The sequence below is a fragment of the Cytobacillus sp. NCCP-133 genome, assembly GCF_026011715.1.
Taxonomy (GTDB): Bacteria; Bacillota; Bacilli; order Bacillales; family Cytobacillaceae; genus Cytobacillus.
This window is the reverse complement of sequence record NZ_BRVM01000001.1, coordinates 484,214-528,906: the sequence shown is the minus strand read 5'-3', so window position 1 is coordinate 528,906 and position 44,693 is coordinate 484,214. Positions and strand designations below refer to the sequence as shown.

At 40.5% G+C, this 44,693-nt stretch carries 38 protein-coding genes, 1 riboswitch and 1 other annotated feature (1 of these 40 cut by a window edge); of the genes, 36 read left to right on the top strand and 2 right to left on the bottom strand.

Going from position 1 to position 44,693, the window contains the following annotated elements; genetic code table 11:
* The 8 genes from tig to NCCP133_RS02675 form a co-directional block, all read left to right on the top strand.
* Positions 1-1,197, top strand: a 1,197-nt coding sequence (gene tig, locus NCCP133_RS02710) for a trigger factor (protein WP_264803418.1), incomplete at its 5' end; no start/stop codon positions are given.
* Positions 1,198-1,828: 631 nt separating this feature from the next.
* A complete protein-coding gene (gene clpX / locus NCCP133_RS02705) occupies positions 1,829-3,094 on the top strand; it encodes an ATP-dependent protease ATP-binding subunit ClpX (protein ID WP_264803417.1) in 1,266 nt (421 codons plus the stop codon).
* A 162-nt stretch (positions 3,095-3,256) separates the two neighbouring features.
* Positions 3,257-4,924, top strand: coding sequence for an ATP-dependent protease LonB (gene lonB / locus NCCP133_RS02700; RefSeq protein ID WP_264803416.1), 1,668 nt, complete (start codon positions 3,257-3,259; stop codon positions 4,922-4,924).
* A 579-nt stretch (positions 4,925-5,503) separates the two neighbouring features.
* Positions 5,504-7,831 carry an endopeptidase La gene (gene lon, locus NCCP133_RS02695; protein ID WP_264803415.1) on the top strand — a complete coding sequence of 776 codons (2,328 nt, stop codon included), beginning with the start codon at positions 5,504-5,506 and terminating at the stop codon, positions 7,829-7,831.
* Positions 7,828-8,409 (top strand): ribosome biogenesis GTP-binding protein YihA/YsxC, encoded by a 582-nt coding sequence (gene yihA, locus NCCP133_RS02690; protein ID WP_264803414.1) that lies wholly within the window; start codon positions 7,828-7,830, stop codon positions 8,407-8,409. Before lon ends, yihA begins: the two co-directional genes overlap by 4 nt.
* 327 nt (positions 8,410-8,736) lie before the next feature.
* On the top strand, positions 8,737-9,519 hold the full coding sequence (locus tag NCCP133_RS02685; protein WP_264803413.1) for a transporter substrate-binding domain-containing protein: 783 nt from the start codon (positions 8,737-8,739) through the stop codon (positions 9,517-9,519).
* Between the two features lie 93 nt (positions 9,520-9,612).
* Entirely contained in the window at positions 9,613-10,260 is a 648-nt protein-coding gene (locus NCCP133_RS02680; RefSeq protein WP_264803412.1) for an amino acid ABC transporter permease, read from the top strand.
* A 15-nt stretch (positions 10,261-10,275) separates the two neighbouring features.
* Positions 10,276-11,013: an amino acid ABC transporter ATP-binding protein gene (locus tag NCCP133_RS02675; protein ID WP_309298029.1), complete on the top strand. Its 738-nt coding sequence runs from the start codon at positions 10,276-10,278 to the stop codon at positions 11,011-11,013.
* Between the two features lie 40 nt (positions 11,014-11,053).
* Here NCCP133_RS02675 and NCCP133_RS02670 read toward each other — a convergent pair whose 3' ends face one another.
* Complete coding sequence (locus tag NCCP133_RS02670; RefSeq protein ID WP_264803411.1) at positions 11,054-11,539, bottom strand: LiaI-LiaF-like domain-containing protein; 486 nt, start codon at positions 11,537-11,539, stop codon at positions 11,054-11,056.
* A 213-nt stretch (positions 11,540-11,752) separates the two neighbouring features.
* On the opposite strand from NCCP133_RS02670, the gene hemA reads away from it, so the two are divergent.
* From hemA to ysxE, 8 genes are all read left to right on the top strand, one after another.
* Complete coding sequence (gene hemA / locus NCCP133_RS02665) at positions 11,753-13,138, top strand: glutamyl-tRNA reductase (protein ID WP_264803410.1); 1,386 nt, start codon at positions 11,753-11,755, stop codon at positions 13,136-13,138.
* Between the two features lie 232 nt (positions 13,139-13,370).
* Entirely contained in the window at positions 13,371-14,204 is an 834-nt protein-coding gene (locus NCCP133_RS02660; RefSeq protein ID WP_264803409.1) for a cytochrome c biogenesis protein, read from the top strand.
* Between the two features lie 51 nt (positions 14,205-14,255).
* Entirely contained in the window at positions 14,256-15,191 is a 936-nt protein-coding gene (gene hemC, locus NCCP133_RS02655) for a hydroxymethylbilane synthase (protein ID WP_264803408.1), read from the top strand.
* The gene (locus tag NCCP133_RS02650) at positions 15,188-15,973 is read left to right on the top strand and encodes a uroporphyrinogen-III synthase (RefSeq protein WP_264803407.1); all 786 of its coding nucleotides are present in this window, start codon (positions 15,188-15,190) and stop codon (positions 15,971-15,973) included. The genes hemC and NCCP133_RS02650 overlap by 4 nt, the downstream gene beginning before the upstream one ends.
* The gene (gene hemB, locus NCCP133_RS02645; protein ID WP_264803406.1) at positions 15,973-16,947 is read left to right on the top strand and encodes a porphobilinogen synthase; all 975 of its coding nucleotides are present in this window, start codon (positions 15,973-15,975) and stop codon (positions 16,945-16,947) included. Before NCCP133_RS02650 ends, hemB begins: the two co-directional genes overlap by 1 nt.
* 116 nt (positions 16,948-17,063) lie before the next feature.
* On the top strand, positions 17,064-18,350 hold the full coding sequence (gene hemL, locus NCCP133_RS02640) for a glutamate-1-semialdehyde 2,1-aminomutase (protein WP_264803405.1): 1,287 nt from the start codon (positions 17,064-17,066) through the stop codon (positions 18,348-18,350).
* 586 nt (positions 18,351-18,936) lie between these two features.
* Positions 18,937-20,262, top strand: coding sequence for a stage VI sporulation protein D (spoVID, locus tag NCCP133_RS02635; RefSeq protein ID WP_264803404.1), 1,326 nt, complete (start codon positions 18,937-18,939; stop codon positions 20,260-20,262).
* Between the two features lie 175 nt (positions 20,263-20,437).
* Positions 20,438-21,496, top strand: a complete 1,059-nt coding sequence (ysxE, locus tag NCCP133_RS02630; protein WP_264803403.1) for a spore coat protein YsxE — start codon at positions 20,438-20,440, stop codon at positions 21,494-21,496.
* 12 nt (positions 21,497-21,508) lie between these two features.
* Here the strand turns inward: ysxE and NCCP133_RS02625 are convergent, their stop codons facing one another.
* Positions 21,509-21,700 (bottom strand): hypothetical protein, encoded by a 192-nt coding sequence (locus tag NCCP133_RS02625; protein WP_264803402.1) that lies wholly within the window; start codon positions 21,698-21,700, stop codon positions 21,509-21,511.
* Between the two features lie 367 nt (positions 21,701-22,067).
* Positions 22,068-22,330, top strand: a binding site (T-box leader).
* Between the two features lie 56 nt (positions 22,331-22,386).
* On the opposite strand from NCCP133_RS02625, the gene NCCP133_RS02620 reads away from it, so the two are divergent.
* From NCCP133_RS02620 to mreD, 20 genes are all read left to right on the top strand, one after another.
* Positions 22,387-25,032, top strand: a complete 2,646-nt coding sequence (locus tag NCCP133_RS02620; protein WP_264803401.1) for a valine--tRNA ligase — start codon at positions 22,387-22,389, stop codon at positions 25,030-25,032.
* A gap of 72 nt (positions 25,033-25,104) precedes the next feature.
* A complete protein-coding gene (locus NCCP133_RS02615) occupies positions 25,105-26,418 on the top strand; it encodes a bifunctional folylpolyglutamate synthase/dihydrofolate synthase (RefSeq protein ID WP_264803400.1) in 1,314 nt (437 codons plus the stop codon).
* 84 nt (positions 26,419-26,502) lie between these two features.
* Entirely contained in the window at positions 26,503-28,218 is a 1,716-nt protein-coding gene (locus tag NCCP133_RS02610; protein WP_264803399.1) for a sensor domain-containing diguanylate cyclase, read from the top strand.
* Positions 28,219-28,453: 235 nt separating this feature from the next.
* Positions 28,454-28,537, top strand: a riboswitch (cyclic di-GMP riboswitch).
* 113 nt (positions 28,538-28,650) lie between these two features.
* Positions 28,651-28,986: a prepilin-type N-terminal cleavage/methylation domain-containing protein gene (locus NCCP133_RS02605; RefSeq protein ID WP_264803398.1), complete on the top strand. Its 336-nt coding sequence runs from the start codon at positions 28,651-28,653 to the stop codon at positions 28,984-28,986.
* Positions 28,987-29,239: 253 nt separating this feature from the next.
* Complete coding sequence (locus tag NCCP133_RS02600; protein ID WP_264803397.1) at positions 29,240-29,989, top strand: prepilin peptidase; 750 nt, start codon at positions 29,240-29,242, stop codon at positions 29,987-29,989.
* 12 nt (positions 29,990-30,001) lie between these two features.
* The gene (locus tag NCCP133_RS02595; protein ID WP_264803396.1) at positions 30,002-30,388 is read left to right on the top strand and encodes a type IV pilus modification PilV family protein; all 387 of its coding nucleotides are present in this window, start codon (positions 30,002-30,004) and stop codon (positions 30,386-30,388) included.
* Positions 30,388-30,786 carry a PilW family protein gene (locus NCCP133_RS02590; protein ID WP_264803395.1) on the top strand — a complete coding sequence of 133 codons (399 nt, stop codon included), beginning with the start codon at positions 30,388-30,390 and terminating at the stop codon, positions 30,784-30,786. Before NCCP133_RS02595 ends, NCCP133_RS02590 begins: the two co-directional genes overlap by 1 nt.
* A gap of 15 nt (positions 30,787-30,801) precedes the next feature.
* Entirely contained in the window at positions 30,802-31,842 is a 1,041-nt protein-coding gene (locus NCCP133_RS02585; protein ID WP_264803394.1) for a pilus assembly PilX N-terminal domain-containing protein, read from the top strand.
* A 32-nt stretch (positions 31,843-31,874) separates the two neighbouring features.
* On the top strand, positions 31,875-32,999 hold the full coding sequence (pilM, locus tag NCCP133_RS02580) for a type IV pilus biogenesis protein PilM (protein ID WP_264803393.1): 1,125 nt from the start codon (positions 31,875-31,877) through the stop codon (positions 32,997-32,999).
* Positions 33,000-33,033: 34 nt separating this feature from the next.
* Complete coding sequence (locus tag NCCP133_RS02575) at positions 33,034-33,594, top strand: PilN domain-containing protein (RefSeq protein ID WP_264803392.1); 561 nt, start codon at positions 33,034-33,036, stop codon at positions 33,592-33,594.
* On the top strand, positions 33,591-35,108 hold the full coding sequence (locus tag NCCP133_RS02570; protein ID WP_264803391.1) for a hypothetical protein: 1,518 nt from the start codon (positions 33,591-33,593) through the stop codon (positions 35,106-35,108). Before NCCP133_RS02575 ends, NCCP133_RS02570 begins: the two co-directional genes overlap by 4 nt.
* 34 nt (positions 35,109-35,142) lie before the next feature.
* Entirely contained in the window at positions 35,143-36,810 is a 1,668-nt protein-coding gene (gene gspE / locus NCCP133_RS02565) for a type II secretion system ATPase GspE (protein ID WP_264803390.1), read from the top strand.
* A gap of 19 nt (positions 36,811-36,829) precedes the next feature.
* Positions 36,830-37,888: a type IV pilus twitching motility protein PilT gene (locus tag NCCP133_RS02560; RefSeq protein ID WP_264803389.1), complete on the top strand. Its 1,059-nt coding sequence runs from the start codon at positions 36,830-36,832 to the stop codon at positions 37,886-37,888.
* 25 nt (positions 37,889-37,913) lie between these two features.
* Positions 37,914-39,125, top strand: coding sequence for a type II secretion system F family protein (locus tag NCCP133_RS02555; protein ID WP_264803388.1), 1,212 nt, complete (start codon positions 37,914-37,916; stop codon positions 39,123-39,125).
* 338 nt (positions 39,126-39,463) lie between these two features.
* A complete protein-coding gene (locus tag NCCP133_RS02550; protein ID WP_264803387.1) occupies positions 39,464-40,537 on the top strand; it encodes an SPOR domain-containing protein in 1,074 nt (357 codons plus the stop codon).
* A 228-nt stretch (positions 40,538-40,765) separates the two neighbouring features.
* Entirely contained in the window at positions 40,766-41,335 is a 570-nt protein-coding gene (locus NCCP133_RS02545; RefSeq protein WP_264803386.1) for a Maf family protein, read from the top strand.
* Positions 41,336-41,387: 52 nt separating this feature from the next.
* A complete protein-coding gene (radC, locus tag NCCP133_RS02540) occupies positions 41,388-42,077 on the top strand; it encodes a RadC family protein (RefSeq protein WP_264803385.1) in 690 nt (229 codons plus the stop codon).
* Positions 42,078-42,264: 187 nt separating this feature from the next.
* Complete coding sequence (locus NCCP133_RS02535) at positions 42,265-43,287, top strand: rod shape-determining protein (RefSeq protein WP_264803384.1); 1,023 nt, start codon at positions 42,265-42,267, stop codon at positions 43,285-43,287.
* Between the two features lie 215 nt (positions 43,288-43,502).
* Positions 43,503-44,387 (top strand): rod shape-determining protein MreC, encoded by an 885-nt coding sequence (mreC, locus tag NCCP133_RS02530; RefSeq protein ID WP_264803383.1) that lies wholly within the window; start codon positions 43,503-43,505, stop codon positions 44,385-44,387.
* Positions 44,384-44,693, top strand: the 5' portion of a protein-coding gene (mreD, locus tag NCCP133_RS02525) for a rod shape-determining protein MreD (RefSeq protein WP_264803382.1). The gene runs 206 nt beyond the window's last position; 310 of the gene's 516 nt are visible here — the first part of the coding sequence; it begins with the start codon at positions 44,384-44,386; its stop codon lies beyond the right edge, outside the window. Before mreC ends, mreD begins: the two co-directional genes overlap by 4 nt.

Sequence of the window (44,693 nt, the reverse complement as noted above, 5' to 3'; positions counted from 1 at the left end):
GCATTTAAAAAAGTAGTTAAACAAGTAAATGTGCCTGGCTTCCGTAAAGGAAAAATGCCTCGCGGAATGTTTGAAAAACGTTTCGGAATTGAATCTCTATACCAGGATGCAGTAGATTTCCTGCTTCCAGAAGCTTATGCAAATGCAATCGGCGAAACAGGAATTGAGCCTGTTGACCGTCCTGAAATTGATGTTGAGCAAATTGAAAAGGGCAAGAGCCTAATTTTCAAAGCTACAGTGACTGTTAAGCCTGAAGTAAAGCTAGGTGAATATAAAGGCCTTGAAGTTAAGCCGCTTGACACAAATGTTACAGAAGAAGATGTTAGCAATGAGTTAACTTCCCTTCAGGAAAGACAAGCTGAGCTTGCTGTTAAAGAAGAAGGCAAAGCAGAAAATGGCGATACAGTTGTTATGGACTTTGAAGGATTCGTTGACGGAGAAGCTTTCGAAGGCGGAAAAGCTGAAAATTACTCTCTAGAACTTGGCTCAGGTCAATTCATTCCAGGATTCGAAGATCAATTGGCAGGTACTGCTGCTGGAGAATCCAAAGATGTGGAAATTACATTCCCTGAGGAATATCATGCTGCTGAGTTAGCTGGCAAGCCTGCAACTTTCAAAGTAACTGTACATGAAATCAAAACGAAGCAGCTTCCTGAATTGGATGATGAGTTTGCGAAGGATGCAGACGAAGAAGTTGAAACGCTGGATGCATTAAAAGAAAAAATCAAAACTCGTTTAGAAGAAAGCAAGAAGCATGAAGCTGAGCATCATGTTCGCGACACTGTAGTTGAAGAAGCTGCTGCTAATGCAGAAATGGAAATTCCGTCTGCGATGGTTGACACAGAAGTTAACCGCATGATGCAGGAATTTGAACAGCGCCTGCAAATGCAAGGCATGAACCTTGAACTTTACTTCCAGTTCTCTGGACAAGATGAAGCTGCATTACGTGAGCAAATGAAAGAGGAAGCTGAAAAGCGTGTGCGCGTGAACCTTACTCTTGAAGCAATCGCAAAAGCGGAAAACATCGAAGTAACGGATGAAGAAGCAACAGAAGAACTTAACAAAATGGCAGAAACGTACAAAATGTCTGTTGACCAGATGAAACAAGCTATTGGAAGCCTTGAAGGCCTAAAAGCTGATCTTCAAATTAAAAAAGCAATTGATTTCCTTGTGGAAAACAGTAAAACTGTTGCATAATAAAAAAAAGCGAAGCCTGTGCAAGTCCGACAAGCATAAGTCGAATTACGGAGGAGGTTGTTAAACCTCAGCAGTAATTTGGCTTATGACCTCGAGGGACAAGGAGGCGGAGCTAGACAATAGTCTAACTCCGGAGGCAGAAACTTTTTTCCTTTTAATAGAAACAAGGCGCGAGTGTATCGTGCCTTGTTTTATACAATCAAGACTTTACATACATAACAGAATAGCCCTTATTGACATGGACAGGAATACAAATACATATAAATAGAAAATTTTATATCGGCCATGATGGCCGACTTAATTTAGCCATTTTTGGTTAAGCTTATGGAAGTACATATATTTCAGCCTGTTTTTATTTAGAAATACAATCACATGCATGCATACATAATCTGCTGGGTTTCTGAGCGTTATTATTTCCTGTCCACTGTAAAAATGTGTTACAATGCAATACATAACTGCTGAAGGTTTTGAGTTTTGAGAAAGTGTGAATTATTAAAGATAGGCTCATTTACGGACTTTGGCGCCTTTTTATGAAGATTTCCGCTTTTTATATGGCTGAACATTGAATTGTTTGCATGTGATATCGCAAGCTTTATATATCGTTTTGAAGTTTTTTCAAGGGGTGAAGGATTTGTTTAAATTTAATGATGAAAAAGGGCAGTTAAAATGTTCTTTCTGCGGAAAGACACAGGACCAGGTTCGCAAGCTTGTTGCCGGACCAGGGGTTTATATATGTGATGAATGTATCGAGCTCTGCACTGAAATCGTTGAAGAGGAGCTTGGTACTGAAGAAGAAGTTGAGTTCAAGGATGTGCCGAAGCCGGCAGAAATCCGTGACATTCTTGATGAGTACGTGATTGGCCAGGAACAGGCGAAAAAATCTTTGTCTGTCGCTGTGTATAACCACTACAAACGCATCAATTCCAACAGTAAAATTGATGAAGTAGAACTATCAAAAAGTAATATTGCCATGATTGGGCCGACTGGCAGCGGTAAAACATTGCTTGCCCAGACATTGGCAAGAATTCTAAATGTTCCATTTGCCATTGCCGATGCAACTTCATTGACTGAGGCAGGATACGTTGGAGAAGATGTTGAAAATATTCTCTTAAAGCTGATCCAGGCAGCAGATTATGATGTAGAAAAGGCTGAAAAAGGAATTATTTATATTGATGAGATTGATAAAGTGGCTCGAAAGTCGGAAAATCCTTCCATTACACGTGATGTTTCAGGTGAAGGCGTACAGCAGGCCTTATTGAAAATTCTGGAAGGTACAGTAGCAAGCGTTCCGCCTCAAGGCGGCCGTAAGCATCCTCATCAGGAGTTCATTCAAATCGATACAACCAATATCCTATTTATTTGCGGCGGTGCATTCGATGGCATCGAGCAAATCATTAAGCGCCGACTGGGCCAAAAAGTAATTGGCTTTGGCTCAGACCAAAAGCAAAAGGATATTGAACCAAAGGATCTTTTATCAAAAGTACTGCCAGAAGATTTGCTTAAGTTTGGTTTGATTCCGGAATTCATCGGACGTCTTCCGGTTATCGCTAGCCTTTCACAGCTGGATGAAGCCGCATTGATTGAGATTTTAACAGAGCCGAAAAACGCACTTGTTAAACAATATCAAAAAATGCTTGAACTGGATGATGTTGAACTGGAATTTGAAGAAGGCGCCCTCGAAGAAATTGCTAAAAAAGCAATTGAAAGAAAGACAGGGGCACGCGGACTTCGTTCTATCATTGAAGGAATCATGCTGGATGTTATGTTTGATCTTCCTTCACGCGAAGATATTAAAAAATGTATTATCACAAAAGAAACGGTGATTAGCAACGGCACTCCAAAGCTGATTTTAGACGATGGGACTGTTGTTGAAGAAGAACGCAAAACTTCTGCATAATTGTATGGCCAGCCCTTTAGGGCTTGGCCATTTTTATATGGAATTGCTGGTTTATCCTAAGTCCTTCTTTCCATACTTTTAAGTGAATTCCTTGTTTATTCCAACTAAGTGAGGGAGATACTAGCATTATCAGCGAGAACTAATAATGCAGGAGGGAACACAATGAGTTGGACGGGGATTGCTTTATTTATCCAATTGTTTTTTGGCATTGTCATCGGGCTTTATTTTTGGAATCTGCTTAGAAGCCAGCGAACCCAAAAGGTTTCTATTGATCGGGAATCACGAAAAGAAATGGATGTATTAAAAAAGATGCGCTCTATATCACTGACAGAGCCTTTAGCAGAAAAAGTGCGTCCTTCCAGCTTTGCGGATATTGTTGGGCAGGAAGACGGGATTAAATCTCTTAAAGCAGCATTGTGCGGACCCAATCCTCAGCATGTTATTATTTACGGTCCTCCCGGTGTGGGGAAAACTGCTGCAGCCAGGTTAGTATTGGAGGAAGCGAAAAAAAATGCAAAGTCTCCATTTCAGCCCTCCTCCATATTTATAGAGCTGGATGCAACAACAGCCCGGTTTGATGAACGTGGAATTGCCGATCCGCTCATAGGCTCTGTTCATGATCCGATTTATCAGGGAGCGGGTGCGATGGGACAGGCTGGGATTCCACAGCCTAAACAAGGTGCGGTCACAAATGCTCATGGGGGAGTACTGTTTATTGATGAAATCGGGGAACTTCATCCCATACAGATGAACAAGCTACTGAAGGTGCTTGAAGATCGAAAAGTGTTTCTTGAAAGTGCTTACTATAATGAAGAAAATACACAAATACCCAACCATATCCACGATATATTCAAAAATGGGCTGCCAGCAGATTTTAGGCTAATTGGAGCAACGACCCGAACACCAAACGAAATTCCGCCTGCAATCCGATCCAGATGCATGGAGGTATTCTTCAGGGAGTTAGCAGAAGAAGAAATTGCTGCGGTTGGAAAAAAAGCTGCAGAAAAGGTTAACCTGAAAATTAGCGAAAATGCACTTGGAATCCTTTCGAATTATGCAAGAAATGGCCGTGAAGCGGTTAATATGATACAAATTTCTGCTGGACTTTCCATTCAGGAAGAAAGAGATTACATAAAAGATGAGGATATTGAATGGGTTATACAATCAAGCCAGCTGACACCAAGGATGGAACGAAAAATCAATTCCATTGCAGCGGTTGGCCTTGTTAATGGTCTTGCTGTCTATGGCCCAAATACAGGAGCATTGCTTGAAATTGAAGTGACGGTTATCCCAGCAAAAGAGAAGGGAAGCATTAATATAACCGGCATTGTGGAAGAAGAAAGCATTGGGGGCCAAGGGAAATCCATTCGCAGAAAAAGTATGGCGAAAGGATCGATTGAAAACGTAATCACTGTTTTGCGGTCAATGGGTGTTCCGGCAGATGAATATGATATACATGTTAATTTTCCAGGCGGTGTACCAATAGATGGACCATCTGCCGGCATTGCCATGGCTACCGGCATTTATTCAGCAATTTATAAGCGGCCTGTTGATCATACAGTGGCAATGACAGGAGAAATTAGCATACATGGGTATGTAAAGCCAATTGGCGGTGTTTATCCGAAGATAAAAGCAGCAAAGAAAGCGGGAGCACGAACTGTGATTATCCCGAAGGAAAATATGCAATCTATTTTAAAAGAAATTACAGGCATAAAAATAGTACCTGTAAGCCACTTAAACGAAGTATTCGATATGGCCTTACAAAAAGACTTTCATAAAGAGCAAGCCATAAGCGCTACAATCGAATTATCGAAAAAAGAGAGCATCTAATGTCTCCAAGCTCAATCTTATTAGATGCATCGTCAAGATTTCCCTTGCCACACGCCTCCCGCTAATCGCGGTAAAAAACTTCGGTTTGCAGTTTAGGCTACAAACCGAAGTTTTATTTGCGTAAAGAAGGATAAAGTGTAGTAATAAGTTAATAAATTTTCTATAAGCCCAAAATAAGTTCAGCTCTGAGTTGATTGCAGCGGAGGGCAGTTGATCCTCGAAATTGCTGCTGCATTTCCTTCGTGCGGTGTCAAATCGAGGAAGCTTATTCAATGTCCTGCGGGAAGTGAGAGACCCCACAGGCGAAGATGAGGAAGCTTTCATTCCTCCCTGCGGAAAGCAAGTGTCGCAGGGAAAATCAGCACTAGAATTCATAAGCAAAAACAACAATTTATGAGAAAAGAACGTACTTTTTTCTATATGGCGAATTTGGCTAAGTGGTGAAAAAGCACAAATTGTCAGACGTGTTTTTAACTGAGTTTTCTCTTTAATAGACACTCTAGATCAAATAAGTTAGAATTGTACATTATTAGCAATTTGGGGTAAATTAACTAGATATGCATTTGGAGGTGCAATGGAATGGCGAAAAAGAAAGAAATCATCGTCCCCCTCCTGCCGCTTCGGGGTCTGCTTGTCTATCCGACCATGGTTCTGCATTTGGATGTTGGCCGTGAGAGATCGATTCAGGCTCTTGAAAAAGCAATGGTAGATGACCATTTAATCTTTTTAACAACACAAAAGGATATTTCTATAGATGAACCTTCTGAGGAAGATTTGTATCATATGGGAACGCTAACCCGCGTAAAGCAAATGCTCAAGCTGCCAAACGGAACAATCCGTGTCCTCGTTGAAGGGCTTAAAAGAGCTGAAATTCTTGAATTTCAGGAAGAGGCAGATCATTATTCGGTTAGTGTGAAGGTTTTTGAAGATCCTGAAACAAAGGATGCAGAAGATCAGGCTTTAATGAGAACTATGCTGGAGTACTTTGAGCAGTACATAAAGGTATCGAAGAAAGTTTCTGCGGAAACCTATTCATCTGTTGCCGATATTGAAGAGCCAGGCCGTATGGCAGATATTATCTCTTCGCATTTGCCTCTAAAGCTCAAGGAAAAGCAGGAAATTCTTGAAACTATTGACGTAAAAAAACGCATGAATCAGGTAATTGATATTATTCATAATGAAAAGGAAGTTCTTAACCTGGAAAAGAAGATCGGCCAGCGTGTCAAAAAGTCAATGGAAAGAACACAAAAAGAATATTACTTGCGTGAACAGATGAAAGCAATCCAAAAGGAGCTCGGGGATAAGGAAGGCAAGACTGGGGAAATCGCTGAGCTTACAGAAAAGATTGAAATTGCAGGCATGCCTGAGCATGTCCAGTTAACGGCTTTTAAAGAATTGGACCGTTATGAAAAAGTGCCATCCAGCTCTGCAGAAAGTGCTGTAATTCGAAACTATATTGAATGGCTTGTCACATTGCCATGGTCTAATGCAACAGAAGATGATCTGGATATCCGCAAAGCGGAGCGCATCCTCAATGAAGATCATTATGGGCTGGAAAAGGTAAAAGAACGGGTTCTGGAATATCTTGCTGTCCAAAAGCTGACAAATTCCCTTAAAGGTCCTATTCTATGTCTGGCCGGCCCTCCAGGGGTAGGAAAAACTAGTTTGGCACGTTCCATTGCGACATCGCTTAATCGGAATTTTGTCAGGGTTTCTCTCGGAGGCGTGCGGGATGAGTCTGAAATCCGCGGACATAGAAGAACGTATGTGGGAGCTATGCCGGGACGCATAATCCAGGGAATGAAAAAGGCGGGTACCATTAATCCTGTATTTTTGCTGGATGAAATAGATAAAATGTCGTCTGACTTCCGCGGTGATCCTTCGTCCGCTATGCTGGAAGTTTTGGATCCGGAGCAAAACCACAATTTTAGTGATCATTATATTGAAGAGACATATGACCTTTCCAAAGTTATGTTTATTGCAACAGCTAACAATCTGGGCACTATACCAAGCCCGCTGCTGGACAGGATGGAAGTTATCACAATCGCAGGATATACTGAACAGGAAAAAATCCACATTGCAAAAGATCATTTGCTGCCGAAGCAAGTAAAGGAACATGGCCTTACTAAATCACAGCTTCAAATTCGCGAAGATGGGCTGCAAATGATTGTCCGCTATTATACCCGTGAAGCTGGAGTCCGTGGGTTGGAGCGTCAGCTAGCTGCCATTTGCAGGAAAACAGCAAAGATTATCGTTTCAGGTGATAAGAAGAAGGTTATTATTTCCTCAAAGAATGTTGAAGAATTCCTCGGGAAACCAAAGTACCGATATGGGCAGGCTGAACATGAGGATCAGGTTGGTGTTGCTACAGGGCTGGCATATACGACAGTCGGCGGCGATACACTGCAAATTGAAGTATCCCTTTCTCCTGGAAAAGGAAAACTTGTTTTAACAGGAAAGCTGGGGGACGTCATGAAAGAATCCGCTCAAGCTGCGTTCAGCTATGTGCGTTCAAAGGCAAAGGAACTGGACATTGACGAGAACTTCCATGAAAAGCATGACATCCATATCCATGTACCGGAGGGTGCTGTTCCCAAGGATGGTCCATCTGCCGGTATTACGATTACAACTGCATTGGTTTCTGCTCTATCAGGCAAGCCAATCCGAAAAGAAGTAGGCATGACAGGCGAAATCACATTAAGAGGACGGGTTCTTCCTATTGGCGGCTTAAAAGAAAAATCTTTAAGCGCCCATCGTGCAGGACTGACAAAAATTATCCTTCCAAAAGATAATGAGAAGGATATTGAGGATATTCCTGAAAGCATCCGGGAAGAATTGGATTTTGTTTTGGTGTCCCATGTGGATGAAGTGCTGAAGCATGCTCTGAATGGCGGTGCACAAGCATGAAAGTAACCAGCTCAGAAATCGTCATCAGTGCTGTTAAGCCAGTTCAGTATCCGGATAGTGACTTGCCTGAATTTGCCCTTGCTGGCCGTTCAAATGTCGGCAAATCCTCTTTTATCAATAAAATGCTCAATAGGAGGGGATTGGCAAGAATCTCCTCCAAGCCGGGAAAAACGCAAACTCTAAACTTTTACATCATAAATGAGGTGCTGCACTTTGTAGATGTACCAGGCTACGGTTATGCAAAGGTGTCTAAAAAAGAACGTGAAGCATGGGGGAAGATGATTGAAACGTATCTAACATCGAGAGAGCAGCTAAAGGCGGTCGTTCTCATTGTTGATTTGCGGCATCCTCCTACAAGTGATGATGTCATGATGTACGATTTCTTAAAACACTATGATATCCCTTGTGTTGTCATTGCTACTAAAGCGGATAAAATTCCAAAATCCAAATGGCAAAAGCATATGAAGATTACTAAAGAAACACTTGATATTGATCCGAATGATCATATGATCATGTTTTCATCTGAAACAGGATATGGAAAGGATAAGGCATGGTCAGTATTGCTAAGCTATATGTGAAAAAACCCCGCTGTATGAGCAGCGGGGTTTTTGTGTTCCTCGATAGGTAAAATTAACTAGTGGAATAAAGTTTCATAAAGAAAGCTTCGGTGTACAGATGGAAGGCATTGGGTGAAAATTTTGTCGGATATAAAGGAATCTGCAGGATTAAAGAGAATCTAGGGTCATAACAGAGCAGAAATCCTGTCACTTCATGAGAACATGTTATTTCCCTTTATATCAAAAATTATCATAAAATACGAATTTTGAGAAAATTTTAAAAAGATGTTACAGTTAAAAGAGATTGTTAATGTTAATAGAGAGAAGCTGAAGGGGGAATTTAGACTAGTGAGACATTGGTTAAAAGGAATTATGGCAGCTGCTTTCGTATTGGCCCTGGCAGCATGCGGATCAGAGGAAGCGTCTAAAGATGGAATGGACCTTGTAGAAGATGGGAAGTTTACATATGCGGCATCAGGTGAGTTCAAGCCTTTTAGTTTTACAAATGATGATGGAAGCATGAGCGGCTTTGATATTGAGGTGGCTGAAGCAGTAGCAAATGAGCTTGGCTTGGAGCCAGTTCAAAATAAATTTAAATTTGGCGGTATTGTGGAAGGTGTAAAATCCGGCCGTTTTGATGCTGCCGTAGCCAGTCATACGATTACAGAAGACCGCCTGAAAGCTGTCAACTTCTCGACGCCTTATTACTATTCCGGCCCGCAAATCTATGTGCGACCAGATAGCTCTGTTGAAACGCTGGAAGATTTGGAAGGATTGGAAATTGCAGTATCAAAAGGATCTACCTATACTGCAAATGCAGAGGAAGTCACAGATAATATTCATTTTTACGACAGTGATGTTGTTGCCTTGGAAGCTTTAAGCAAAGGCAAGCATGATGCTGTTATCACAGACTTTATTACAGGAAAAGAAGCCATTGGCGCCGGAATGGAAATTGAAGGTAAGGAGCTTCTTGGCCGCAGTGAGCAGGCAATTGCTGTTGCAAAGGATAATGAAGAACTGCTTGGAAAAGTAAATGAAGCTCTTGAAACACTTCGCGAGAATGGAACACTCACAGAAATCAGCAAGAAATATATCGGTGAAGATATAACGGTTGATCCTGAGAAGGAATAACATTGTGGGCGGATGTGTGTAAGAATGCATTCGCCTGTTTTTCTTTTAGGCAAGACAACAAACAGAAAAAGGCACCTGTAAGGGGGGATCCATTTGGATTTGCTGACTAAGTTTATTGATACATATCCGGTATTTATAAAAGGGATGCTGTTAACCTTTCAATTAACAGTGGTAGCGGTTTTTATTGCTATTTTCATAGGGTTGTTTTTTGCCTTTTTAAAGATATCAAAAATAAAAGTTTTAGAATGGATTGCTGACATTTATATTTTCCTTGTAAGGGGAACACCGCTGGTTGTTCAAATATTCATTTTCTATTTCGGATTGACTGCCTTGGATATTTCACAGTTCTGGTCGGTAGTGCTTGGCCTTGCTTTCCACAACGGAGCCTACATTGCAGAAATTTTCAGAGGATCCATCCAATCCATCGATAAGGGACAAATGGAAGCTGGGCGCTCGCTTGGCATGACAGCGGGTCTGGCGATGAGAAGAATTATCCTCCCGCAGGCTTTTCGCCGTGCTATGCCGCCCCTTGGCAACCAGTTTATTATTGCATTGAAGGATTCTTCACTCGCTTCATTCATCGGCATGTACGAGCTCTTTAATGTGGCGACAACTTATGGTTCAAACGAATACGACTACATGAGCTATTTGCTGATCGTAGCTGTTTACTATTTAGTACTTGTACTTATTTTCTCCGTCCTTGTGAATATGGCAGAGAAAAAAATGGCAAGCAGTGATTAAGGAGGAAAGATATGCATGAGTGAAACTTACATGATAAAAGTAGAAAAGCTTAACAAATCATTTGGTGATTTACATGTATTAAAGGATATTGATATAACGGTTAAAGAAAGTGATGTGGTTTGCCTAATCGGTGCAAGCGGATCCGGCAAAAGCACGCTGCTCCGATGCTTGAACTTTCTTGAATTGAAGGATAGCGGCAACATCATTTTTGAAGGTGAAAAAGTGGAACAAGAAACCCACGATCTAAACAAGGTCAGGCAGAAAGTGGGGATGGTATTTCAGCATTTTCACCTTTTCCCTCATATGACCGTCCTGGAGAATGTAATGGAAGCTCCTGTCTATGTAAAAAGCATGCCTAAAGATCAAGCAAAGAAAGAAGCACAGGATCTTTTAAGAAAAGTTGGGCTTTCTGATAAGGAAAACGTGTATCCTTCAAAACTATCGGGAGGGCAGAAGCAGCGTGTCGCCATCGCAAGGGCATTGGCCATGAAACCGGATATCATGCTTTTCGATGAGCCAACTTCTGCTTTGGATCCTGAATTGGTGGGAGAAGTTCTGTCAACAATGAAAGAATTGGCTGAAGAAGGGATGACAATGGTTGTTGTCACCCATGAAATGGGATTTGCTAAAGAAGTGGCAGATTGGGCTGTCTATCTGCATGACGGAAAAATCGTCGAAGTAGGACATCCAGAAGATCTGTTCAATAATCCAAAAGAAGAACGAACCAAGAACTTTTTAGATTCAGTTTTATAATAGAAAAGACAGGGGAAAAGTAGCATATCCCCTGTCTTTTCTATTTCTTCTTTATGATTAGAAAATATAGGCCTATGAGCATCAGCAGGATCGGCCAAAATCGCCAGGCAGTCGAAACGCCGTTTTCAAGCAGGCCCATCCATTCAATGACTCTGTCATAAAATAGAAGCATGGCGGCAAGAATTAATAATAAGATACCTTGAAATAGGCCAGTTCCTGTTTTTTGGTGGCGCAGCAGAAAGCCAAGTGCAATGATCAAAATAAATATCCCTATATGATCCGGCCATATTTCCAGTCGGTTAACGACATGGAAGTGCAGTCCGAATCCTGTTAAAATCACACCTGGAAGAATGGACTCATAGTCCCTGGCGCCATAAGCCTGAAATAAAAAGGCAGCCCCCACGATGACCAGAAGTGTTGGCCAAGTGTAGAATGGCAGCAAGGCGCTGAAATTTGTTTGCTGGAGGAAGAAGTAGGCTCCGAATCCGATTAAAATTATTCCCGGGAAAATACGCTGATTTTTCATAAAAACACCACTTCCAATAAGGTTCACTTGAATCTGGCAAGTTTTTTTGTTAATGTACTTAAGGGACTATTTATCTAACAAAGAATTTTCATTCCAAGATCATAGTAACATATGTGTTCAATTTCTGTTCACATTTAAGCCTTAAAGCAACAAATAGAAATGATATACTTATATTAGTGAATTATGCAATTTATCTGGGGGTGTCAATCACAAATGCATATCTTGGTCGTCGGTCTTAATTATAAAACTGCCCCTGTTGAAATTCGTGAGCGTCTAACCTTTAATTCTTCCCAATTTGGCGATGCGATGAAGACATTGAATGATAAAAAGAGCATTCTTGAAAATGTTATTCTGTCAACATGTAATCGTACCGAAATTTATGCGGTGGTGGACCAGCTTCATACTGGCCGATATTATATAAAAGAATTTTTGGCAGAGTATTTTAATATAGAGCAAAGCGAATTTTCTCCATACCTATTCATTTATGAAGAGGATGGGGCAATAGAGCATTTATTTAATGTGGCATGTGGCCTTAATTCCATGATTCTTGGTGAGACGCAGATTTTGGGACAGGTGCGGTCAAGCTTTCTAGAGGCTCAATCAGAATATACGACTGGTACGGTATTTAACCACCTGTTTAAACAAGCGGTAACCCTTGCAAAGCGTGCCCATTCAGAAACAGATATCGGTGCAAATGCCGTCTCTGTCAGCTATGCCGCTGTGGAATTGGCAAAAAAAATATTCGGTGCACTTGATCATAAGCATGTTCTTATACTAGGTGCCGGCAAAATGGGTGAGCTTGCAATCCAGAACCTCCATGCGAATGGAGCAAGCAAAGTTACGGTCATTAACCGTACATTTGAAAAGGCTCAGGACCTTGCAAGCCGTTATGCTGGGGAAGCTAAGACCTTGAATGAACTACAATGTGCCCTTATTGATGCAGATATTCTGATCAGTTCAACAGGAGCTAAAGAGTTTGTTGTTACGAAGGACATCATGGCAAACGTAGAGAAAATGCGCAAAGGCAAGCCGTTATTTATGGTGGATATTGCGGTTCCGAGGGACCTGGATCCTAAATTGGCAGACTTGGAAAGTGTATTCCTATATGATATCGATGATCTTGAAGGCATTGTCGAAGCTAACCTTCAAGAACGAAAAAAAGCGGCAGCAAAGATTCAGCTTATGATTGAAGGAGAAATTGTTGATTTCAAACAGTGGCTGAACTTGCTGGGGGTTGTCCCAGTTATTTCCGCATTGCGTGAGAAGGCACTGGCTATACAGAGTGAAACCATGACAAGCATTGAAAGAAAGCTGCCTCAATTGAGTGAACGTGATAAAAAAGTACTAAACAAGCACACCAAGAGCATTATTAATCAGCTATTAAAAGATCCTATCCTACAAGCAAAGGAAATGGCTGGACAGAAAAACTCCGAACAGGCATTAGACCTATTTGTAAAAATCTTTAATATAGAAGAACTTGTTTCAGAGCAGCAGAACGTGTATGCAGCGAAATCAAAACACGCAATTGCTCAATCGCCGCAGGCTTCCTTTCAATCAAAATGTGAAACATCCACCAGTGGGGGCTTTTATTCCCACTGATGGTTAGCCGCGTTCTATTGTCTCTAAGATATCCGCTATCAATTCGATTAATCGACAATACGAACCCGATTGGGTCCAGCTAAGACTCTGCTGCGCATCGGCAAGTTTCACTGTATCTCACGAATCGGGCTTTTACGGGCAGCTGGGCCCCCACTTATCCTTTAATTTACCCTCAAAGTCTTGAAGTGGGGGTCTTACTGCCCTTTAATGCGGGATAAAAGGGGTTCTGTCCATGTCTGACATCTATATGACACGGCTGCATGAATTTACGGTGGTTCTGTATGCTTTATGTGTCCTCTTATATTTTATCGATTTTCTCCATCATAACCGGAAGGCGAACCGAATTGCCTTCTGGTTACTTGCATTTGTATGGGTATTGCAAACGATATTCCTTGTTCTTTATATGATGAATACAGGAAGGTTCCCTGTTTTGACCATTTTCGAGGGGCTGTATTTTTATGCCTGGGTCTTAATCACTCTTTCTTTGGGAATTAACCGGTTTCTCAGAGTCGATTTTACCGTCTTTTTTACAAATGTGCTGGGTTTCATTATTATGGCAATCCATACCTTTGCACCCGTACAGATTGAGTCGTATGTCATGGCTCAGCAGCTGATCTCAGAACTGCTGCTGATCCATATAACCGTTGCAATTCTTTCATATGGGGCTTTTTCACTCTCCTTTGTTTTTTCTTTACTCTATCTCATTCAATATGATTTGCTTAAAAGGAAAAAATGGGGAACTAGATTGCTGCGGATCACAGATTTATCAAAACTTGAACATATGTCATATGTATTAAACGTGATCGGTGTACCTATGCTGATGATAAGTTTGATATTAGGAATTCAATGGGCATATCTGAAAGTGCCTGATATGATCTGGTATGATTCAAAAGTCATCGGATCATTCATTCTTCTTGCTTTATACAGTATTTATCTATACTTGAGAGTTGGGAAAGGCTTGTACGGCAAATCCCTGACGCTTTGGAATATAGCATCTTTTCTAATTGTATTAATTAATTTCTTTCTATTTGGGAAACTTTCTTCTTTTCATTTTTGGTATTCATAAAGCCCGGCTGGCGTAATTAATTGCCAGCTGGACAAATTGCAGGAGGCTGTCATGAGAAAAATTATTGTAGGTTCAAGACGAAGCAAGCTAGCCCTTACACAAACAAAGTGGGTAATCAATCAATTGGAAAGCATCGATCCTTCCTTTGAGTTTGAAGTGAAAGAAATTGTGACAAAGGGAGATAAGATTCTTGATGTTACACTTTCAAAGGTCGGTGGAAAGGGACTATTTGTTAAAGAAATCGAGCAGGCTATGCTTGATAAAGAAATTGATATGGCTGTACATAGCATGAAGGATATGCCGGCTGTCCTTCCTGAAGGGCTTGTGATTGGCAGCATCCCTGAAAGAGAAGACCACCGTGATGCTCTTATTTCAAAAGGACATGTAAAACTCTCTGATCTAGAAGCCGGATCTGTAATCGGAACAAGCAGCTTGCGCAGAGGAGCACAAATTTTAGCCCAGCGCCCTGACCTGGAAATTAAGTGGATCAGAGGGAATATTGATACAAGATTGGCGAAACTCGAAACAGAAGAATATGATGCGATCATTCTTGCAGCTGCAGGACTTTCGAGAATGGGCTGGGCCTCTGATGTTGTGACAGAATTTCTGGAGCCGGATGTCTGTGTGCCAGCTGTCGGCCAAGGTGCTCTTTCCATTGAGTGCCGCGAAAGCGATGAAGAGCTTCTTGCATTGCTTGATAAGCTCGCATGCCGTGAAACAAGCCAAACCGTACGGGCAGAGCGTGCATTTCTTCATAAAATGGAGGGAGGCTGCCAGGTGCCGATTGCAGGGTATGCCACACTTGATGAAACTGGTGTAATTGAATTAACGGGACTTGTCGGTTCTCCAGACGGAAAAGTCATTTATAAAGAGACCATAAAAGGCTCAAATCCTGAAGATATAGGGGTTAAAATGGCTAAGGTGTTAACCGAACAGGGTGCAAAAGAGTTAATAGACAGAGTAAAAGAGGAGCTTGACGGGCAATGAGCCCGGCCTCCCCTTTAAAAGGCATGGCTGTTTTGGTGCCAAGAGGGAAAAAACAGGCCCAGTCCTTTTCCAGGCTAATCAAAGACTATGGAGGGATACCGGTTGAGATCCCTTTTATTGCTTTTGAGCCTTTGCAAAATTCAGAATCTCTCTTTGAAGCACAGAATCGGATTCAATCATATGACTGGCTGATTTTCACTAGCAATACAGCTGTTGAGGCATTTTTAAATCACGATTTTCCTGGCAATAAACCTTTCCCAAAAATAGCTGTTATCGGCGATAAGACAAAGAAGTGCCTTCTGGATAAAGGATTTAATGTGGATTTTACACCTAGGGAGTATGTTGCTGAAGGATTTGTAAAGGACTTCATGCCTTTCATTGATAAAGGGACGAAGATATTAATACCGAAAGGAAATCTTGCACGAAGCTATATAGCCTCATCACTTTCTGGAAAAGGTGCTGACGTTGACGAAATCATCGTTTACGAAACGATTTTTCCAAAAGAAAGCATCAGCTTGTTAAAAAATCAGCTTTCAGGGAAAGGGATAGATATCCTGACCTTTACCAGTCCGTCAACTGTTGATCATTTTATGGAAGCTGTAAAAGAACTCGGATATCAAGATGATATAAAGAATTGTCTGGTGGGCTGCATAGGCCCTGTAACCAAAGTACGTGCAGAGGCGCATGGCCTTCACGTTCATGCAGTCCCGGAAGAATATACAGTACATAGCATGCTGAAAAGCATTATTGATTATTTGGAAGAAAACAGGAGGGAAAGATAATGGATCCATTTACTAGGCACAGGCGCCTTCGCCAAACGCCAAATATGAGAGCGCTTGTCCGTGAAAACTTCTTGCGGACTGAGGATTTAATTTATCCGATTTTCGTTGCAGAAGGCAATGATATTAAACGGGAAATTCCTTCTATGCCGGGTATTTACAATTTATCTTTGGACCATTTGGAAGAAGAAATGAATGAAGTTGATTCTCTTGGTATTAAATCCGTTTTATTATTCGGAATTCCGAAAGAAAAAGATGCATGCGGGCAGCAGGCTTACCATGACCATGGCATCGTTCAGGAAGCCACAAGATTTATTAAATCAAAGTTTCCTGAAATCATCGTTATTGCTGATACGTGTCTTTGTGAATATACGGACCATGGCCATTGCGGTCTAATCGAAAATGGGGAAGTCTTAAATGATGAGTCGCTTGAATTGCTTGTACAGACAGCTGTCAGCCAGGCAAAAGCAGGTGCAGATATTATTGCCCCTTCAAATATGATGGATGGTTTTACTGCTGCTATCCGTGCAGGTCTTGATGAAGCAGGCTTTGAAACTATACCGGTCATGTCTTATGCGGTAAAATATGCTTCGGCATTCTATGGACCTTTCCGGGATGCAGCAGATAGCACTCCGCAATTTGGCGACCGAAAAGCCTATCAGATGGACCCTGCCAACCGCCTGGAAGCACTGCGTGAAGCAGAGTCCGATTTGATCGAAGGTGCAGACTTCCTGATTGTCAAACCGGGAATGCCTTATCTCGATATTGTCCGGGATGTTAAAAATAACATGAATCTGCCGATCGTCATTTACAATGTGAGCGGTGAATACTCAATGGTTAAAGCAGCTGCACATAACGGATGGATGGATGAACAGAAAATTGTTATGGAAATGCTTACAGGCATGAAACGTGCCGGCAGCGATCTGATTATTACCTATCATGCAAAAGATGCAGCAAGGTGGATTAAAGAACAATAAGTAAAAGCTGAGAGTGCTTAGTTCTCGGCGATGAACTTGAAGCCAAGCACCCTGAATGATTTTAAAAATGTAAATAGATTTTAATAAATTCCTAAAAAAATGAAAAGAGGGATGACATGCGCTCTTACAATAAATCAATTGAAGCTTTCAAAGAAGCCAGCGAGTTGATGCCTGGAGGAGTTAACTCCCCAGTCCGGGCTTTTAAATCGGTAAATATGGATCCCATTTTTATGGAACGGGGCAAAGGTTCCAAAATCTATGATATTGATGGCAACGAATATATTGATTACGTGTTGTCCTGGGGACCATTAATCCTGGGTCATACAAATGACCGTGTACTCGAGTCCATTAAGAAGGTTGCTGAAATGGGAACAAGCTTTGGGGCACCGACTGAAATTGAAAATGAACTTGCTAAGCTGGTCATTGACCGGGTACCATCTATTGAAGTAGTCCGCATGGTTTCTTCAGGTACAGAAGCAACAATGAGTGCTTTGCGATTAGCACGCGGCTATACGGGCCGAGATAAAATCATGAAATTCGAAGGATGCTATCACGGCCATGGGGATTCCCTGCTCATCAAAGCAGGTTCAGGTGTGGCTACGCTTGGCCTTCCTGATAGCCCTGGTGTACCTGAGGGGGTTGCCAAAAATACGATTACCGTACCTTATAATGACCATGAAAGTGTCAGGTATGCATTTGAACAATATGGAGATGATCTCGCAGGTGTGATTGTTGAGCCGGTTGCAGGGAATATGGGAGTAGTTCCTCCTCAGCCAGGCTTCCTTGAAGGTTTAAGAGAAATTACAAAGCAAAATGGCTCATTGCTGATTTTTGATGAAGTGATGACTGGTTTCCGGGTCGGCTATAACTGTGCACAAGGGTTTTTCAATGTAACACCGGACCTTACTTGCCTTGGAAAAGTTATTGGGGGAGGTCTGCCTGTAGGTGCTTATGGCGGAAAAGCTGAAATCATGAAGCAGATTGCTCCAAGTGGTCCAATATACCAGGCAGGCACTTTATCCGGTAATCCGCTTGCGATGACAGCGGGCTATGAAACCTTAAGCCAGCTGACGCCTGAATCCTATAAAGAATTCGAACACAAGGCTGACAGATTGGAAGAAGGTTTAAAAGCCGCTGCTGAAAAGTATGATATCCCTCATACAATTAACCGTGCCGGTTCCATGATTGGTTTCTTCTTCACGAATGAAGATGTCATCAATTATGAAAAAGCCAAAACATCCAACCTCGAATACTTTGCGGAATATTACAGGGAAATGGCCAATCAAGGTGTCTTCCTTCCTCCTTCCCAATTTGAAGGACTCTTCCTCTCCACTGCGCATACAAATGAAGATATAGAAAAGACAATCAAGGCTGCTGAAAGGGCGTTCTCTAAATTAAAATAAGCAAGACCAGGAGGCTGGGACAAAACTAAATCATTCAGTTCTAAAGGCGAATAATTATAAAACAAAATAGTTATATAAAGAAAAAATCCGAACTAACTAGAATTCTAATTAAGAAATTCTAAGTTATAGTTCGGATTTTTATTTGATTAAAACACTTTTGTCCCAGACTCTTTTTATTTTTTCAATTTGTCGACAAGAATCTAGATAGTTTCTATTTTGTCCCAGTATTAGTTTTACAAATGTAGGATTGGATATCTAAAAGATTCGCTGTGATCATGATGAATTTTTATTTTGCTTGGTGTTGATTGTAGAGGAAGGCGGGAGACTCCTCGGGAGGAGCGAGTCAAAGGTAGACCCCGGAGGCGCAGTGCAAAGGAGGCTCCCGGACGCCTGCGGCAGCTTGAGTACCTGCAGTGGGAATCACAAGCAGCCGCGAGAAACGTAGTTCCAAGGAGCTTTATCTAAACACAAGAATTTTATCCAAGATTCCCTCAAAGTTTTTTTCTAATCATAAATTCTAGAAACCTCTCATAGGATTGTTAATGACATAGTGATTAAACGTGAAGATTTGAAGGGAGGAGTCGCTTTGTCTCAGGGGAATCCATCGTGCTTACGATTTTCTTTAGAAGAATCGGTCTGGTTTCAAAAAGGACAGGAAGTATCAGAAATGATCTCCATATCGTTAGATCCTAATATAACTATTCAGGAAAGCGATCAATATGTAACAATTCAGGGAGCGCTTGAACTGGCGGGCGAATATAAACGCACTGAGGAAGAAGGCGCCGCTGATGAAGAAGCTGCAGCCGGGGCCAAATTTGTTCAGGCAGTCGAGGAAAGAGAAGAGGGAATCTGCGAATTTAAACACTGCTTTCCTGTAGATATTACGATCCCAAATAATAGAATCCAAAGCATCTACGATATTGATGTAGCGGTAGAATCATTTGACTATGTTCTGCCCGAAAGAAGCTGCATGAAGCTGGCAGCGAATTTAACGATAACGGGATTATATGGTGATCAGCAGCATATTCCTGTTCAGGAATGGCAGGAAGGACTTGAAGTAGAAGAACTTGAACCGCTTTATAGATCTTCAAAAGATTTGGAAGAAATTCAAGAAGAAACAGTATATAGGGAAGAATGGTCAGCTTATCAGGAAGAAGAACAAGAGCAAGAAGCAGCTGAACCAGTTTACGAGGCTGAAGATGAAGAGAATCGCGAACAGGAGGCGGAAGAAGACGAGAATGAGCCTGAAGAGGTTTATATTCCGTTTGAGGCAAAGGCCAGGAAACAGCCTGTGAAGGAAGAACAGGAAGCAAAACCTTCAGAGGTTCCAGCTGCCCTTGATGTAAAATCATCTCAAGCTGCAGCAGCATTTGAAGCAAAATCATCTCAAGCTGCAGCAGCATTTGAAGCAAAATCATCGGAAGCCTCAGCTTCACTTGAAGAAAAACTGGAAAAGGAAGAAGAAAAGCCTGCTGAATCTACACCAGAAATATCATTTGCATCCCAGAGGAGCGAAGAAGCGGCACCAACAGCGCAAGAAATCTATGAAATGACTGAGGCGTCTGAGTCAGATAGCCCTTCTTACGAAAAGAAACCTGTGGAAGCAGCTGCACAGGAAAGTCCTGAGGAGGTAGAAGATGAATCATCATCTTCTTCAGAACAGGAAGCCAAAAAGAAGAAGTTCTCAAAGAAGAAAAGTATGTCATTAACAGAATTCTTCGCTCGCAAAGAAGAGGAAGAGGAACATGTAAAGCTAAAAGTTTGCATCGTTCAGAACGGAGATACCATCGATGCGATTGCAGAAAGGTATGAGATTCCTGCCCAGCAATTGCTGAGGGTGAATCAGTTGGAGATAAATCAGGATATTTATGAAGGGCAAGTGCTGTACATTCCTGTTGCGGTAGCCCATTAAATGGTAAACAGCTGAGCAGGTAGAGATCCCCTGCTCAGCTCTTTTCATTTGATGAAATAATTGTTGCCATATCTAAAGAAATACCAAGAATAAAGCTGAACAAACAGGCTTAAAAGTTCCAGAGAGTGGAGTTTTCTCTTACTGGGATCAAGCGTTTGGAAAGAGAGTGGTTACCGTGGAAGAAAAAAATCGGCTGCAAAAAGTCTCTCCCATTTTAAAACATTATTCGGTAGAGCCGCATTTCGTTGAGGAATTTGGGAGAGTCCAAAAAATTTACAGCAATAAAGGCGTTTTTGCCTTAAAGAAAATTAAGCCACAGCATGGGGCAGATTTCATACGGCATGTCCAGAACCTTTATCAAAAAGGATATAACAGAATTGTTCCTATATATCCTTCGGTGGATGGCAGATATGCGGTCCTGCATCAGAATGAGCTTTTTTATTTGATGCCCTGGCTGCCTAATGAAGAGAAAGAAGACCGGTTTGAACGCCATCAGCAAATGCTCAGGGAGCTTGCCCGCCTGCACACGCTGTCATCGCGTGAAGTTCCCATCCAAAAGGAAGAGAGAACCGAACATTATGAAAAAACATTGGAGGAGTGGGAGAAAGAGAACGAGTTTTTGGTTGGTTTTATCGAATCTTGTGAAAGAAAAGAATATATGTCACCCTTTGAGCTGATGTTTACTCTTTACTATCATGATGTTAGCCAGGCCCTAAAATACTCGACTAATAAACTAAAGAGCTGGTACCAAAAAACAAAAGATAGTGATAAAGCTCGGACGGTCATCGTTCATGGAAAGGTATCTACGGAACATTTTTTATATGATGACAGAGGATACGGATACTTCATGAATTTTGAGAATGCGAGGCAAAGCTCTCCTCTTCATGATTTGCTGCCATTTTTATCACGGACGCTGAAAACTTTTCCGAAGAGATCGGATGAAAGTGTAGATTGGATTTACACTTATTTAAAGTATTTCCCTTTTAAAGAGGATGAGATGCTGTTATTTCAGAGTTATTTTGCTCATCCAGGATCCATCATCAGAGCTGCGGAACAATATCATAAAGGAGCCCAGAAGAGGGGGGAAAGAAAATCCGTCCAGCATCTTCAAAGGCAGTATTGGCTGTTGAAAAATACTGAATATGCAGCAATGAGAATAGATGAAATCGAACGTCAAAAGCAGGAAGCAAAAGCTGCTGCTGAAGCTCAAGAGCAAGAAGGAGCCCAAAGCTGATAGTTTGGGCTCCTAAATTAATTCAATATGGAAAGCAATCGCAATCAGAATAAACAGTGAAAGCAGCAGCACATCAAACGTTGTGGGCAATAAGATGGTTCTAATGCCCTGAAAAACACAGAATGGAATAATGAACTGTGCACACACGTTCCTCGCAGTCCTTAACCAGGGAGGCAGTGTGTAAGGGTTGTATTTTCTTCTCAATGTCCCATGCCCCTTTCCAAGATGTCCTTATTTATCGCAGTCTAACGGGCAGTAAGCCTCCCTCTCCCAAGACCCAGAGGAATCGAAGTAGGATAAGCGGGAGTCCAACTGCCCGTAAAGGCCCGATAGGTTCAACTAACAATCAGTGGGGAAAAGCATCCCACTGATTGAAGTTTCACTTTATTTCTATTCTATGAGCGTTCCCTATGCATAGTGCCTATTTTTAAAAGAACGGCCTATTGATGGCCTAATTTATAAGTGATTAGTACGCTTGAACGAAAAAAACGTATAATATATAAAAAACTCGGTTATCCTTATTGACTATAACAGCCTTTTTTCGGTAGTATATTTTATATATAAACTGCATATCGTTGCTAAGACAGGGAAGAGTACAATAGCCCTTTGCCTTTAGAGAGGAAGACCAATAGCTGAAAGGTTTTCCAGGCAGAACTGTTGGAAGGTCGCCCTCGAGCATTTTTTGCGAAAGGTTCCATCCGAGTAGTGAAAGACGGGAAATCCGTTATCTGTTTAAGAGTCAATCCTTTAAGGGAATTCTGCATATAAATAATTATTTCCTTATCCGATTGAAAAAAAGGTGGTACCGCGAAGCAAACTCCATTCGTCCTTTTATGGCGATTGGAGTTTTTTATTTTATTGAAGCAAAGCTTTAGAAAGGAAGAAAACATATGGAAAACAACGAATTATCTATGCCGACTAAATATGATCCGCAGTCGATTGAAAAAGGACGATATGACTGGTGGCTCGAGGGCCAATTTTTCGAGGCGAAGGACGATGCCAAAAAGCAGCCTTACACAATCGTTATACCGCCGCCAAACGTAACAGGAAAACTTCATCTTGGCCATGCATGGGATACGACTCTTCAAGATATCCTGACACGCATGAAGCGTATGCAGGGTTATGATGTTTTATGGCTGCCTGGCATGGACCATGCAGGAATCGCAACACAGGCAAAGGTGGAAGAGAAGCTTCGCGGTGAAGGCAAAAGCCGCTATGAACTTGGCCGCGAGAAGTTTGTTGAAGAAACATGGAAATGGAAAGAGAAATATGCCAGCCATATCCGCCAGCAATGGTCAAAGCTTGGATTAGGTTTGGATTACAGCCGTGAGCGTTTCACTCTGGATGAAGGACTGTCTAAAGCTGTAAGAGAGGTTTTCGTTTCTCTTTATAATAAAGGGTTGATCTATCGAGGCGAGTACATCATCAACTGGGACCCATCCACTAAAACGGCTCTTTCTGATATTGAGGTTATTTATAAAGATGTACAGGGTGCCTTCTATCATATGAGATACCCGCTTACTGATGGTTCAGGCCATATAGAAATTGCTACTACACGCCCTGAGACAATGCTTGGCGATACAGCTGTTGCCGTACATCCGGAAGATGTCCGCTATAAGCATTTGATCGGCAAGACGGTTAAGCTGCCGATCACAGGACGGGAAATTCCGATTGTGGCCGATGACTATGTAGAAATGGATTTCGGTTCTGGTGCTGTAAAAATTACGCCTGCACACGATCCGAATGATTTTGAAATCGGAAATCGCCACAATCTTGAAAGAATTCTCGTTATGAATGAAGATGGCACATTGAACAGTAAAGCAGGAAAATACCAAGGGATGGACCGTTTTGAATGCCGCAAGCAAATCGTGAAGGATCTTCAGGAAGAGGGAGTTCTTTTCAAAATTGAAGAGCATATGCATTCTGTTGGGCATTCTGAGCGCAGCGGTGCAGTTGTGGAACCGTACCTTTCAACACAATGGTTTGTAAAAATGCAGCCTCTTGCGGATGAAGCCATCGCTCTCCAAAATCAAGAGGATAAAGTAAATTTTGTGCCAGAGCGGTTTGAAAAAACATATCTGCGCTGGATGGAAAATATTCGTGACTGGTGTATTTCACGCCAGCTTTGGTGGGGACACCGCATCCCGGCCTGGTATCACAAGGAAACTGGTGAAGTTCACGTAGGACACGAAGCTCCTCGAGATATTGAAAACTGGGAACAGGACAAAGATGTTCTGGATACTTGGTTCAGTTCAGCACTATGGCCATTTTCGACAATGGGTTGGCCGGATACTGACTCAAGCGACTATAAAAGATACTATCCAACAGCTGCCCTTGTAACAGGCTATGATATCATTTTCTTCTGGGTATCACGAATGATCTTCCAGGGAATCGAGTTTACAGGACAGCGTCCATTCCAGGATGTATTAATCCATGGACTGGTTCGTGACTCACAGGGACGCAAAATGAGTAAGTCTCTTGGAAATGGCGTTGATCCGATGGATGTAATTGATCAGTATGGTGCCGATTCACTCCGCTACTTCCTTTCTACAGGAAGCTCACCAGGGCAGGATTTGCGCTTCAGTATGGAAAAGGTTGAGGCAACATGGAACTTTGCAAATAAAATCTGGAACGCATCCCGCTTTGCATTAATGAACATGGATGGATTAACATACGAAGAAATTGATTTAAGCGGTGAAAAGTCTGTTGCTGACAAATGGATATTAACCCGTTTGAATGAAACAATTGAGACGGTTACAAGATTGTCTGACCGCTATGAGTTTGGCGAGGTTGGCCGAGTCCTATACAACTTCATATGGGATGACTTCTGTGATTGGTATATCGAAATGGCGAAACTTCCGCTGTATGGTGAAGATGAATCGGCCAAGAAAACAACCCGTTCCATCCTGGCATATGTTCTGGATAATACAATGCGGCTGCTGCACCCATTTATGCCATTTATCACGGAAGAGATTTGGCAGAATATTCCACACTCAGGTGAATCCATTACGGCTGCCCAGTGGCCGGCAGTAAATAATGAATACACAGATAACCAGGCTGTAAATGAAATGAAGCTGCTTGTTGAAATCATTCGCTCTGTCCGCAATAGCCGTGCTGAAGTAAATACGCCGATGAGCAAGAAGATTAAAATGATGGTTAAAGCCAAGGACCAGAGTGTTCTTGCAACTCTAGAAAATAACCGTGGGTATATTGAACGCTTCTGTAATCCTGAGGAACTGGTATTGGCGCAGGATGCTGAGACACCTGATAAGGCGATGACAGCAGTTGTAACAGGAGCAGAAATTATCCTGCCGCTTGAAGGTCTGATTAACATCGAAGAAGAAGTTGCCCGTCTTCAGAAAGAGCGGGATAAATTAAATAAAGAAGTGGAGCGTGTTCAAAAGAAACTTTCAAATGAAGGTTTTATTAAAAAAGCGCCTGAAAAAGTGATTGAAGAAGAAAAGGCAAAAGAACAGGATTACAGCGAGAAGAGAGCAGCTGTAGAAGCTCGCATTAAAGAATTAAAAGGAGAATAAATAATCTTTATTGGAAGGCGAGTCCAAATATAGGATTCGTCTTCCTTCCTGTATAACGGAGGTGCAAAATAAATGTTTACGACTTATGATGAAGCACTGGAGTGGATTCATTCCAGATTAAGGCTTGGGATGAAGCCGGGACTTCAGAGGATGGAATGGATGATGGATAGGCTCGGTCATCCTGAAAGAAGAATCAAATCCGTACACATAGGCGGAACGAATGGCAAAGGCTCAACAGTAACCTTTTTGAGGTCGATTCTTCAGGAGGCAGGTTATTCTGTCGGGACCTTTACATCCCCTTATTTTGAGCAATTTAATGAGCGGATTTCCCTAAATGGTGTTCCGATCAAGGATGAAGATATTGTCCGGCTGGCAAATGATATTTATCCGCTTGCAGCTGAGCTGGAAAATACAGAACTCGGAGGGCCAACCGAATTTGAAATCATCACCGCCATGGCATTCCAGTATTTTGGGCATGTACATCCTCCTGATATTGTGCTGTTTGAAGTTGGTTTAGGAGGCCGGTATGATTCCACCAATATCATTTATCCCATCCTCTCAATCATTACAAGCATTGGGCTTGACCATACAGCAATCCTTGGGGATACATATGAAAAAATAGCATTTGAGAAAGCAGGAATTATTAAACCAGGAGTAAGTGTCATTACAGGTGTTAAACAGGAAGAAGCGTTAACGGTTATAAAAGATCAGGCTTTTGAAAAAAAGGCACCTGTTTATCAGCTGGGAAATGAATTTAGCATTGGAGGTCACCAATCCTTGGCAAGGGGGGAATTCTTTAACCTAAACACAGTCTTTGAGGAATATTCAGGCCTTGAAACAGGAATGTCCGGCAAACACCAGACTGAAAATGCATCACTTGCTGTGATGGCGGCAGAGCTATTACTGAATTTTTATTCCTTTCTAATAGGAGACGAACATATAAGAGCTGGCCTTAAAAAAGCATACTGGCCAGGGAGATTTGAAATACTGTCAGAAGACCCATTCGTTATCATTGATGGGGCACATAATGAAGAAGGAATAACCGCTCTGACAGCAGAATTGGCAAATCGCTTCCAAGATAAAAGAAAAAAACTTGTTTTTGCTGCTTTATCTGATAAAAAGCTCGACAAAATGATTGGGAGCCTTGACTTTACAGCAGATCAAATCGCTTTTACAGAATTCAATTTTCCAAGAGCATCCAGGGCAGAGGAACTATATGCAATAAGTACAAACAGACATAAGCATTATCAGAAAGACTGGAAACTGCTTTTGGAGAATGAACTGAAAGAAACAGATAAAGACAGTATCCTGGTCGTAACAGGTTCTCTCTATTTCTTGTCAGAAATAAAACCCTATTTAATAGAACTAATAAATGACAAAAATTGATAATGTGACAAAAGTTAGAAAATTTGATAAAATATCCATATTATCCGACTTTTTTCCTAAAGTCTTATGTGGAGGAGGGTTAAAATGGTTAGTTCAAAATCAAAAAAAATGATTTGGCTGATCTGGCTTATCATTTTTCCTGCAGGATTATTGCTGACTTATCATTTCTTCCCTCCTCAGATTGCAGGACAGGAAGTCAATCTATTCGCCTTCTTTATACTAATGTTTTTTGTATCAGCCATGCCAATGGTAATTAACAATACTCCTATTTTTTTACTTCAATGGGTTTCAATGGCGGTGTTTTTGACATTTGGACTTTTTGTGGAAATGGTTATGGTACAGTTGGGGGTTATAATACTCCTTTTAAAGCTGAAGGTACAAAAAGACCAGCTCTTCCGTCTGCCGCTAAACTCTTTAATGTTTTTTGCAGTGTCATTGGCAAGCGGGATTGCCTATTTTGCGATGGGTGGGAAAACGGGAGCTGATGTTATTGCCAACCCGGAATACTTTTGGATTGCCACATCCTATCCCGTTATCCATTTTACTTTAAATCAGCTGCTGCTCAGTATCATTCAGTATACGGTGTATGGCAGAAAAAGCTCTTTTTTCGAAAAGGATCTTGTTTGGGAATCTGTCACATCGCTGATTACTTTCCCAATTGGGCTGGTTCTTTATATTCTTTATCTTGAGGTAGGGCTGCTGGCATTGTTATTTGTGGGTGTTCCATTTGTGAGCCTCTCGATTATTCTTCACCTTTATTACTCTAGTGTAAAAATAAATGATTACCTTCAAAAGGCAACAGAAATTGGACATCAAATGGCGGAACGACTCCAAGTCAATGATGTCATGGAACTTTTTATTTTTAAATTGAGTGAGATGCTTCCAGTAGATCATGCCTTTATCCTTGATGTTATGGATCGAGAGCAATTGCATTTAATCTATCGGGTTGAAAAAGGACGAAAGAAGCCGCTTGATTTACCCCCCCTTAGGAAAAATGAAGGGATTAGCGGACTAGTTTGGTCTACAAGAAAATCCGCATTATTTCATTCTAAAAAAGAGTGGAAAAGCATTACGAAGGAATTCCTTCCAGATGCAGCAGAAAGTATTATCTGTGTCCCAATTGTTCGCAGCAATGAAGTAGTCGGAGTGCTTCTGCTTTCTTCAAATAAAAAGCAGGCTTTTGAAAAATCCCAATTGATGATCGTCGATATATTATGTTCACACTTTGCAATTGCAATTGAAAATGCAAAGCACCATGAAGAAACGAAAGCAATAAGCGAACGATGTGCACTAACCAGGCTTTACAATTATCGCTATATTGAAAATAAACTTAATGACGAATTCAGTCGCATGCAAATGGGTGAAAGGGAACTTTTGTCCTTAATTATCCTAGACATTGATCATTTTAAACAAGTAAATGATACATATGGACACCAAAGCGGAAATGAAATACTTTGTGAACTCGCAGATCGGCTCACACATTTGATGAATAAGGCAGGAATTGCTGCCAGATATGGCGGCGAAGAATTTGTCGTATTAATGCCTGATACCAGCAAAGGTGATGCACTAGACTGGGCAGAACTTATCAGACAGAATATTGCCAACCGTCCATTCTTACTCAAACAGCACATTGATGAAAGCGGTAAAAACCTAGCCGTTCATATCACCGCCTCCATTGGTGTAGCATCAGCACCAGAGGATGCAGATGATCCGCTTGCTTTGATTCGCCATGCAGATAGGGCTTTATATGTTGGGGCTAAACGGGCAGGGCGGAATAGGGTTGCGGAATATGTTAAGTAGAAAGCATCGGTATGATGCTTTTTTTATTTGTAAATCTTTCTAGAAAGCAGCTTACTTTATTTGGAGAAAAACTAAAAAGCAGAAATAAAAACCTTGAAGAAAAATATATACAATACAGTGAAAAAAATGTAAAAAATGATAAATTTATATACCTTTTTGTCATTTCGCATGATAGAATATGATAGAAATCATCGCGGTACATTTGGACTATTTTTGTATAGTACAAATGAAACAGAAAAATAGAGGAAGCGTTGAAGTATGACTTGTAAATGGGCACCTAAGTCATACGAAGCTACTGGTGCAACCGGCCTTTACTATTTGTATAGCAATATACATATTTGTAATGGCTTTTTTATTTACTTTAAGAGATTATAAAAGACTCTTAAAATATTTTAGGAGCTATTATATGATTAAGAGGAGGAAAAGGATTAAATGAAAAAACTGCTGAACAGAAAAATGAAACTGTTAAAAAACCAGCAAGGCTTAACACTGGTTGAACTGCTAGTGGTGATTGTGATTTTGGGGATTATCGCGGCGATAGCGATTCCGATGGTTATCAGCAATAAAGATGATGCTGCTGAAAAAGCAGCAAAACAGACCAATGCAATTGTGCTGGATGCTGCTAGCCGTTATGAGGCAGTTGAAGGTAGTGCGCCAGATAGTTTTGCAGTTCTTGTAACTTCAAAATATCTTGCAAAAACACCAGAATGTCCAGGTGACTATAAGGTTAACACTGATACTGATTTCAAAAACTATTGTGTTAAATAATAAGATAGGCTTCTGGTTTTCTTATTCTGATTTGATTAGAACTGAGGGCATCTGTCTGCTGCTGTGGTAAGGTAACCGTAGGCTATATAGGCAAAGCAGGCTCCCGTTCCTCCCCGCGGAAAGCAAGTGTCCGGAGCGGAAATCAACGGACAACATTATATAAAAAAATTCCTTTAAAAAAGCTGTCGCGTCATTATTGGCGGCGACAGCTTTTTTCTAATACATACTGGCATTTGAGAAGGGATGGTTTTAGTTGATTTATATTGATATGTTCGTATTCATCTATGCACTGCTCTTGGGAAGTTTCCTGAATGTGGCGGCAATCCGCCTGTTGAAGAAGGAATCAGTGTCCTTCCCCCCTTCTCATTGTCCAACCTGCAAAAATAAGTTAAACGTATTCGATTTGGTTCCTGTCTTTAGCTATCTGTTTCTCAGAGGGAAGTGCCGCTATTGCAAACAGAGAATTTCGGCTTTATACCCGTTTGGTGAGTTGTTAACAGCATTCACTATTTTTCTTGTTTATAAAGAAATCGGCTGGACTCTTGAGCTGATACCCGCCTTACTTCTTACAGTTTTGCTGCTTCTTTCTGTTCTAACAGATATACGTGAAAAGCTGATCCTGGACATTATTACTTTCCCCATGCTTGGTTTGCTGGTGCTTATTCGTTATTTTATTGGAACGGAGCCCTTTATGCATTATCTGCTGGGTGGAGTGGTTGGGTTTTCTTTATTATTAATCATAGCGATTGTCAGCAAAGGAGGCATGGGCGGGGGGGATATTAAACTATACGCAGCAATAGGCGTTGGTTTAGGTCCATTATTAACCATTATGAGTCTTGTTCTTGCGTCCTTTGCTGGAGCAATTGCAGGTGTATTTTTATTGCTGACTGGAAAAGTAAAGCGGCAGGAGCCGATTCCGTTTGCTCCATTTATTTTTATTGGGACTATTCTATCATTTCTTTATGGAAATGAGATATTTCAGTGGTACATCAGCTTTTACTAGAGGTGAGAAATCGTGAAAAATGAGCGCGGGATCACGTTAATTGAACTTTTGGCTGCGATTGCAATTTCTGGCATGATCATTGTCCCTTTACTTACCATTACCACAGGCACCTTAAATAGGACAGCCTCTCAAGGAGAAGAAACACAGCTTTTCTATTTTGCTCAAGAAGTAATGGAGGTTATTAGAAGTGAAGGATATGACCCTAATAAGGTACTGTATTATTGTTCTGTGGATGATGGCTGTGATTTAAACAAAGGTACTGGCGATGCTGCGGAGGTTGTCGTTACCAAAACGGACAGGGAGTACCACAATCATATATATTTTAAAATAACTGTAACCGCCCATTCACTTGATTCGGCTGAAGAAGCCGAAGAGCTGGTAACGGTGGTGAAGCCATAGTGAATCAGAAGGGAGTAACTTTAATAGAACTTTTAGTCACCGTAACCATTATGTCAGCAGTATTATCAGTAAGCATCCTTCTAGTGAATGTGGCACTAAAGTCTGAGCAAGAAGTGACAGTGAAAAATGAATTACAGCGTGAGGCAAGATTTATTGCTGAAAGCGTTACAGAGAAAATAAGAGATGGAGTTAAGGCAAGTTATGATGCAGAAGCTGGAAAGATCGTATTTTCGGATGGTAGGTCTCTTGCTATTGAAACTGGAAATATAGATCAATTTGATCTCTCACCCAAAAGGGAAAACGTCTATGATTTACATCTGATCTTAAATCATTCTGATAGCCCTATCAATTATGAGTTAAATACTGAAATTGTCATTTCTGAGAGGTTTCGTTATTAGGAGGATGATACATAATTGAAACTATGCCTGAAGAGTCAAAATGGCTCAGCGCTGATACTAGTCCTTTTTTTGATTGTATTTTTAACCATTGCTGGAACAGCCCTGCTTAATACTACTACTTACAGCATGAAAACCATTGAGAACAACCAAATAGATCAGGAAGAATTTTACAGATCCGAAGGAGCATTAGAAATCGTTTTAAATGAAATGTCGGAGTATACAGATGCAAAAGGCAATACGGGGCCGTATTTTTACTTATTAAACGGTGAATCTACGGAAAGCCCGTATAATATTGGATCGCAAAATATAGATGTTGGCATCCAGGTTGATCCCATGACCCCAATAATTGACCCGCATTCGTTTAAGCCAGGAGATGCTTATAATGTAAATGTTGAATTATTAGCAAAAAAAAGCTCCAACTCAAGAATAGAAAGAAAGCTTAAATTTACGACAACGCTTTCGATTCCAGCCATTGGAACGGTAGATATTTCTGATAAGGCTGTTAATTATGTAACGGACGCTATTAAGAAACAAAATAATTATAAAGTACCTATGGATACAAGATTTCAGCTTTCTCATAATATGTATGAAAATATTTTAACATATGTAAATGAGAATTGGGGAGCGGTACCCCAAATCAATGTTGATACCAAACAATATTATCAATTTCTTAAAGGATTCAGCAGAGTAAATAGGATTGATTTATCAGGGAAGAATGCACAGGTTTATATACCCGGTGATTCTATTGTTCTTGCTGATTCTATTTCTATTACCGGTAATGGAAATAGCACTTATTCAGTAAAAGTGGATGGAGTATTAATTGTTCAAGACTTTTATATTAATGGCAATGCCAAGGTTGTTATTAACAGCGGAATCATTGCAGATACGATTCGCGGTAACTCTAATGCTGCAGAAATTACCGGTGAGGCTAAGGGAATTGATTGCACGTTATTGCCCATTGTGTGCAGCATTCCTTCTGATAAAGGTGAAGGCAAAGATATACCTTTAAATACAAATGTTAACAGCAACAGTGTTAATTTATCAACTCATCGGTAAATAGGGCTTTCATGAATTAAAGAGGTGATAATATGTTTCGCAGCAAAAATTTTTCCGGATTAGATATGAACGGCAAGCAAGTCTTCTGTGCTGCAGTCAAAATAGAAAGAGGGCTCCCTGTTTTACAGGAAATTTGTCACATTACATTGAAAGATGAGATCGTTTCAGGAGGACGAATCTCTCAAACAGAAACGATTTCATCAGAATTAGCAAATGCTTTAAGAAAAGGCGTTCTTTCTAAGAATATTCACATAGCTATTCCTACTCAAAATATTTTAGTTCGGAAAATTGTTTCATTGCCTGATGTGGAAAAGGAGGAATTGGGAAAACTGCTGGAATTCCAAATAGGCGAGAGCATTCACCTCCCCTTTGAAGAGCCAGTCTATGATTTTGTGAAAATAGGATCTATTATGCCTAATGCAATTAGAAACTTAAATGAAGAATTATCTTTAGATGAATTGGCAAAAGGTATAGAAGAAAATTTGGAAGGCCCTAAAAGTGAAGTAATCTTGTTTGCTGCTTCAAAAACGCTTGCTGCGGATTTAGCTGAAGTCTGTATTTCAGCTGGACTTAAGCCATTATCCGCTGAAGTCAGGGCCCTGGCTCTTCAGCGGCTGCTATTATATGTTCATCCTATGTGGCTGAAAGAGACTGAAATGATTCTGGATGTCGCAGAAGATTCGATTGAAATTCATATCTTTAAAGAAAATAAAATCATTTTCTCCAGAATGATGTCAATAAATCAAAATGTATATTCATTTAATCAGGAAAATACTCCCTCTCTTTCTAGTGAAACATTAATTTTAGATGAAGACAAGACTCTGTCCTTTGAGAGCAATAAAGAGATTGCTGCTTCAACCGATGGTTCAAAGTATTCATTTGAAGAATCATTTTTGGATGAAATTATAAGGGAGATTGAGAGAGCGCAAAACTTTTTTCGATATTCATTAAATGAACGAGATAGTGATTTAAAGAGAATAATTGTAACAGGAAAGAAAACAAATCAAGTTCTTAAACCACTAAAAGAAAGACTGGGAAGCGAATTAGTTGTGCGGATTGATTATAGTTCAATCTTAGCTGATAGCTTTAAAAGTGAAAGTTTGCTGGATGCCTGCAGTGTCGCTATCGGTTTGGCTTTAAGAGCTAAAGATCATTAGCATATGTAAAGTGATGTCAGAATGGAGGATCATCGTGGAAATTAGGATAAATTTGTTGCCTCAAGTTAATAGCCGCAAAGAAAGGCGTTCTGCTTATTTACTTCCTTTCCTGGCAGTCACGGCAATCATTTTCTTCGCTGCGTTTCTTGTTTATACATATTTTGATGCCAAAGAGTCTTTAAGGACTCTGACAGAAAAAGTTACGGCACAAACTTCAGAACGTGACCAAAAAAGAGAAGAATTAACCAAAAGGACAAACGGAATTAATGAATATAACTTTAAGGATAAGCATAAATTACTAAACAATGCTTTAAATGGGATTTATAAAAATACCATTGAGCTTCAAAAAAGTATTTATATGCTATTGCCTGAGAATGCTAAAGTGGCGTCGTTTTCCTACCTAAATACTGGAGAGGCATCTCTAACTATTAAGTTTTATTCTAAGGGTGATTCAGCCATTTTTCTTCATGATTTGCTTAACGCGGAATTTATTGAGGATGCCAAATTAATAAGCATTTCTGCAAATGATAAGGAACTTATATATGAATCAGATTTCGAGTTAAAGCTAAAAATTTTAAAGGGTGACGGACTATGACGAAATGGCTAGAGCATAACAAGAAGGTATTGTATGTCATTATTCTGTTAACGTTCTGTCTTTTAATCTCTTTTTACATTTTTGCTATTAGGTCAATACAGGTGGAAGAAAAGCACCAAGGTGAACAATTAAATAGAATCAAAGAAGATAATATTTTTTATCAGTATCAACTATCGGGAGTAACACCTCAAAAACTAACTGAAAATGAAAAAAGCCGAATGGATCAGCAAATACCATCCAAACCGAAGATAGAAGAAATGATAAAAGACCTGGAAAAAATAGAGTTATCACAAGAAGTTCTCATTGAAAATATTGAAGTTGCCAAATCGCAATATATGGAAACAGATGAAGAAAACCCTCAGAATGAAGAAGGTAATCAGCAGGCCAAAGGTAGCTGGCAGGAAGGATTACCGCAGGGGTCTTTGGAGGAAATTAAAAAGAACTTCCCTGATATCGAGAATATAGCCCTTTCGTACATAGATTTTACTATCAACGTCGTTGGCGAAGAAAAGGATGTTAATAGTTTTGTAAACAAACTTGAAACTTTGGAAAGAGCCATCCATATTCAAAGCTATGATTACAGGATAAATGAAGAAAGAGAAAATCTATCAGAAGGAACCGTAATGATCCGGACATATTATAGCGAAGAATTTTCAAATTTAATGGAAAGCAGCAGAGATTTTAAGCTTGACTATGACTTTGATCCTCAGAAAATAAAAAAATACTTAGAAACTGAGAAAGGTTCGACGATGGATGCGATATCTATTGATAGCGGGACTCAAACAGAAAGTAGTCAACAGCTGGAGAATGAGTCATCTAGAATGGAGCCGGTCAATAACCAACGAGTTCAAAGGATGCCGCAAGAAAGTGAGCATAGTAATATAGATCTGAGTAATCCTTATGTCGTTTCTCCGGAAGCTGCTGAAAAAGAGCAGGTATTCCATGTTGTGCAAACAGGCGCATATTCTAACAATCAATATATGTACCTTGAAGTCAATAAATTAATAGATGCTGGAATATACCCAAGAATTATCGGGGAAGAAATGAGTTATATTTATGCAGCAGCAGATAATCAAAAAGCATCTGCTCAAAAAATAAGCGAAATCTTAAAACAAACAGGAGTTAATTCTTATGTGAAAACTCTGCCTTATCGTTTAACAGAGCATGAAAAAAAGGTGTTGCTTAAAGAGGTATATGAAGTAACAGGTGCGATCGCAGACATTCTCTCTACTGGTATTGCTTATCAGAATTATCTTGTTAAAGAAGACCAATTAGGCAGCGTGAACCAAAAAATAAAGAATTATGAAGAAAAAGTGAAGCTTCTGCAAAATGACGGTACGGTGTTGCGCGGTCAGGAATTGAAGGAGACTGCAGCATTGTTATCAGAAATTTATTCCTTACTAGAGCACAATGCCTATAAGGATAGTCAACTTATATCTTATTGGAAAGCAGAAGGATTACTTTTAGATTTTATGTTAGTTTTGAACGGGTATGAGTCTGCCAACTTGAAATAGCTGGTGAACTAGTCTGGCGAAGAGAAGGGATAATATGATTCAAAAAAGAAAAAGGTTAGGAGATTTACTGGTAGACTCTTCTGTTATTTCTGAAAAGCAGCTTATGCAGGCGCTTCATGAGCAGAAAAACACAGGGCTGAGACTTGGAGATCAGTTAATCGAGATGAATCTTGTCAGTGAACAGCAAATTATTGAGGTTTTGGAATTTCAGCTGGGCATACCACATGTTGATTTATATAGGCAAAGGCTAGACAAGAAACTGGTTAACATTATTAGTGAAGATTTAGCGCGAAAACATCAAATTCTGCCTCTGAAAAAAACAAATAACAGGCTTATGGTTGCTATGTATGATCCTCTGGACTACTTTGCGCTCGATGATTTGCGATTAAGCACAGGGTTTGAAATTGATCCGGCCATAGCAAAAAAGGAAGAGCTCCGCTTAGCTATTAGTCGTTTTTATGGAATTCAAAAATCTATCGATCAAATGCTGAAAGAGATGCCCTTTAGCGAGGAAGACCAGGATTTTTTAGAATCACAGCAATCGGATGATTCTCCAGTCGCAAAGATGGTAAATCAATTAATTAGCCAGGCAGTACAACTGGGTGCCAGTGATATACATATTGACCCATTTGAAACTGAAACTCTGATAAGGCTTAGGGTAGATGGTATCCTTCGAACAGAGAGAACGCTACCGAAGAAAATGAACAATATGTTGGTTTCAAGAATTAAGATTATGTCCAGCTTAAATATCGCTGAAAAAAGGCTGCCTCAAGATGGCAGATTTAATTTAGATTTAGAACTTAAAACAATTGATCTTCGCGTGTCCATTCTTCCAACTGTACATGGTGAGAAAGTCGTTATGCGCTTGCTGGATACTGGGAGTGTTAAATTAGGAATAGAAAGATTAGGTTTTTCAGAGAGTAATGAAATCAATTTTCGCAGGATGATTAATTATCCTTATGGAATCATACTCGTTACGGGTCCGACTGGTTCCGGTAAATCTACGACTTTATATACGGCATTAAATGAACTTAATTCAGATGCTGTAAATTTAATCACAGTAGAAGATCCAGTGGAATACCAAATAAAAGGGATTAATCAACTTCAGGTGAAGCCTTCTATCGGCCTTACTTTTGCGGCGGGCTTGCGCTCCATTCTGCGACAGGATCCTGATGTTATTATGGTCGGAGAAATTCGGGATTCAGAAACGGCTGAAATCGCTTTGCGATCAGCTATGACTGGACATTTAGTTTTAAGTACACTGCACACAAACGATTCAGCAGGAGCAATAAGCAGATTAAATGATATGGGCATTGAACCATTCTTAATTGCTTCGTCTATCGTTGGTGTAGTAGCGCAGCGCCTTGTTCGAAAGGTATGCCCGCACTGTTCATCAAAATATACCTTATCCAAGGAAGAAGAAGAGTTATTTACTTCCAGAGGATTAAAAACCAATGGAATTGTAAAGGGAGCAGGGTGCTCTTATTGCAATAGTACAGGCTATATAGGGAGATTCGCAATTCATGAGATGATAGTCGTAGATGACCACCTGCGTCAAATGATTAACATTAAACAGTCCGATGCTACTTATCGTGAGTATGTAAAAGAACAAGGGTTTAAGTCATTACTCGATGATGGACTAACAAAGGCATCGCAGGGGAAAACCACATTAGAGGAAATTTACCGGGTTCTATCATATTAATGGAAAGGAATTGTAAGCAATGGATGCAACAAATACATTAAGTATGGAAAAAATGCTACATTTTGCTTATAAAAATAATGCTTCAGACTTACATGTTACAGCAGGTATAACACCAATTGTCCGAATTAATGGGAGGTTAAAAAAAATTGGGACAAAAAATTTGGCGCATAATGAAACAATGCAATTGGTTAAAGAGATTACCACAGAAGAACAATTAGCATGTTTTCATCATGCTAGAGAGCTTGATTTTTCCTACGCGCTTCCGGGTATTTGCAGGTTTAGGGTGAACTTATATATGCAGCGTGGATCGGCAGGTATTGTATGCCGTATCATAAATAGCAAAATTCCAACTTTGGATTCTTTGAAACTGCCGCTTATTACAAAAGAACTAGCCAAAAAAACGCAGGGCATACTGCTTGTTACTGGGCCTACCGGCAGCGGAAAATCAACGACTCTGGCAGCGATAATAGATTATATTAATGAAAACTGCAGCAAGCATATTCTGACATTAGAAGACCCAATAGAGTATCTTCATAGTCATAAAAACAGCATTATCAATCAGCGGGAAATCGGCCAGGATAGCAAGTCCTTTTCAGTTGCCCTCCGTGCAGCGCTCAGACAAGACCCAGATGTCATTCTCGTTGGAGAAATGCGAGACCTTGATACCATACAAACGGCAATCACTGCAGCGGAAACCGGCCATCTCGTATTGGCTACGCTGCACACCACTAGTGCAGCCCAGACGATTGACAGGATTATTGATGTTTTTCCAGCGGAACAGCAGCAGCAGATCCGTATCCAGCTTGCAAATACTTTAACAGGAGTCATTTCACAGCGGCTGCTTCCTACTGCAGACAGCAGGGGACGCGTGGCAGCCCTTGAAATAGTAGTCTCCAACAATGCGGTTGCGAATCTAATCCGTTCAAATAAGATACATCAGATACAAACAGTAATCGAAACAAGTAAAGCGCAGGGAATGCAGTCTTTAAATCAGGCAGTAACACATTTAGTTAAACAAGGTCTTGTTACTCAAGGTATTGCTGATGAATATATCCCAGACTGGAATTATTATGAGTAATTTTCATCCGGAGAGGGGATAAGCGATGCTTTATAAGTATAAAGGGATAGAATCTCAAAGCGGGAAGCAAGTAAAAGGGAAGCTTGATGCAGGATCGAAATCCGAAGCAATGGAAGCGCTAAAAAGAAAGGGATTCTATTTATCTGAACTGACCGAGAAAAAAGAATCCATATTGAATAAAAATCTAAACATCACAATCGGCCAGCCGGTATCAAAGCAGGAATTTGTTGTTTTTTGCAGGCTCCTGGCCACTTTATTAAATGCTGGCACTCCAATAGTTGACTCTATAAGGCTGCTTATTGATCAGATAACTTCTAAAGCGTTTAAAGGTGTATTAATGGATGTTTATCGTGATATTCAATCCGGAACTTCCTTTTCGGATGCTTGTAAAAAGTTCCCTAAATTCTTTGATACAGTCTTTGTTAATATGGTTCTTGCCGGTGAGACGAGTGGTCATTTAGAAAATGTCATAGAAAGGTTAGCTGTTTTCTATGAGAAGGAGCATAAAATAAGAGGAAAAGTAAAATCGGCGATGATGTATCCTATTGCTGTCACAATTATAGCAATAGTCGTTGTCATTGTCCTTCTAACAAAAGTATTACCAAGCTTGCTTAATAATCTTATTTCCGTAGGGGGGGAAATCCCATTACCTACTAAGCTAGTTATAGCCGCTTCTGATTTTCTGATAGAAAAGTGGTATATTTGTTTACTAGTTGTTTTGCTGGCTGTTGTTATGTACTTAGCGATAAAACGAAGTTCAAAAGGTCAATATATGCTTGATTATCTAAAGTTAAAAGTACCTGTATTTGGCATGCTGAACCAAAAGCAAATAATTGCAAGAGTTACAAGGACGATGGCATCTCAATTCTCCAGTTCAGTACCAGTTTTGCAAACGCTAAAAATGAGTGCGGAAGTTGCGGATAATTTAGTGATTGCGAAAGTGCTGGAAGAATCAGGAGAATCTCTTCGCGGGGGGGATAGTTTATCGGCTCCTTTTTCACAGAGCTGGGTTTTTCCAAAGATGGTTTCCCATATGGTTGCAATAGGAGAAGAGACAGGTCAGTTAGATTCAATGCTTGATAAAATTGCAGAATTTTATGAAGAAGAAGTCGATCAGATGGCCACTCGATTAAGTTCTATTTTAGAGCCGCTTCTAATCGCGATACTCGGTGGTATAGTCGGATTAATTGTACTGGCTGCGATGCTTCCTATGTTTTCCATATATAATAACTTCTAGGATTATTTTTTCACTTTATTGCTTTCAAGCTTATTTTATTCGCTGAGTTGATTGGAGCGGAAGGCGCTAAACTCCAATAGGAGCAATGTTCAAGGGAAGGTCCGGCAGATCCATAGTTTTGATGAGGTTTTACGGTCGCCCTTTGGATTTGCTGAGTGCCTCGTGCTGAAATAAAAGGGGGAAATTCTTAAGCAAAACAAAAACCTATACGAAAAGAACCAATCTAAAAAATTTGACGAAATCATTCAATAACAAGACGACAAAAGTCTTGTTATTTTTTTTTTGCAGTATGTTAGGATGAAACCAATTCAGCAATCGACATGGAAGGAGGGCAAGTTGTGGACAAGCCTAATAATAACGGGAAAACGATCACCATAAAGATAAATGGCAAAGACCGGCCGTTTCAGGAGAAAAGGGATGAAAAGCAGGAAGAGTCCTGGAAGGTAAAAGAGCTGGATCGAAAAAAACAGAAAGAAGAAGAGACGGAGTTTTTTGCTTCGATTCAGACAGCCGCTGGAAAAGAAGCAGATGATCGCTTTGATTGGATCCTGCCGGAAGAAACGGAGGATTCTGAGATAAAAGAATTTAAAATTGCCAGTCCTTCAAAAAAAACGGCCTATCAAGGACTCAATTCATTGGCCAAAACGTTCAAAAGAAAAAATAAGCAAGGGTTTCTTACGTCTATTTTTCTGGCTGTCTTTTTTGCTGTCTTGCTTGGGACAAGCTTTGGTTTCATCATGCTTAAGTTAGTATTCACGGATCAGTCAGTCGAGACTGCTTCTCCTCCTGCTGTCAGCGAACCAGCTGTTTTTTCTGATCAGCCGGCCGGAATGGAAAGTTTGACATTGGAATCTATTACTACCTATGTGATACAAGAAGGTGTTTACAAAAACAAAGAGTCTGCAAAACAATTTCAAGCATCTATTGAGAAAAAAGGTGTTCCAGTTCAAATGTATGAAATGAACGGAGACACGGTATTATATTTAGGAGTATCAGATACCCTTAATAATGCTAAAGCAATTGGCAATCAGATTAAAAATAGCAATGGGCTAAATTTTTACGCAAAAGAGATTACTTTTGATGGAAAGTCAATTGATGGATTGAATGCCGAAGAGAAAAAGCTTCTTAAAATGGTTCCGGCCATATACCAAAGCCTTGCAGCAGGGGCAGCGGATGCTTCAATTGAAAAGTCCATTCATGCAAACGTGCTCGAGGAATTAAAAACACACAGCGAAAATCTTAATAAGCTGCCCGCTGACCAAATTAAGAAACAAGGTCTTATTACGATTAAAGAGGAACTAATTAATGCCTCAAAGCAGCTGGATGCATTTCAGCAGTATGGAGATTCTGCATCAGCCGTAAAAGGCCAGCAGCATCTGCTTGCGTTTTTAGCTGCCTATCAATCCTTGTAAGCAAATAGTGCCAAAATCCTCTTCTATTCGAATATTTTCTGGGAAATATCGCATAATAAAGGGAGTCTGTTCGGGAAATTTCGGCAGGCTCTTTTCATTTTGCTGATATCCTTCAGCTTTTATAAAAAAAAATTGGGCTAGCGCTCCTTTTTAAATTGTCTGTCTTGGCTATTTTTGATACGATTAGTCTGTATCTCCCAAAATGATACATAAAGGTAAGGTGATAAGATGCAAAACCTCATTTTAGCCTCTTCTTCCCCACGGCGAAAAGAACTTCTTGAAAATCTACATTTAACATTTGAAGTTTCCAGCAGTGATGTTGATGAAAGTTTTGATCCCGGGCTGACACCTGAAGAAATTGTGAAAGAACTCGCCTTCAGAAAAGCAAATGCTGTCTTTAAACAGTCCTCTGATTCTTATGTTATTGGTTCAGATACTGTGGTAGTTAAGGACGGTCAGGTCTTAGGAAAACCTGCAAGCAGCGAAGAAGCATTCAGCATGTTAAAAAGCTTGTCGGGAACCACTCATTCTGTATACACAGGAGTAGCCATTCTGGCACCAGGTAAGCAAGTGAAATTCTATGAAAAAACCGATGTGGTATTCTGGGAGTTGACTGATGAAGAAATCAACTCTTATATCGGCACCGGTGAACCTTTCGATAAGGCAGGGGCATATGGCATTCAAGGCTTCGGCGGTATGCTTGTAAAAAGCATCAGCGGAGACTATTTTTCGGTTGTTGGCCTTCCTGTGTCAAGAACGGTTCGGGAATTAAGGAAAGCGGGCTATTCCCTTCCTTAATATACTTTCCTCATCTACGGCTCCCTGGCCACAAGGTTAGGGAGGAAAAGATATGCAAACAGAATCTTTTATGATTAAGGATTTCCCTCAAGATGAACGTCCTCGTGAACGATTTATGCAAAGTGGTCCACAAAGTCTATCCAATCACGAATTGATTGCTATTCTCCTCAGAACAGGCACGAAGGATGAGTCCGTATTGCAGTTAGCAAATAGGGTTCTCACCCAATTTGAAGGTCTCCGGCTGCTGAAGGATGCATCGCTGGATGAAATTACTGCAATCAAAGGAATTGGGGCAGCGAAAGCAATCCAATTGCTTGCTGCGGTGGAAATTGGCCGGAGGATCTCAAATCTCACCTATGATGACAGATATATCATCCGCTCTCCTGAAGATGGAGCCAATTATGTTATGAACGATATGCGGTTTCTGTCCCAGGAACATTTTGTATGCCTTTATTTAAATACCAAAAACCAGGTCATTCATAAGCAAACCATCTTTATCGGGAGCCTGAATGCTTCGATTGTACATCCGCGAGAGGTATTTAAAGAGGCGTTTCGAAGGTCGGCAGCATCGATTATTTGTATCCACAATCATCCGAGCGGAGACCCGACTCCGAGCAGGGAGGATATTGAGGTAACAAAAAGGCTTGCAGAGTCAGGCAGAATCATTGGAATCGATGTACTTGACCATCTTATTATTGGCGAAAACAAATTTGTCAGCTTGAAAGAGAAAGGCTACCTATAATATGGCTTTTGAAATTACCTTTAAAAAGGCTATGTTTTTATTTGACGATACGATATAATATTGGTTATGATTTTTGAGATGCCCTTGTGTTTAAAAGGCTCATTTCACCTGATAAATTAGAGAAATTTCAATGATTATACCTTATCTTAAATTTTAGCAATATGGATCAGAAAGGGAGATACCATTTATGTTTGGAATCGGTACTAGAGACCTTGGAATAGATTTAGGGACAGCTAATACACTTGTATATGTAAAAGGAAAAGGAATTGTCGTCAGAGAGCCGTCTGTAGTTGCCCTGCAGACAGATACAAAGAATATTGTTGCAGTAGGTAACGACGCGAAGAATATGATTGGCCGTACGCCTGGCAATATCGTTGCTTTGCGTCCAATGAAGGATGGGGTAATTGCGGATTATGAAACAACGGCTGTTATGATGAAATATTATATCAAACAGGCCAACAAAAATAAGAGCTTTTTCTCAGGAAAGCCTTATGTAATGGTTTGTGTTCCATCTGGAATTACAGCTGTAGAAGAACGTGCAGTTGTCGATGCCACACGGCAGGCAGGAGCGCGTGATGCCTATACAATTGAGGAGCCTTTTGCTGCTGCAATAGGGGCTAACCTCCCTGTATGGGAACCAACAGGAAGCATGGTTGTCGATATCGGAGGAGGCACCACCGAGGTAGCCATCATTTCCTTGGGAGGCATTGTAACAAGCCAATCGATCCGCATTGCCGGCGATGAAATGGATGATGCCATTATTAATTATATCCGTAAAAATTATAACCTGATGATCGGAGACCGCACGGCCGAAATGATTAAAGTTGAGGTTGGTTCGGCAGGAGATACAGAAGGCGTAGAAAACATGGAAATCCGTGGACGTGACTTATTGACTGGGTTGCCAAAAACAATCGAAATTACGGCAGAGGAAATCTCTAAAGCTCTAAATGATACGGTTTATGCCATTTTAGATGCAGTAAAAAATACGCTGGAAAAAACACCGCCCGAATTAGCTGCGGATATTATGGACAGAGGAATTGTGCTAACTGGCGGGGGTGCATTGCTCCGCAATTTGGACAAGGTAATCAGTGAAGAAACTAAAATGCCGGTGCTTATAGCTGAAAATCCGCTTGATTGTGTAGCAATCGGCACTGGCAAAGCTCTTGACCATATTGATTTATTTAAAAATAAAGCTAAAGAATCACGTTAATTGAGTAAATTTCATACGAAAAAATACAAAGCCCATTCACTTCTTTGAAGTGTTTGGGCTAAACTTTCGTATATCTTGCAGATGATAAAATAGTAGATTTTTGTCATTTGTCAAATTGTTTTATTAGGTTCATGCCCTTGCTTCAGGTGCCTGTAGGCAAGGTGTGTCCGTTTTTGTATACGACTATGGAAAAAATACTAATCGAGGTGTAAAGGATGCCACAATTCTTCTTGAATAAACGCCTGATTATTTTGCTTGTCAGCATCATTATTCTCGTGGCATTGATTGGGTTTTCTTTAAAAGATAGAGAAAATTTAACCTGGCCTGAGCAATTTTTAAAAGATACGACCGGTTTTGTTCAAAATGCCGTATCCCGGCCTGTGAATTATGTGGCTGGTTTCTTTGAAAATATTCAAGACTTGCAAAATACATACAAAGAAAATAAAGAGCTGAAAACAAGGCTGGATGAACTGGCCCGTTTGGAGTCGGAAGTTCAAAGGCTTAAGAAAGACAACACAGAACTTCGGGAAGTACTTGATAAACAGGATTCATTAAGTGAGTTTGAACCGAAGCAGGCAACGGTGATCGGAAGGAATCCTGATCGATGGCATGAATTGCTTATCATTAATAAAGGGGAAAATGCCGGAATTGAACCGAATATGGCAGTCATTACGTCAAAAGGGCTTATCGGCAAGGTGAAAAGCAGCAACACGTTTACATCTACTGTTCAACTGCTTAGTTCTATGGATCCTACTAACCGGATATCAGCTGAAATCCAAGCAAAAGATGGTAGTTTTTTTGGCCTTATTGAAGGCTATGACAAGGAAAAGGGGCTCCTGCTTCTTAAGCGAATCCCTTATGATGCCAAAGTTGAAAAGGGTCAAAACGTTATCACGTCAGGCCTCGGAGGCGTTTTCCCTAAGAGCCTTCCAATTGGGAAAGTTGTCGATGTTGTTCCTGATGAATTTGGACTGACACAAACAGCATATGTGGAACCAGGAGCGGATTTTTACGATATTGGGCATGTTATGGTCGTAAAGAGAGGGGTTCTGCAGCCAGAATTAATGGAAATGATTGATGAGAAGGAGGAGGAACTGTGAGAAGATTCCTTCTTCCTCTTATACTCCTGGGATTATTTATTGCAGAAAGCATATTTGTTCAACTCACTCCGCCTGGGCTGTTTGGCAGCGGGAAAATTGCTGTTCCGCGTTTTCTGATTGTCAGTTTGCTTTTTTTAACGATTTATGGATCGAAAAAGCATGGGGTGATTTACGGTCTTTTATTCGGTTTGCTGTTTGATATAGTGTACGTAGAAATTATAGGCATCTATTTGTTCTTGTTTCCTCTCATTGCTTATATCACGACAAAGCTGATGAAGATTCTGCAGACGAATGTAGCGATGGCTT

What these genes read in the sequence shown, in the direction of transcription:
- lonB (WP_264803416.1), top strand. Translation starts at nt 3,257, where the DNA reads ATGAGTTGGACGGGGATTGCTTTATTTATCCAATTGTTTTTTGGCATT.
- lon (WP_264803415.1), top strand. Translation starts at nt 5,504, where the DNA reads ATGGCGAAAAAGAAAGAAATCATCGTCCCCCTCCTGCCGCTTCGGGGT.
- yihA (WP_264803414.1), top strand. Translation starts at nt 7,828, where the DNA reads ATGAAAGTAACCAGCTCAGAAATCGTCATCAGTGCTGTTAAGCCAGTT.
- NCCP133_RS02675 (WP_309298029.1), top strand. Translation starts at nt 10,276, where the DNA reads ATGAGTGAAACTTACATGATAAAAGTAGAAAAGCTTAACAAATCATTT.
- NCCP133_RS02670 (WP_264803411.1), bottom strand. Translation starts at nt 11,539, where the DNA reads ATGAAAAATCAGCGTATTTTCCCGGGAATAATTTTAATCGGATTCGGA.
- hemA (WP_264803410.1), top strand. Translation starts at nt 11,753, where the DNA reads ATGCATATCTTGGTCGTCGGTCTTAATTATAAAACTGCCCCTGTTGAA.
- NCCP133_RS02660 (WP_264803409.1), top strand. Translation starts at nt 13,371, where the DNA reads ATGTCTGACATCTATATGACACGGCTGCATGAATTTACGGTGGTTCTG.
- hemC (WP_264803408.1), top strand. Translation starts at nt 14,256, where the DNA reads ATGAGAAAAATTATTGTAGGTTCAAGACGAAGCAAGCTAGCCCTTACA.
- NCCP133_RS02650 (WP_264803407.1), top strand. Translation starts at nt 15,188, where the DNA reads ATGAGCCCGGCCTCCCCTTTAAAAGGCATGGCTGTTTTGGTGCCAAGA.
- hemB (WP_264803406.1), top strand. Translation starts at nt 15,973, where the DNA reads ATGGATCCATTTACTAGGCACAGGCGCCTTCGCCAAACGCCAAATATG.
- hemL (WP_264803405.1), top strand. Translation starts at nt 17,064, where the DNA reads ATGCGCTCTTACAATAAATCAATTGAAGCTTTCAAAGAAGCCAGCGAG.
- NCCP133_RS02620 (WP_264803401.1), top strand. Translation starts at nt 22,387, where the DNA reads ATGGAAAACAACGAATTATCTATGCCGACTAAATATGATCCGCAGTCG.
- NCCP133_RS02615 (WP_264803400.1), top strand. Translation starts at nt 25,105, where the DNA reads ATGTTTACGACTTATGATGAAGCACTGGAGTGGATTCATTCCAGATTA.
- NCCP133_RS02610 (WP_264803399.1), top strand. Translation starts at nt 26,503, where the DNA reads ATGGTTAGTTCAAAATCAAAAAAAATGATTTGGCTGATCTGGCTTATC.
- NCCP133_RS02605 (WP_264803398.1), top strand. Translation starts at nt 28,651, where the DNA reads ATGAAAAAACTGCTGAACAGAAAAATGAAACTGTTAAAAAACCAGCAA.
- pilM (WP_264803393.1), top strand. Translation starts at nt 31,875, where the DNA reads ATGTTTCGCAGCAAAAATTTTTCCGGATTAGATATGAACGGCAAGCAA.
- NCCP133_RS02570 (WP_264803391.1), top strand. Translation starts at nt 33,591, where the DNA reads ATGACGAAATGGCTAGAGCATAACAAGAAGGTATTGTATGTCATTATT.
- gspE (WP_264803390.1), top strand. Translation starts at nt 35,143, where the DNA reads ATGATTCAAAAAAGAAAAAGGTTAGGAGATTTACTGGTAGACTCTTCT.
- NCCP133_RS02560 (WP_264803389.1), top strand. Translation starts at nt 36,830, where the DNA reads ATGGATGCAACAAATACATTAAGTATGGAAAAAATGCTACATTTTGCT.
- NCCP133_RS02555 (WP_264803388.1), top strand. Translation starts at nt 37,914, where the DNA reads ATGCTTTATAAGTATAAAGGGATAGAATCTCAAAGCGGGAAGCAAGTA.
- NCCP133_RS02545 (WP_264803386.1), top strand. Translation starts at nt 40,766, where the DNA reads ATGCAAAACCTCATTTTAGCCTCTTCTTCCCCACGGCGAAAAGAACTT.
- radC (WP_264803385.1), top strand. Translation starts at nt 41,388, where the DNA reads ATGCAAACAGAATCTTTTATGATTAAGGATTTCCCTCAAGATGAACGT.
- NCCP133_RS02535 (WP_264803384.1), top strand. Translation starts at nt 42,265, where the DNA reads ATGTTTGGAATCGGTACTAGAGACCTTGGAATAGATTTAGGGACAGCT.
- mreC (WP_264803383.1), top strand. Translation starts at nt 43,503, where the DNA reads ATGCCACAATTCTTCTTGAATAAACGCCTGATTATTTTGCTTGTCAGC.